This window comes from Planococcus donghaensis MPA1U2 (assembly GCF_000189395.1).
GTDB classification, from domain to species: Bacteria; Bacillota; Bacilli; order Bacillales_A; family Planococcaceae; genus Planococcus; species Planococcus donghaensis_B.
In genome coordinates, this window is record NZ_AEPB01000038.1 from 1 (window position 1) to 57671 (window position 57671).

The 57671-nt window shown below is 40.2% G+C and carries 54 protein-coding genes, 1 tRNA gene, 1 riboswitch and 1 other annotated feature (1 of these 57 running past the window's edge); of the genes, 53 read left to right on the forward strand and 2 right to left on the reverse strand.

Going from position 1 to position 57671, the window contains the following annotated elements:
• The first annotated feature begins 321 nt into the window (after positions 1–321).
• The 29 genes from GPDM_RS11035 (at position 322) to GPDM_RS11175 (ending at position 33887) form a co-directional block, all read left to right on the forward strand.
• Entirely contained in the window at positions 322–2013 is a 1692-nt protein-coding gene (locus GPDM_RS11035) for an AMP-binding protein (RefSeq protein WP_008431414.1), read from the forward strand.
• A 123-nt stretch (positions 2014–2136) separates the two neighbouring features.
• A complete protein-coding gene (locus GPDM_RS11040) occupies positions 2137–2721 on the forward strand; it encodes a TetR/AcrR family transcriptional regulator (RefSeq protein WP_008431415.1) in 585 nt (194 codons plus the stop codon).
• Positions 2722–2739: 18 nt separating this feature from the next.
• On the forward strand, positions 2740–3513 hold the full coding sequence (locus tag GPDM_RS11045; RefSeq protein ID WP_008431416.1) for an enoyl-CoA hydratase: 774 nt from the start codon (positions 2740–2742) through the stop codon (positions 3511–3513).
• A 20-nt stretch (positions 3514–3533) separates the two neighbouring features.
• Positions 3534–4307, forward strand: coding sequence for an electron transfer flavoprotein subunit beta/FixA family protein (locus GPDM_RS11050; RefSeq protein ID WP_008431418.1), 774 nt, complete (start codon positions 3534–3536; stop codon positions 4305–4307).
• A 120-nt stretch (positions 4308–4427) separates the two neighbouring features.
• Positions 4428–5393 carry an electron transfer flavoprotein subunit alpha/FixB family protein gene (locus tag GPDM_RS11055; RefSeq protein WP_008431419.1) on the forward strand — a complete coding sequence of 322 codons (966 nt, stop codon included), beginning with the start codon at positions 4428–4430 and terminating at the stop codon, positions 5391–5393.
• Between the two features lie 203 nt (positions 5394–5596).
• Positions 5597–5911: a thioredoxin gene (gene trxA / locus GPDM_RS11060; protein ID WP_008431421.1), complete on the forward strand. Its 315-nt coding sequence runs from the start codon at positions 5597–5599 to the stop codon at positions 5909–5911.
• A gap of 51 nt (positions 5912–5962) precedes the next feature.
• Positions 5963–7759 carry an excinuclease ABC subunit UvrC gene (gene uvrC, locus GPDM_RS11065; RefSeq protein ID WP_008431423.1) on the forward strand — a complete coding sequence of 599 codons (1797 nt, stop codon included), beginning with the start codon at positions 5963–5965 and terminating at the stop codon, positions 7757–7759.
• Between the two features lie 36 nt (positions 7760–7795).
• A riboswitch (Lysine riboswitch) is annotated at positions 7796–7970 on the forward strand.
• A 126-nt stretch (positions 7971–8096) separates the two neighbouring features.
• Positions 8097–9359, forward strand: coding sequence for an aspartate kinase (locus tag GPDM_RS11070; protein WP_008431424.1), 1263 nt, complete (start codon positions 8097–8099; stop codon positions 9357–9359).
• A 353-nt stretch (positions 9360–9712) separates the two neighbouring features.
• The gene (locus GPDM_RS11075; RefSeq protein ID WP_008431425.1) at positions 9713–10327 is read left to right on the forward strand and encodes a succinate dehydrogenase cytochrome b558 subunit; all 615 of its coding nucleotides are present in this window, start codon (positions 9713–9715) and stop codon (positions 10325–10327) included.
• A gap of 45 nt (positions 10328–10372) precedes the next feature.
• Positions 10373–12121, forward strand: a complete 1749-nt coding sequence (sdhA, locus tag GPDM_RS11080) for a succinate dehydrogenase flavoprotein subunit (protein WP_008431426.1) — start codon at positions 10373–10375, stop codon at positions 12119–12121.
• Between the two features lie 22 nt (positions 12122–12143).
• A complete protein-coding gene (gene sdhB, locus GPDM_RS11085) occupies positions 12144–12914 on the forward strand; it encodes a succinate dehydrogenase iron-sulfur subunit (RefSeq protein WP_008431427.1) in 771 nt (256 codons plus the stop codon).
• Between the two features lie 194 nt (positions 12915–13108).
• Positions 13109–13576, forward strand: coding sequence for an acyl-CoA thioesterase (locus tag GPDM_RS11090; RefSeq protein WP_008431430.1), 468 nt, complete (start codon positions 13109–13111; stop codon positions 13574–13576).
• A gap of 74 nt (positions 13577–13650) precedes the next feature.
• Positions 13651–14103: a MarR family winged helix-turn-helix transcriptional regulator gene (locus tag GPDM_RS11095; protein ID WP_008431432.1), complete on the forward strand. Its 453-nt coding sequence runs from the start codon at positions 13651–13653 to the stop codon at positions 14101–14103.
• Between the two features lie 16 nt (positions 14104–14119).
• Positions 14120–14923 (forward strand): glutamate racemase, encoded by an 804-nt coding sequence (gene racE / locus GPDM_RS11100; RefSeq protein WP_008431433.1) that lies wholly within the window; start codon positions 14120–14122, stop codon positions 14921–14923.
• Positions 14924–14999: 76 nt separating this feature from the next.
• Positions 15000–15749 (forward strand): ribonuclease PH, encoded by a 750-nt coding sequence (rph, locus tag GPDM_RS11105; protein ID WP_008431435.1) that lies wholly within the window; start codon positions 15000–15002, stop codon positions 15747–15749.
• On the forward strand, positions 15746–16351 hold the full coding sequence (locus GPDM_RS11110; RefSeq protein WP_008431437.1) for an XTP/dITP diphosphatase: 606 nt from the start codon (positions 15746–15748) through the stop codon (positions 16349–16351). Before rph ends, GPDM_RS11110 begins: the two co-directional genes overlap by 4 nt.
• 143 nt (positions 16352–16494) lie before the next feature.
• Positions 16495–16568 (forward strand) — tRNA-Arg (locus GPDM_RS11115).
• Between the two features lie 245 nt (positions 16569–16813).
• Positions 16814–17794: a tetratricopeptide repeat protein gene (locus tag GPDM_RS11120; protein WP_008431439.1), complete on the forward strand. Its 981-nt coding sequence runs from the start codon at positions 16814–16816 to the stop codon at positions 17792–17794.
• A gap of 103 nt (positions 17795–17897) precedes the next feature.
• Complete coding sequence (gene tig / locus GPDM_RS11125; protein ID WP_008431440.1) at positions 17898–19184, forward strand: trigger factor; 1287 nt, start codon at positions 17898–17900, stop codon at positions 19182–19184.
• A gap of 174 nt (positions 19185–19358) precedes the next feature.
• A complete protein-coding gene (gene clpX / locus GPDM_RS11130; protein ID WP_008431442.1) occupies positions 19359–20630 on the forward strand; it encodes an ATP-dependent protease ATP-binding subunit ClpX in 1272 nt (423 codons plus the stop codon).
• A gap of 195 nt (positions 20631–20825) precedes the next feature.
• Positions 20826–23153: an endopeptidase La gene (gene lon, locus GPDM_RS11135; protein ID WP_008431444.1), complete on the forward strand. Its 2328-nt coding sequence runs from the start codon at positions 20826–20828 to the stop codon at positions 23151–23153.
• On the forward strand, positions 23150–23731 hold the full coding sequence (gene yihA, locus GPDM_RS11140; RefSeq protein WP_008431446.1) for a ribosome biogenesis GTP-binding protein YihA/YsxC: 582 nt from the start codon (positions 23150–23152) through the stop codon (positions 23729–23731). The genes lon and yihA overlap by 4 nt, the downstream gene beginning before the upstream one ends.
• A 283-nt stretch (positions 23732–24014) precedes the next feature.
• Complete coding sequence (gene hemA, locus GPDM_RS11145; protein WP_008431447.1) at positions 24015–25388, forward strand: glutamyl-tRNA reductase; 1374 nt, start codon at positions 24015–24017, stop codon at positions 25386–25388.
• An 84-nt stretch (positions 25389–25472) separates the two neighbouring features.
• Positions 25473–26303 carry a cytochrome c biogenesis protein CcsA gene (gene ccsA, locus GPDM_RS11150; RefSeq protein WP_008431450.1) on the forward strand — a complete coding sequence of 277 codons (831 nt, stop codon included), beginning with the start codon at positions 25473–25475 and terminating at the stop codon, positions 26301–26303.
• 17 nt (positions 26304–26320) lie between these two features.
• Complete coding sequence (gene hemC / locus GPDM_RS11155; protein ID WP_008431451.1) at positions 26321–27250, forward strand: hydroxymethylbilane synthase; 930 nt, start codon at positions 26321–26323, stop codon at positions 27248–27250.
• Positions 27243–27944 (forward strand): uroporphyrinogen-III synthase, encoded by a 702-nt coding sequence (locus tag GPDM_RS11160; protein WP_008431453.1) that lies wholly within the window; start codon positions 27243–27245, stop codon positions 27942–27944. The genes hemC and GPDM_RS11160 overlap by 8 nt, the downstream gene beginning before the upstream one ends.
• Entirely contained in the window at positions 27941–28924 is a 984-nt protein-coding gene (hemB, locus tag GPDM_RS11165) for a porphobilinogen synthase (RefSeq protein WP_008431454.1), read from the forward strand. The genes GPDM_RS11160 and hemB overlap by 4 nt, the downstream gene beginning before the upstream one ends.
• Entirely contained in the window at positions 28921–30207 is a 1287-nt protein-coding gene (hemL, locus tag GPDM_RS11170) for a glutamate-1-semialdehyde 2,1-aminomutase (protein WP_008431455.1), read from the forward strand. Before hemB ends, hemL begins: the two co-directional genes overlap by 4 nt.
• Positions 30208–30982: 775 nt before the next feature.
• Positions 30983–31203: a binding site (T-box leader), on the forward strand.
• Between the two features lie 50 nt (positions 31204–31253).
• Positions 31254–33887, forward strand: coding sequence for a valine--tRNA ligase (locus tag GPDM_RS11175; protein WP_008431456.1), 2634 nt, complete (start codon positions 31254–31256; stop codon positions 33885–33887).
• A 269-nt stretch (positions 33888–34156) separates the two neighbouring features.
• On the opposite strand, the gene GPDM_RS11180 is transcribed toward GPDM_RS11175, so the two are convergent.
• Together GPDM_RS11180 and GPDM_RS11185 are read right to left on the reverse strand one after the other, a co-directional pair.
• On the reverse strand, positions 34157–34954 hold the full coding sequence (locus GPDM_RS11180; protein ID WP_008431457.1) for an ATP-grasp domain-containing protein: 798 nt from the start codon (positions 34952–34954) through the stop codon (positions 34157–34159).
• Positions 34951–35814 (reverse strand): ATP-grasp domain-containing protein, encoded by an 864-nt coding sequence (locus tag GPDM_RS11185; RefSeq protein WP_008431458.1) that lies wholly within the window; start codon positions 35812–35814, stop codon positions 34951–34953. The genes GPDM_RS11180 and GPDM_RS11185 overlap by 4 nt, the downstream gene beginning before the upstream one ends.
• 71 nt (positions 35815–35885) lie before the next feature.
• Between GPDM_RS11185 and GPDM_RS11190 the strand changes: the two genes are divergently transcribed.
• The 24 genes from GPDM_RS11190 to GPDM_RS11300 all read left to right on the forward strand — a co-directional run.
• Positions 35886–37076 carry a bifunctional folylpolyglutamate synthase/dihydrofolate synthase gene (locus tag GPDM_RS11190; protein WP_008431459.1) on the forward strand — a complete coding sequence of 397 codons (1191 nt, stop codon included), beginning with the start codon at positions 35886–35888 and terminating at the stop codon, positions 37074–37076.
• A gap of 42 nt (positions 37077–37118) precedes the next feature.
• On the forward strand, positions 37119–37628 hold the full coding sequence (locus tag GPDM_RS16330) for a hypothetical protein (RefSeq protein WP_050789212.1): 510 nt from the start codon (positions 37119–37121) through the stop codon (positions 37626–37628).
• Positions 37612–38823, forward strand: a complete 1212-nt coding sequence (locus GPDM_RS11195; RefSeq protein WP_050789213.1) for a sensor domain-containing diguanylate cyclase — start codon at positions 37612–37614, stop codon at positions 38821–38823. Before GPDM_RS16330 ends, GPDM_RS11195 begins: the two co-directional genes overlap by 17 nt.
• 215 nt (positions 38824–39038) lie before the next feature.
• Positions 39039–39554: a type IV pilus modification PilV family protein gene (locus GPDM_RS16590; RefSeq protein ID WP_008431460.1), complete on the forward strand. Its 516-nt coding sequence runs from the start codon at positions 39039–39041 to the stop codon at positions 39552–39554.
• A 1-nt stretch (position 39555) separates the two neighbouring features.
• Entirely contained in the window at positions 39556–40107 is a 552-nt protein-coding gene (locus GPDM_RS11205; protein WP_008431461.1) for a type II secretion system protein, read from the forward strand.
• Positions 40037–41569: a hypothetical protein gene (locus GPDM_RS11210; protein WP_008431463.1), complete on the forward strand. Its 1533-nt coding sequence runs from the start codon at positions 40037–40039 to the stop codon at positions 41567–41569. Before GPDM_RS11205 ends, GPDM_RS11210 begins: the two co-directional genes overlap by 71 nt.
• Before the next feature lie 31 nt (positions 41570–41600).
• Entirely contained in the window at positions 41601–42005 is a 405-nt protein-coding gene (locus tag GPDM_RS11215) for a hypothetical protein (RefSeq protein ID WP_008431465.1), read from the forward strand.
• A complete protein-coding gene (locus tag GPDM_RS11220; RefSeq protein WP_008431467.1) occupies positions 41998–43434 on the forward strand; it encodes a VanW family protein in 1437 nt (478 codons plus the stop codon). The genes GPDM_RS11215 and GPDM_RS11220 overlap by 8 nt, the downstream gene beginning before the upstream one ends.
• Positions 43435–43456: 22 nt before the next feature.
• Positions 43457–45115, forward strand: coding sequence for a GspE/PulE family protein (locus tag GPDM_RS11225; RefSeq protein WP_008431469.1), 1659 nt, complete (start codon positions 43457–43459; stop codon positions 45113–45115).
• Between the two features lie 3 nt (positions 45116–45118).
• Positions 45119–46165: a type IV pilus twitching motility protein PilT gene (locus GPDM_RS11230; RefSeq protein ID WP_008431471.1), complete on the forward strand. Its 1047-nt coding sequence runs from the start codon at positions 45119–45121 to the stop codon at positions 46163–46165.
• A gap of 1 nt (position 46166) precedes the next feature.
• The gene (locus GPDM_RS11235; protein WP_008431473.1) at positions 46167–47378 is read left to right on the forward strand and encodes a type II secretion system F family protein; all 1212 of its coding nucleotides are present in this window, start codon (positions 46167–46169) and stop codon (positions 47376–47378) included.
• Between the two features lie 130 nt (positions 47379–47508).
• Positions 47509–47943 (forward strand): type II secretion system protein, encoded by a 435-nt coding sequence (locus GPDM_RS11240; protein WP_008431475.1) that lies wholly within the window; start codon positions 47509–47511, stop codon positions 47941–47943.
• Positions 47944–47968: 25 nt separating this feature from the next.
• Entirely contained in the window at positions 47969–48907 is a 939-nt protein-coding gene (gene pilM / locus GPDM_RS11245; RefSeq protein ID WP_008431476.1) for a type IV pilus biogenesis protein PilM, read from the forward strand.
• A gap of 6 nt (positions 48908–48913) precedes the next feature.
• Positions 48914–49651, forward strand: coding sequence for a PilN domain-containing protein (locus GPDM_RS11250; RefSeq protein WP_008431483.1), 738 nt, complete (start codon positions 48914–48916; stop codon positions 49649–49651).
• On the forward strand, positions 49648–50409 hold the full coding sequence (locus GPDM_RS11255; protein WP_008431485.1) for a hypothetical protein: 762 nt from the start codon (positions 49648–49650) through the stop codon (positions 50407–50409). The genes GPDM_RS11250 and GPDM_RS11255 overlap by 4 nt, the downstream gene beginning before the upstream one ends.
• 97 nt (positions 50410–50506) lie before the next feature.
• A complete protein-coding gene (locus GPDM_RS11260; protein ID WP_008431487.1) occupies positions 50507–51262 on the forward strand; it encodes a prepilin peptidase in 756 nt (251 codons plus the stop codon).
• A gap of 338 nt (positions 51263–51600) precedes the next feature.
• A complete protein-coding gene (locus GPDM_RS11265) occupies positions 51601–52209 on the forward strand; it encodes a Maf family protein (RefSeq protein ID WP_008431489.1) in 609 nt (202 codons plus the stop codon).
• Positions 52203–52895 carry a RadC family protein gene (gene radC, locus GPDM_RS11270; RefSeq protein WP_039863347.1) on the forward strand — a complete coding sequence of 231 codons (693 nt, stop codon included), beginning with the start codon at positions 52203–52205 and terminating at the stop codon, positions 52893–52895. The genes GPDM_RS11265 and radC overlap by 7 nt, the downstream gene beginning before the upstream one ends.
• Positions 52896–52989: 94 nt before the next feature.
• Positions 52990–54018 carry a rod shape-determining protein gene (locus GPDM_RS11275; protein ID WP_008431492.1) on the forward strand — a complete coding sequence of 343 codons (1029 nt, stop codon included), beginning with the start codon at positions 52990–52992 and terminating at the stop codon, positions 54016–54018.
• A gap of 13 nt (positions 54019–54031) precedes the next feature.
• The gene (gene mreC, locus GPDM_RS11280) at positions 54032–54916 is read left to right on the forward strand and encodes a rod shape-determining protein MreC (protein ID WP_008431494.1); all 885 of its coding nucleotides are present in this window, start codon (positions 54032–54034) and stop codon (positions 54914–54916) included.
• A complete protein-coding gene (mreD, locus tag GPDM_RS11285; protein ID WP_008431495.1) occupies positions 54913–55443 on the forward strand; it encodes a rod shape-determining protein MreD in 531 nt (176 codons plus the stop codon). Before mreC ends, mreD begins: the two co-directional genes overlap by 4 nt.
• Before the next feature lie 16 nt (positions 55444–55459).
• The gene (gene minC, locus GPDM_RS11290; protein ID WP_039863349.1) at positions 55460–56131 is read left to right on the forward strand and encodes a septum site-determining protein MinC; all 672 of its coding nucleotides are present in this window, start codon (positions 55460–55462) and stop codon (positions 56129–56131) included.
• A gap of 1 nt (position 56132) precedes the next feature.
• Positions 56133–56933, forward strand: a complete 801-nt coding sequence (gene minD, locus GPDM_RS11295) for a septum site-determining protein MinD (RefSeq protein ID WP_008431499.1) — start codon at positions 56133–56135, stop codon at positions 56931–56933.
• Positions 56934–56993: 60 nt separating this feature from the next.
• Positions 56994–57671 carry the 5' portion of an NERD domain-containing protein gene (locus GPDM_RS11300; RefSeq protein WP_008431501.1) on the forward strand. Its footprint extends 261 nt past the window's final position, so 678 of the gene's 939 nt are visible here — the first part of the coding sequence; its start codon is at positions 56994–56996; its stop codon lies off the right edge, out of view.

A 57671-nucleotide genomic window follows, 5' to 3' on the forward strand; every position in this document is an offset into this window, starting at 1 on the left:
TAGCATTGGCCGAAGCTTGCGAGGACAAGCTTTTGCGACGAAGCTAGCGCAGCGATGCAGGAGCATGGGTTTTCAGTGACGAGGAGGCTGAAGCTGAGCCCATGGAAAGCACAGTGGCTGGAACGGTTGTGGTTATACACAACTATACATTTTCAATAGACTTTGTCTACAGTCTGAGCCAGCTTTTCAGCTGGCTTTTTTATATGCAATAAAAAGTATTTTTTATGGTTAAAAAATAGAGTTGTAAGCGGTATCATAATTCTCTATAATGAAAAATAGGAATATTCGCACGATTCTATCAAAAATTAGGAGGTCAAAAGAATGACTGAAAAGCCTTGGCTCGCGCATTATCCACCAGAAGTGCCCCATACGCTGACCTATCCAAGTATGCCTGTGCAAGAATATTTAACACAAGCTTACAAAAAATACCCTCAAAAAGTAGCGGTTCACTTTATGGGGAAAGAACTTTCTTACGAAGAACTGTATCAGTCTTCTATGAAATTCGCCAACTATCTCCAAAAACTTGGCATTAAAAAAGGTGATCGTGTTTCGATAATGTTGCCAAACTGTCCACAAGCAGTGATTAGCTTTTACGGTATCTTGTATGCAGGCGGTATTGTTGTTATGACAAACCCACTTTACACTGAACGTGAAATTGTCTATCAAATGAATGATGCTGGAGCAAAAGCGATCATTAGCTTAGATATTTTGTTCCCGAGAATTTCAAAAGCATTAAAAGAAACGCAGTTAGAAAACGTAATTGTAACCGGTATTAAAGATTATTTAACATTCCCGAAAAACTTAGTTTATCCATTTATCCAGAAAAAACAATACGGCATGACAGTTAAAGTTGAGCATAGAGGCATTAATCATTTGTTCACTGAGATTATGAAAACGGCTCAACCTACTGTAGTCGAAACACCATTTGATTTTGAAGAAGATTTAGCTTTGTTGCAATATACTGGAGGCACAACTGGCTCACCAAAAGGTGTTATGTTGACGCATAAAAACTTGATTTCCAACGCGACAATGTGTGACAGTTGGTTGTATAAGTGTAAAAAAGGCGAAGAAACCATAATGGGGATCATCCCGTTATTCCATGTATATGGCTTAACAACTGTATTGATTCTTTCCGTTATGCTAGGAAATAAAATGGTTCTTTTACCAAAGTTTGATCCAGAAACTGCATTGAAAACGATAAATAAGCAAAAACCTACTTTGTTCCCAGGTGCCCCAACTTTGTATATTGGGTTAATGAACCATCCGGATATTGCAAAATACGATTTGTCATCAATAGAAGCTTGTTTGAGTGGATCAGCGCCGTTACCTGCAGAAGTACAAGAAAAGTTTGAAGCATTAACGGGTGGTAAATTAGTTGAAGGTTATGGGTTAACAGAAACTTCTCCAGTTTCGCATTCCAACTTGGTTTGGGGAGAGCGGACAAAAGGGTCAGTTGGTTTACCTTATCCAGATACAGATAGTAAGATTTTCCAAACAGGTACCACAACTCCAATTCCAAATGGAGAAATCGGTGAAATTGCGATTAAAGGGCCCCAAGTGATGAAAGGGTACTGGAACAAGCCGGAAGAAACAGCTGCTACCATCGTTGACGGCTGGTTACTCACTGGAGATCTTGGATACATGGATGACGAAGGTCATTTCTTTATCGTCGATCGCAAAAAAGACATGATTATCGCGGGTGGTTTTAATATTTACCCACGCGAAATTGAAGAAGTTTTATATGAACACGAAGCTGTACAAGAATGTGTAGTAGCCGGAATACCAGATCCGTATCGCGGTGAAACAGTAAAAGCTTACATCGTGTTAAAAGAAGGGTATACTGTAACAGAAGAAGAACTCAATACGTATTGCCGTGAGCAGCTCGCGTCATTTAAAGTGCCACGCATATACGAGTTCCGCAAAGAATTGCCGAAAACAGCAATCGGTAAAATTCTGCGCCGTTCATTAGTAGATGAAGAAGTTGCTAAACAAAACGAAGCAGTACCGTCCTAAATTGCCTGTAATAACCCCGGTGTACAAGCGAATAAAACTTGACACTTTATAAAATACATTATAATATGAAAATATGAATGAATAGCCATTCATATTTTCATATTTTTTTGGGTGGTGACATTAATGGAGAAAAGAAACAAGCCGAAATATAAGCAAATTATAGATGCGGCAGTTATTGTCATTGCTGAAAATGGCTATCATCAAGCGCAAGTTTCGAAAATAGCTAAACAAGCAGGAGTTGCCGACGGAACAATTTATTTGTATTTTGAAAACAAAGAAGACATTTTAATTTCTGTGTTTCAAGAAAAGATGGGCGTATTCGTCGATAAGCTCGAACAAATTATCGCACGTGATTTGAGTGCCTCAACTAAATTGGGGTTAATGATCGAAAGTCATTTTGACTTGTTAGCAAGCGATATTCACTTGGCGATTGTTACGCAATTAGAGTTGCGCCAGTCAAATCATGAGTTACGTACAAAGATTAACAACGTATTGCGAGAGTATTTAAAGCTAATGGACAAAATTTTGATTCAAGGCATGAATAACGGAGAGCTTGATGAAAATATGGATATTCGTTTAGCTAGACAGATGGTTTTTGGTACAATGGATGAGACCATTACAACTTGGGTCATGAATGAACATAAATACGATTTAGTTGACCTCGCACCAAAAGTTCAACGTTTGCTGCTAAAAGGTATGCAAGCTTAAAGAAAGGGGCTCATTTAGATGGAATTTATTAGTTGGAAAAAAGAAGATGGTGTAGCTGTTGCGACCATCAACCGTCCACCAGCAAACGCACTATCGCGTTCGCTCATTTTGGAAGTTGATGAATTATTAAACCAAGTAGAAAATGATGACGAAGTTCGCGTTGTTGTTTTGCACGGTGAAGGCAGGTTCTTTTCTGCAGGAGCAGACATTAAAGAATTTACACAAGTCTCTTCAGGAGAAGAATTTTCGAAACTATCAGCAAGCGGTCAAGAAGTTTTTGAGCGAGTTGAAACTTTCCATAAGCCCGTCATAGCGGCAATTCACGGGGCAGCTTTAGGGGGCGGATTGGAATTGGCAATGAGTTGTCACATGCGATTTGTTACTGAAAATGCTAAACTAGGATTACCGGAGCTTCAACTAGGATTGATTCCCGGTTTTGCTGGAACACAGCGATTGCCTAGATATGTAGGCGCAGCGAAAGCCGCTGAAATGTTATTAACAAGTGATCCAATTACAGGTACAGAAGCCGCACAATACGGCTTAGCTAACCGTGCATATGCAGAGGAAGACCTACTTTCGGAAACGCTTACAATTGCAAGAAAAATTGCGAAGAAAAGTCCTGTTTCTGTTAAAGCGGCAATTCAAATGTTGCAGTATGCAAAACCTGCATCTTATTATGAAGGCGTAGATGCAGAAGCGCAGTCTTTTGGAACAGTATTTGTTTCAGAAGATGCAAAAGAAGGAATCCAGGCATTTCTGGAAAAACGTGAAGCACAATTTAAAGGGAAATAATACTTGGGAGGTTTACGTTCATGAACATTTATGTATTAGTAAAACGTACGTTTGACACAGAAGAGAAAATCGTTGTTTCAGGTGGAAAAATCCAGGAAGACGGCGCGGAATTCATCATCAATCCTTACGATGAGTACGCAATTGAAGAAGCAATCACTGTCCGCGATGCACACGGCGGCGAAGTAACAGTAATTACAATCGGTAATGATGAAGCAGAAAAGCAGCTTCGCACAGCACTAGCAATGGGCGCTGACAAAGCCGTATTAATCAATACAGAAGACGATGTTGAAGAAATGGATCAATTTACTTCTGCATACATACTGGCTGAGTATTTAAAAGACAAAGAAGCAGATTTGATTTTAGCAGGTAACGTAGCAATTGATGGAGGATCTGGTCAAGTTGGTCCACGTGTTGCTGATTTACTTGGCATCAACTATGTGACAACAATTACTAGCTTAAGCATTGATGGCGAAAAAGTATCAATTGTTCGTGACATTGAAGGCGATGCAGAAGAATTAGAAACTTCATTGCCACTTTTAGTAACAGCTCAACAAGGCTTGAACGAGCCGCGTTACCCATCACTTCCAGGCATCATGAAAGCGAAGAAAAAGCCGCTTGAAGAATTGGAATTGGATGATTTAGATATTGAAGAAGACGATGTAGAAGCAAAAACAGAAACAATCGAAATCTATTTGCCACCGAAAAAAGCGGCTGGCCGTATTCTCGAAGGCGATCTTTCAAACCAAGTAACTGAACTAGTTGGCTTGCTGCGGAACGAAGCAAAAGTTATTTAATGAATTTCACAACTCTTAAAGATTCATTATAAATTCTAAATAGAAATTCATAGTTGCTATGGATTTCGATCTCGTAAAATCGGGAACAGTTTTCACATCTACTTAGGGGGTAAACGGACTATGGCGAAGAAAGTATTAGTTTTAGGCGAAACGCGCGAAGGCGCTTTACGTAATGTTTCATTTGAAGCAATTGCGGCTGCTAAGAAAATTTCTGGCGGCGGAGAAGTAGTAGGTGTTTTAATCGGCGATGCGGTTGAAGAATTCGGCGCTGAGTTAGTTGCATATGGTGCTGATCGCGTGGTTACGGTTGAACATCCACATTTGAAATCATATACATCTGATGGTTATGGTCAAGCATTCATGGCTGTTGTTGAACAAGAAAAGCCAGAAGGACTTGTATTCGGTCATACAGCTGTTGGTAAAGACTTGGCACCAAAAATTGCTTCTAAATTACAAGCTGGATTAATTTCAGATGTAACGGACATTGAAGGCGAAGGCGACGATGCTGTATTTATTCGCCCAATCTTCTCTGGTAAAGCATTTGAAAAAGTAAAACTTAAAGACGGTATTGACTTTATCACAGTACGTGCGAACAACATCGCACCACTTGAAAGACAAGAACGTTCAGGGGATGTAAGTTCTCTATCTGTTGATATTACAAACTTGCGCACAATTATTAAAAACGTTGTCCGCAAATCAACTGAAGGTGTCGATCTTTCGGAAGCGAAAGTTATCGTAGCTGGAGGACGTGGTGTTAAGAGTACAGAAGGATTTGAACCTTTACAAGAATTAGCTAATCTTCTTGGCGGTGCTGTTGGTGCATCTCGTGGAGCTTGTGACGCAGATTATTGCGATTACTCACTTCAAATTGGCCAAACAGGCAAAGTCGTAACGCCTGACTTGTATATTGCAGCTGGTATTTCTGGAGCAATCCAGCATATGGCAGGTATGTCCAACTCAAAAGTTATCGTAGCCATTAACAAAGACCCAGAAGCAAACATCTTTAAAGTAGCAGACTATGGAATCGTTGGCGACTTGTTTGACGTCATTCCGATGCTGACAGAAGAGTTTAAAAAAGTAATGTAATCTGAAGTTAAACAGGTGGAGAAAGTTTCTTAACTTTCTCTACCTGTTTTTATTTGTCGCATTTCTAAAATACAAAAGCAAAAAAACCTCCGTTTACTAGAACAAATTAAGGGTATTAAAAGAATAGGCAAAAAAATAGCTAGTGTTTTTGGCACATGCTATACTCTGTATATAGTTTGGTTAATCATAAGGAGGAATTATTCATGGCAATTGTACACGGTACAGATCAAAACTTTTCACAAGAAGTATCAGAAGGACTCGTTTTAGTAGATTTTTGGGCAACTTGGTGCGGACCATGTAAAATGATCGCTCCTGTGCTAGAAGAATTAGACGCTGAAATGAGCGATAAAGTAAAAATCGTAAAAGTTGATGTCGATCAAAACCAAGAAACAGCTGGAAACTATGGCATTATGTCAATTCCAACTTTACTATTGATGAAAGACGGAGAAACAGTTGATAAAGTAGTTGGTTTCCGACCAAAAGAAGCATTAGCTGAATTGGTTGAAAAACACGCATAATTCTTAACCGGGTCCAGTGATGGTGCCCGGTTTTTTAATAGGGTGATAAACATGGCAAACGAATTGATTCGACATAAATTGGCAATATTGCCTGACCAACCGGGTTGTTATTTGATGAAAGATCGTCAAGACACGGTTATATATGTCGGGAAAGCAAAAGTATTGAAAAATCGTGTTCGCTCATATTTTACAGGCAGTCACGATACGAAAACGCAGCGTTTGGTTAACGAAATTGTCGATTTTGAATACATTATTACGTCTTCTGATAAAGAAGCGTTGATTCTAGAATTGAATTTGATCAAAAAATATGATCCAAAATATAATATTATGTTAAAAGATGATAAAAGTTATCCGTATTTAAAAATTACGGGAGAACGTCATCCAAAACTGATTACAACAAGACAGGTGAAAAAAGACAAAGGCAAATACTTTGGCCCTTATCCCAATGCTTATGCAGCGGCAGAAACTAAAAAGTTATTAGACCGTTTATATCCATTGCGCAAATGCCATACAATGCCAGACCGCGTATGCTTGTATTACCATTTGGGTCAGTGTTTAGCGCCTTGCGTAAAACCGATTGAAAAAGAGACTTACCAAGAATTGATCGATGGAATTACAAAATTCTTGAATGGTGGATTCCGTGAAGTAAAAGAGCAATTGGTCGAAAAAATGTCTGAAGCAGCAGAAAACCTGGAATTTGAACGTGCGAAAGAATACCGTGATCAAATCAATATGATTGAAACCGTTATGGAAAAGCAAAAAATGGCGATGAACGATTTTACTAATCGCGATGTATTTGCGTATGCCGTTGATAAAGGCTGGATGTGTGTGCAAGTCTTTTTTGTGCGGCAAGGGAAATTGATCGAACGAGATGTCTCACTATTTCCGCTTTATAGAGATCCAGAAGAAGAGTTTTTGACTTTTCTTGGTCAATTTTACGAAAAAGCTAATCACGTTAAGCCAAGTGAAATTCTAATTCCAGAAGCGGATGATCCGGACATGTTGAAAGAATGGCTTGGTGTTCGTGTACTTGTTCCGCAACGCGGCAAGAAAAAAGAATTAGTGGCATTAGCGAAAAAAAATGCGGAAGTAGCAATTAAAGAAAAGTTTCAGTTGTTAGAGCGTCAAGAAGAACGCACAATTGGTGCATGTGTCGATTTAGGAGAAGCAATGAATATCGAAACGCCATTACGTATTGAAGCTTTTGATAACTCACATATTCAAGGTGCTGATGCTGTTTCTGCAATGATTACATTTATTGACGGGAAACCATCAAAAAAAGACTATCGTAAATACAAAACACGTAACGCATCAAAGCCGGATGATTATGCGGCAATGCGTGAAGTAATTCGTCGACGCTATTCACGTGTTTTAAAAGATGGTTTACCTTTACCTGATTTGATCGTTATTGACGGTGGGAAAGGACAAATGGAGTCGGCGCGTGAAATTTTAGAAGATGAACTTGGTTTGTCGATTCCTATTGCAGGTCTTGCAAAAGACACTAAGCACCAAACTTCACAATTATTATACGGTTCACCAGCGGAAATCGTACCGCTTAAAAGAACAAGTGAAGCTTTTTACTTGTTGCAACGAATACAAGACGAAGTTCACCGATTTGTAATTACGTTTCACCGTCAACTGCGCGGTAAGAATTCAATTCAATCCGCATTAGACGGTCTGCAAGGCGTAGGGCCAAAACGTAAGCAGCAATTGCTGAAACATTTTGGATCCGTCAAAAAAATTAAAGAAGCGTCTGTAGAGGAAATTAAAGAAGCGGGAATGCCGGAAGCTTTAGCACAGTCCATCGAAAAGCATTTCGCAGAAGATACATTGCCAAGTGAATCATAACGTGGTATTGTAGTGAATAATTAAATCACTTGGAAAAGTGATGATAGAGGCGCGAACGTCAATAGTAAGCATTCGGAGATTTGCAGAATCTGAGATGGATGGTGAAAGGGGCGATCGCCGAAGTGTGCGTTTTACTGCTATTGCGCATGCTGGTTCTGCATTTAAGAAGTGCAGGGCTGTCAGAGTCAATCTCTGGAGGGCTATCTCACATGGACGTTTTTCGTACATGATAAAAGAGGTAGTTTGCCGCGTTTGCGGTGGGCTGCCTCTTTTTGTGTCTAGTTGAAAAATGACTAGTCATTTTGAGGGCCACATACTAAATGTGGGAGTGGATAGAATGAAGACAATCGTTATGAAGTTTGGTGGTACATCTGTTGCAACACCGGAAAAAATTATTGGTGTGGCCAAAAGAGCAATTCGTGAAAAAGAAAAAGGCAAGCGCGTTGTCATTGTGGTTTCGGCGATGGGCAAAACAACAGATACCTTACTAGGGTTAGCCGGAGAAATTTCTTCAGAGCCACCAAAGCGTGAAATGGATATGTTATTAGCTACTGGAGAACAAGTAACCATTTCTTTATTGGCAATGGCTTTTAAAAAATTGGGTCATGAAGCTTTATCATTTACCGGTTGGCAAGCTGGAATCGAAACCGAATCGGTTCCGCGTAACGCACGCATCGAACAGATTCATACAGAACGCCTCGAACGTGTATTGGATAATGGCTATTTTTGTGTAGTAGCTGGTTTCCAAGGAGTAGACAAAATTGGTAATATTACCACGCTTGGTAGAGGTGGATCAGATACGACAGCAGTAGCACTTGCAGCTGCTTTAAAAGCAGAGAAATGTGAAATTTTTACCGATGTCAATGGCGTTTATACGTCTGACCCTAGGTACGTTACAGGTGCGCGTAAACTCCAACAAATTTCTTATGATGAAATGTTAGAACTGGCAAATCTCGGGGCAGGTGTTTTGCATCCCCGTGCCGTAGAATTTGCAAAAAATAATCATGTACCGCTATCTGTCAGAGCAAGTTATTCAGACGAGCCTGGCACAATCATACAAGAGGTGATCACTGTGGAAACAAACTTAATCGTTAGAGGTGTGGCATTTGAACCTGGAGTCGCACGTGTTACTGTAACTTATAAAAAACCGTTTAATGGCTCACTTGCTAATATTTTTAATAAGCTCGCAGAAAACCACATTGATGTTGATATTATTGTTCAAAGTATTAGTGATGAATTTCCACCTTCGGTTTCTTTTTCAATCAGTCAAGAAAGTCTTGAAGAAACACGTCGTGTGTTATTAGAGTCTCAAGAAGAAATTGGTTTTCTTTCAATGAATGTGGAAGTCGGATTATCAAAAGTTTCAATAGTAGGATCAGGCATGGTTTCAAACCCAGGTGTTGCTGCTCGTATGTTTGATATTTTAAGAGCCGAAGAAATTCCAGTGAAAATGGTCAGCACATCTGAAATTAAAATCTCTGTCGTTGTTCCTGAATCATATATGACAAAATCAGCGAATGCCTTGCACAAAGCATATGATTTGGCTGAAGAAGAATTGATTAAAGACACGTCAAAGTTTTCTTTAAATACTAGTTCGTGAAAATATTCACAAAATGTTCAAATTCTCAATTGTCACAGTTAACAATCGCGACATGAGTGAACCTAGCAGTTTAGTTGAAAAAAGCGATTCTCAATTAGAGAATCGCTTTTTAGCGTTAATCTATTAAAACGTTTACATATCGAGACGATTTAGAAGGAATTACTTATGTAATGCCCCTAAAAGCCGTGATAACTATATGATTAAAAGCGATTCGTTGCCTTGACGCTCCTAAAGGGGGGGAGTACAATAAATATGTCATATTATTGTATCATGATGGTGCGTGGCTTCAGGTGCTTTCTCCATAAACGTCTGCTCTGAACGCTACCAATTAAAGTTTTGAGGGGGGTAAAATTTTGGATAACAATCGTGAATTTTTAATGCGCAGGCTGCACTCATTGTTGGGAATTATTCCTATTGGTTTATTCTTAACGCAGCACTTAATCGTCAACCATTTTGCAACACAAGGTGAAGAGGCATTTAATACAGCATCTCACTTCATGGCAAATCTACCATTTGTTATATTCTTGGAGATCTTTGTCATTTACTTGCCGCTCATGTATCATGCGTTTTACGGTCTATACATAGCGTTTACTTCGAAGAACAATCCTGGTCATTATAGCTATATGCGCAATATGTTATTTATTGCACAACGTTATACAGGAGTCTTCCTAGTAGTCTTTATCGCTTGGCACGTCTTTGAAACAAGATTCCAAGTGGCAATTGGAAATGCGGCGGAAGCAGATTTTAACATGATGGAGAACATCTTAAGCAATCCATGGATGTTAGCATTCTACATCGTAGGTGTGTTGTCAGCAACTTTCCACTTATCAAACGGACTTTGGTCTTTCCTTGTTACTTGGGGAATTACACAATCTGCAGCAGCACAAAAAAATGCAACTTATTTCACGCTTCTAGTATTTATTGTGTTATCGGTTATTGGTATCAGAGCATTGTTTGCGTTCGTTTAAGAATGTTTCAATCATTGGTGAACTAAAAGAGGAGTGAATACTAACATGGCGAAGGGCAAAATTTCTATCGTCGGAGGCGGCCTTGCTGGATTAATGGCAGCAATTAAAGTTGCAGAAGCAGGCTCTCCCGCCGATTTATTTTCAATCGTTCCCGTTAAACGGTCCCACTCAGTATGTGCACAAGGCGGGATCAACGGAGCGGTCAATACAAAAGGTGAAGGGGATTCCCCAGACATTCACTTTGATGATACTGTCTACGGAGGCGACTTCCTAGCGAACCAGCGTCCTGTAAAAGCAATGGCAGACGCGGCACCTGGAATTATTCGTATGTTCGATCGTATGGGCGTTATGTTTAACCGTACGCCGGAAGGTCTTTTGGATTTCCGTCGTTTTGGTGGCACAATGTACCACAGAACTGCGTTTGCCGGTGCAACTACTGGTCAGCAATTATTATATGCATTAGATGAGCAAGTTCGTCGCTACGAAGTAGCTGGACTTATCACGAAATATGAAGGCTGGGAATTCCTTGGACTTGTTCTTGATGAGCAAGGCGTAGGTAAAGGAATTACCGCTCAAAATATGACGACAATGGAAATTAAGTCGTTCCGCGCAGATGCTGTTATTATGGCAACTGGTGGACCGGGAATTATTTTCGGGAAATCGACAAACTCTGTTATTAATACAGGTTCTGCGGCTTCTATCGTTTATCAACAAGGTGCATACTACGCAAACGGCGAATTTATTCAAATTCACCCAACAGCGATTCCAGGAGACGATAAACTGCGCTTAATGTCAGAATCGGCTCGTGGAGAAGGTGGACGTATTTGGACATATAAAGACGGCAAACCTTGGTATTTCCTTGAAGAAAAATATCCTGCTTACGGTAACTTAGTTCCACGTGATATTGCAACACGTGAAATTTTTGATGTTTGCGTTAACCAAAAGCTCGGCATTAATGGCGAGAACATGGTTTATTTGGATCTTTCACATAAAGATCCGAAAGAGCTTGATATTAAACTTGGTGGAATCATCGAAATCTATGAGAAATTCACAGGTGATGACCCACGCAAAGTACCAATGAAAATTTTCCCGGCTGTTCACTATTCAATGGGTGGACTGTGGGTTGATGATCATCAAATGACAAGCATCCCTGGTGTTTTAGCAGCAGGTGAATGTGATTATTCTCAGCATGGCGGTAACCGTTTAGGTGCAAACTCATTGCTTTCAGCAATTTACGGCGGTATGGTCGCAGGACCAAACGCTCTTGATTATATAAAAGGCCTTGATGTCCTAGCGGAAGATCTTCCTTCAACAATTTTTGAACAACATGAAGCAGAAGAAAAACGCAAATGGGAAGAAATCTTAGCATTAGACGGTACAGAAAACGCGTATGTTCTTCATAAAGAACTTGGCGAATGGATGACGGATAATGTAACAGTGGTACGTTACAACGATCGTTTACAGAAGACGGATGAAAAAATCCAAGAACTTCTTGAACGTTTTAATCAGATTAGCATTACAGATACGCAACTTTGGAGTAACCAAGGCGCAATGTTTACACGTCAATTGCGCAATATGCTTCATTTAGCTCGAGCAATCACTATCGGAGCGCTTAACCGTAACGAAAGCCGTGGAGCTCATTACAAACCGGACTTCCCGGAACGTAATGACGAGGAATTCTTGAAAACGACAATGGCTAAATTTAATGGTTATGATGCACCTATCTTCCATTACGAAGAAGTCGATACATCATTAATTCCACCGCGTAAACGTGATTATTCAGCAAAAGCATAATTATGAAGGGAGCTAATTTACCATGGGTGAAGCAGCAAAAACGGTAATATTTGAAATCGAACGCAGAAACTCTACGGATGAAAATTCGTATTGGGAAAAGTTCGAATTGCCATATAAGATGAACATGAATGTCATTTCGGCATTGATGGAAATCCGTCGTAACCCTGTCAACATGGACGGGAAAAAAACCACGCCTGTAACTTGGGACATGAACTGTCTTGAGGAAGTGTGTGGAGCATGCTCTATGGTCATTAACGGCAAAGCGCGTCAATCGTGTACAGCTTTAGTTGATCAATTAGAACAGCCAATTCGTCTTCAGCCGATGAAAACATTCCCGGTTGTTCGTGACCTTGTCATTGACCGCAGCCGTATGTTCGATTCGTTGAAGAAAGTAAAAGCTTGGGTGCCAATCGATGGTACGCATGACCTTGGAGAAGGACCACGTATGCCAGAACGCAAACGCCAATGGGCATATGAGCTATCTAAATGTATGACTTGTGGTGTATGTCTTGAAGCATGCCCGAACGTTAACGATAAATCTGACTTTATCGGTGCTGCGCCACTTTCACAAGTGCGCTTAATGAACGCTCACCCAACTGGTGCTATGAACCGCGATGCTCGCTTAAACGCGATCATGGGTGAAGGTGGATTAGCAAGTTGCGGTAACTCTCAAAACTGTGTTGAGTCTTGTCCAAAAGGAATTCCTTTGACAACATCAATCGCAGCATTAAACCGTGATACAACAGTTCAAATGTTCCGTAACTTCTTCGGAAGCGACAGAATGGTTGACTAGTAATTGATTAAAACCCCGCTAACGCGGGGTTTTTTCTTTTTGTCTAATGAAAACGCCTGTCCTTTTCTAAAGTTTTTGATATACTATTCAAATGAAATAACTAATTAATGCACGATTTATTTTTTATTCCTCAATAAGCTGCGTTTTTTCGCATGAGTATTATTGTGAAGTAAGTCAAATTTCTGGAGGTTGGCATGAAAGCAAATTACATTGAGAATTTTGAAGAGTGGAAGCAAGAATTTTTCTTTTCTGCCCCTGTGCAAGTGCGTTTTTCTGAAACCGATATGTTTGGGCATGTCAATAATACAGTGCCAATCGCTTATTTTGAGTTTGCACGAATTGAATTTATGAAAGAAATGGGTTTGATGCAGCGTTGGCTCGAAGCAGGCAATGAATTGTTTCCGGTTGTAGCAGATATGCAAGTCGATTTTGTTCAACAAGTCTTTTTTGATGAGAAACTAGATGTTTATGTTAAAATCGCACGCATTGGCACTTCTTCCATGGATGTTCATTATTGGACAGTCAATGAAAAAGGAGAAACTTGTTTTACTGGTAGAGGAGCGATTGTTCAAGTTTCTAAGAAAACCAATAGAGGCTATCCATGGACAGAAGAAGAAATTGAGTTGCTGCAAACGCAACAATTAGCTGTTGCAAAAAAATAAGGAGCTCTTGCTATATCGATAAAAAACCTGCACTATAGAAATACGATAGGGTTTTTGAGGAGTGGTAACTAGTTATGAATGAAGATTACAAAGAAACAGCACATGATTTAGAACGCATCGCCTTTATGGAAAAAGAATTGCGGTATATTTCGGGCATTATTAAACAAAAAGGGCGAGAAATATTAAATTCTTATACAATTACACCGCCTCAATTTGTTGCCTTGCAATGGCTATTCGAACACGGGGACATGACGATTGGCGATTTATCGAACAAAATGTACTTAGCTTTCAGCACTACAACCGATTTGGTTGACCGCATGGAGAAAAATGAAATGGTTGTACGTATACGAGAAGAACAAGATCGCCGTGTTGTTCGGATCAAATTGTTAAAAGAAGGCGAACGGGTAATTGAAGAAGTAATTCAAAAACGTCGGGAATATTTGAATACGGTATTAGAAGATTTTACTGAAGCTGAAGCAGAGCAATTTGCAACATTACTAGAAAAACTGCACACAAACATGAAATAGGATAGAGGCGATGACGTTGAATGCGCCAATTGGAGTAATTGATTCGGGAGTCGGCGGACTCACTGTTGCAAAAGAAATTATGAAGCTATTGCCGAATGAGCAAATTTGTTATATTGGCGATAATGCGCGATGCCCGTATGGTCCTCGTCCGTTAGCAGAAGTTCGGACCTACACATGGCAAATGGCAAATGCATTAATGAAAAAAAACATTAAAATGCTGGTCATCGCCTGTAATACGGCAACAGCAGCTGCATTATACTCTTTACAAAAAAACTTGCCGATTCCTGTAATTGGGGTTATTTTTCCGGGAGCCCGCGCTGCGGTTAAATCTTCCACAACAAATAAAATAGCAGTGTTAGGTACTTCTGGGACAGTGAAAAGTGGAGCTTATGAAAAAGCGGTTTTATCATTGGTTTCTTCTGCTCATGTTATCCAGCTTGCTTGTCCGCGTTTTGTTCCTTTAGTAGAAAGTGATGAATACGAAGGAGAGTTTGCTCATCGTATTGTTCAAGAAACATTGGCGACGATTGCCTACGAGGAATTCGATACAGCTATTTTAGGGTGTACCCATTATCCACTGCTGCAAGGTTTTATCGAAGAGGTACTAGGGGATACTGTTCATGTTCTTTCGTCAGCAGAAGAAACGGCGAAAGATGTGGAGCGGTACTTACACTATAAAAATCAATTTGCTAACCGAGAAAAACCACCGGTACATCGATTCTATACATCAGGGTCTACGCAGATTTTTAGCTCGATTGTTCGTAAATGGTTAGAGATTGAAGAACCGATTATTCATTCAATTCGATTTCCAAAAACCTGATAGCTCTCGCTGTCAGGTTTTTGTCGTTATGTACGAAATATGGTAAGCTATTGAGCATATATTAAGGAGGATTTTAATGACACGCATAGATAATAGACAAACAAACGAATTGCGTCCCGTTACCGTGGACGTTGAGTACTTGATTCACCCAGAAGGTTCGGTATTAATCACTGTGGGCCAAACAAAAGTAATTTGTACCGCAACAATTGAAGATAAAGTTCCAGGATTTTTACGTGGCCAAGGTAAAGGTTGGATCACGGCAGAATATTCGATGTTACCACGTGCAACAAATAGCCGGAACCGCCGCGAAGCTTCAGCGGGGAAAATTGGTGGACGGACTATGGAAATTCAACGTTTAATCGGTCGTGCATTGCGCGCAGTTGTGGACTTAGAGAAACTAGGTGAACGAACGCTATGGATCGATTGTGACGTCATTCAAGCGGATGGTGGAACACGTACAGCATCAATCACAGGAGCTTTTATAGCAATGACGATGGCGATTGGCAAACTTGAGTTACCAGATTTTCCAGTAACCGATTTTCTTGCAGCTACTAGTGTCGGCGTCACTGCAGAAAATGGTCCGATCCTAGATTTGAACTATGTTGAAGATTCAAGTGCAGAAGTGGATATGAACTTAGTGATGACTGGAGCAGGACATTTTGTTGAACTTCAAGGCACAGGAGAAGAATCAACGTTTACGCGCGCTCAGTTGAATGAGTTACTGGATCTTGGAGAAGCTGGGATTCGTCAATTGATTGCGATGCAACAAGATGCATTAGGTGAACTAGCTGAACGAATTGGCGAAAGGGTGCCAGCAGAACTATGAAACAAATAGTAATTGCAACTCAAAACAAAGGGAAAGCAAAAGATTTTGAAGCGCTTCTTTCGCCACTCGGATATGAAGTATTAACACTTCTAGATGTGGCACAAGATATGGACGTAGAAGAAACAGGTACAACCTTTGAAGAAAACGCCATCTTAAAAGCAGAAGCCGTATCAAAAGCGCTAAATATTCCCGTTATTTCTGATGATAGCGGTTTGGAAATTGATGCGTTAAACGGTGAACCAGGTGTATACTCTGCACGTTATGCAGGTGGCGAAAAAAGCGACAATGCAAATATTGATAAAGTACTTGAGAAATTAGCTGGTGTGGCCGAAAACGAACGCACAGCGCGTTTCCGTTGCGTACTAGCAGTTGCAGCTCCAGGACAACAAACACAAACTTTCTCAGGGTCATGTGAAGGCAAGATATTGGATGTACGTCGAGGCGAGAATGGTTTTGGCTACGACCCGATTTTTTATGTGCCAAGCTTAGAAAAAGCAATGGCTGAATTATTACCACCTGAAAAAGCAGCTATTTCACATCGAGGTAACGCCTTGCGTGAGCTTAAACAATGCCTCCCTAATTGGTTAAACGAACAAAGCTAACTGCTCAAAATTAATTTTAATGTTTTTTTAAAATAGCATTGACTTTTCATTAAATCATTTCTATAATTAAAATTGTCTTTCAATAGAAAAGCAAAGTCGCAAGCGAAAGCCGGCGCCACCGTCTAGACTTGAAGAAAGCTTTCGTCTCAGTAGCTCAGCTGGATAGAGCAACGCCCTTCTAAGGCGTCGGTCGGGGGTTCGAATCCCTCCTGGGACATTATAGAAATGTACATAATCCGCAAAAAGCCTTCTCCTCGTGTAGTTAATGGGAGAAGGTTTTTTGTTTTCGTCCAACGAACATTGAAACCATTCTACACTCAGGACGTACTATATGTGAAAAGGTAGTATTAGGTACTTTCTAGCAATAAAGAAAAGCCTTTTTGCTGATTTATTGCCCAGAGGTTACTGTTTTCTACATAAAGGGAATATGATATGATTATGAAACACAAATGAGGTGGTAAAGTGCGAAAGAAATACCGGGAGTTGAAACGCAAGGGGAATGTCATTGTCTTTCCGACCACAGTGGAACGTTTACTGGCAGAAGGGATGAATTATTTAAAAGAAGAGAAATACGAAGATGCTCGGGACAGTTTGTATCAGGTACTTAGTTACGAACCTGAACATGCAGCTGCACTAGGAGGTTATACTTATTGTCTGTATGAGCTTGGCGAGTTTGGGGAAGCTCTAGAAGTGTGCAGAGAATTGTTGCAAATCGGTCCGATTCATTACTTGGAGACGATGGAGTTATACATAAGTATTTTGATGCAAGTCCGTGAATTTGAAGAAGCGGAAAAGATGATTGAGGTTTTAATAGAAGAAAAAGTTTTGCCTGAAGAGCGATTAGAGCAGTTTCAGCAATTGCGTGAATTGAACGAACGCATTGCAGCAAATGCAACATCGGAAAAAGTGGATGCGTCACTTTATGCGATTGAAAACTTTCTATCTTTACATCCTTCAGAACAAGAACAGCTCATTCTATCGTTGCCAACAACGTCTTATCAAGCGCTCAAAAAAAAGCTGCTGGCTATTATTGAACATGTAGAAGCGGATTTGTTGACGAAAACATACATATTATTTATGCTGTCTCAAGAAAAGATTGATGCAGAAGTAAGAGTGCAAAAATTCCATTATCAAGGGGTATTCATGATTAGTGAATTACCTGATCCAGTTAATGACGAACGTATCCAAAAAATTACCGCTATTATGGAAGAAGCTTTAGAAAAAGATCCGACGCGACTAGAGCTAGTAAAAGAATTGTTTGAACGCCATATTTACTTGCTTTATCCGTTTTTATGGGATGACTTTAATGAAAAAGAAATAGCACAAGCTTATATGGATTATACGGCGGGGTTATTTACTGGAATGAGCTCATTTGATGAAGATGAAAAGCTGTTAGAGTTGATTCAACAGGCTGAACTTTGGTTTGAAATGCGTAATGGGTAGAAATAGTTGAACCTGCGTGCATCTGTGCTATAATATTGAAGTTGTCAAAAATCGTAGAGAACGTTAAATGACTTTTAAGAAAATGTTTGGAGGGCTTATAATTATGTCAGCAAAATGGGAAAAACAAGAAGGTAACACAGGGATTTTAACAGTAGAAGTTCCTGCAGAAGAAGTAAACGCAGGTCTTGATAAAGCGTTTAAGAAAGTTGTTAAAGAAATTAACGTACCAGGATTCCGTAAAGGGAAAATGCCGCGTCAAATGTTCGAAAAACGTTTCGGTGCTGAGTCACTTTACCAGGATGCATTAGATTTCATCCTACCTGACGCATACGCAAACGCTGTTGAAGAAGCAGGAATCAACCCAGTTGATCGTCCTGAAATCGACATCGAAACAATCGAGAAAAACCAACCTCTAGTGTTTACTGCTAAAGTAATCGTAAAACCTGAAGTTGAGCTTGGCGAATACAAAGGTCTTGAAGCATCAAAACCTGATACTGAAGTAACTGACGAAGATATCGAAAAACAATTGAAAGAAAACCAAGAACGTTTAGCTGAGTTGACTGTTAAAGAAGACGAAGCAATCGTTGAAGGCGATACAGCTGTTATCGATTTCGAAGGATTTGTAGATGGAGAAGCATTTGAAGGCGGACAAGGAAATGATTATTCTCTTGAAATCGGTTCAAACTCATTCATCCCAGGATTTGAAGAGCAATTGGTAGGCGTTAAAGCTGGAGAAGAAAAAGACGTTGAAGTTTCTTTCCCAGAAGAATACCATGCTGCTGAACTTGCAGGAAAAGCTGCAACGTTCAAAGTAAAAGTAAACGAAGTTAAAGGCAAAGAACTTCCTGAGCTTAACGACGAATTGGCAAAAGAAATTGACCCAGAAGTTGAAAGCTTAGAAGCTCTACGCACAAAAATGAAAGATAGCTTAGTTGCTGAGAAAAAATCAGCTGCTGATGCAAAACTTCGTGATGAATTGGTTCAAAAAGCTGCTGAAAACGCAACAATCGATATTCCTCATGCAATGATCCATACTGAAATGGACCGCATGATGAGCGATTTTGAACAACGTTTAACGCAACAAGGTATGAACCTTGAGTTATACTACCAGTTCTCTGGTCAAGACGAAGCTGCACTTCGTGAGCAAATGCACGGTGATGCTGAAACACGCGTACGCGTTTCAATGACACTTGAAGCTATTGCTAAAGCTGAAAACATGCAAGTAACTTCAGAAGACATCGACAAAGAGCTTGAAAAAATGGCTGCTCAATTCAACATGGACATTGAACAGATCAAAACAGCTTTAGGTGGAACTGAAATGCTTGAAAATGATATCCGTATGCAAAACACAGTTGAGTTCCTAGTGGACAACGCTAAAATTTCTGAATAACACATAAGCAACATATAAGTATTAGAGGAAACAAGGTGCGGAAACGTACCTTGTTTTCCGCTACATAGAAGACTGGCTTTATCTATAAGTAGCAGCAAAATTGACGCTGAATCTAATTAGTTGCTACAATTACGATAATCTTGTAAGATAATTGCTTGAATAGGGGTGAATACATTGTTCAAATTCAATGACGAAAAAGAGCATTTAAAATGTTCGTTTTGCGGTAAACCACAAGAGCAAGTGCGTAAACTGGTGGCAGGACCAGGTGTTTATATTTGTGACGAATGTATTGAGCTTTGTACGGAAATCGTAGAAGAAGAGCTTGGTACAGACGAAGAAGTAGAATTTAAAGAAGTACCTAAGCCAAAAGAAATTTTAGACATTTTAAATGGCTATGTAATTGGTCAGGAAAAAGCGAAAAAATCATTAGCTGTAGCAGTTTACAATCACTACAAACGCGTAAATTCTAACAGCAAGATTGATGATGTAGAATTGTCGAAATCGAATATTGTGCTGATCGGCCCAACAGGAAGCGGGAAAACTTTGCTAGCGCAAACATTGGCTCGTATTCTGAATGTACCTTTCGCAATTGCAGATGCCACTTCATTAACTGAAGCGGGTTATGTCGGTGAAGACGTAGAAAACATTCTATTAAAGTTAATCCAAGCTGCAGATTATGATGTGGAACGTGCAGAAAAAGGGATTATATATATTGATGAAATTGATAAAGTAGCCCGTAAGTCTGAAAACACGTCAATTACACGTGATGTTTCTGGTGAAGGCGTGCAGCAAGCACTTCTGAAAATTTTAGAAGGCACAACGGCAAGCGTACCTCCGCAAGGCGGACGTAAGCATCCTCATCAAGAATTTATCCAAATCGATACGACGAATGTATTGTTCATCGTTGGTGGAGCTTTTGACGGAGTCGATCAAATCATTAAGCGTCGTCTAGGCAACAAAATCATCGGTTTTGGTGCAGATCCAAACAAAGAAGAAATCGACGAGAAATCATTGCTTAGCCAATTGATTCCTGAAGATTTATTGAAATTTGGTTTAATTCCAGAATTTATCGGTCGTTTGCCTGTATTGGCAAGCCTTGAACAATTGGATGAAAAAGCGTTAGTTGAAATTTTAACTGAGCCTAAAAATGCATTGATCAAGCAATACCAGAAAATGATGGAGCTTGATGGCGTCAAATTAACGTTTGACCCTGAAGCACTTGTAGCAATTGCACGACTTGCAATTGAGCGTAAAACAGGTGCTCGTGGACTTCGTTCTATTATCGAGAACACGATGCTTGAAGTAATGTTCGATTTACCTTCGCGTGAAGATATTGTCGAATGTGTCATTACAAAAGAAACGGTTGACGATAGCGTGCCGCCTAAACTGATCTTAGAAGATGGTTCAGAGTACGTTAGCGACAATGATGAGAAAACATCCGCGTAATGAGTGGAATTTCACGCAGTAGACTAAGTTTGCTGCGTGATCGCTAAACCAATCAAAAGGATGATACGGGCTGACTCTGATCGTGCGCATCCGCACTTTCTGAGTTAGCCCGTTTTTGTTAAAAAAGCAAAAGCAGCTTATAAATTTAGATGCTACTAATTCATGTTTAAAATATCCCCGGAGGTGACTCTACAAATGGCGAAGAAAAAAGGAACAAAACACGTGCCATTATTGCCATTGCGCGGACTGCTTGTTTTTCCGACAATGGTGCTGCATATAGATGTTGGTCGCGACCGTTCTGTGGCGGCATTAGAAAAAGCACTGCTAGAAGATAATATTGTCTTTTTAGCTACGCAAAAAGATATGAGCATTGAAGATCCCAAAAGAGCAGATCTTCATAAAATTGGAACCTTGGCTTATGTAAAGCAAATGTTAAAATTGCCAAACGGTACAATTCGCGTATTAGTTGAAGGGTTAGAACGTGGACAATTAAAAAATTATGAAGAAGAAGAAAATTTCACGACGGTAGAAGTAACGCCTTTTGCGGACGAAACAGAAAGAGATGCGGAACAAGATGCGTTAATGCGATTGTTGCTAGAGCATTTCGAGAATTACGCTAAAAGCTCGAAAAAAGTTAGCAATGAAACATACAATACTGTTGCAGATATCGAAGAACCGGGACGTTTAGCAGATATGGTCGCTTCTCATTTATCGATGAAAGTAGCTGCAAAACAAGAAGTTCTGGAAATGTTTGATATTAGTAAACGATTAGAATTATTAATTACGCGTTTGCACAGCGAACAAGAAGTTGTCGATCTTGAAAAAAAGATTAACCTTCGTGTTAAAAAAGCAATGGAACAAACGCAAAAAGAGTTTTATTTGCGCGAGCAGATGAAAGCGATTCAATCAGAGCTTGGTGACAAAGACGGGAAATCCGCTGAAGTCGTTGATTTGAAAAAGCGGATTGAAGAGGCAAAAATGCCGGAGTCTACGGAAAAAACGGCTTTAAAAGAACTTGATCGCTACGAAAAACTTCCTGCAGCGGCTGCGGAAAGTGGCATTATTCGTAATTACATCGAATGGCTTGTGACAATTCCGTGGACAGAATCGACAGAAGATCGGTTGGATATCAAGTATGCTGAAGATGTACTAGACCGGGACCACGATGGTTTAGAAAGCGTCAAAGAACGTGTACTTGAGTATTTAGCTGTACAACAAATGACCAATTCTTTGCGTGGACCGATTCTTTGTTTAGTTGGACCACCTGGTGTCGGGAAAACATCACTTGCAAAATCAATTGCCGAGTCACTCGACCGTAATTTTGTCCGCGTTTCACTTGGCGGCGTTCGAGATGAATCTGAAATTCGTGGTCATCGCCGTACATATGTAGGCGCGATGCCAGGTCGAATCATTCAAGGTATGAAAAAAGCAGGTACTGTGAACCCGGTATTCTTATTAGATGAAATTGATAAAATGTCGAACGATTTCCGCGGCGATCCATCTTCAGCGATGCTTGAAGTATTGGACCCAGAACAAAACAATTCGTTTAGTGATCATTACATTGAAGAAACCTACAATCTTTCCAATGTTCTTTTCATTGCGACAGCGAATGATCTTGGATCTATTCCAGGACCATTACGCGACCGGATGGAAGTCATCACCATTGCAGGTTACACAGAAGTCGAAAAACAAATGATTGCGAAAAACCATTTAGCGCCAAAACAATTAAAAGAACACGGTTTATCTGCAGAGCAATTACAGTTTGAAGACGATGCTTTGTTAAACGTTGTTCGTTATTATACGCGTGAAGCAGGGGTTCGTGGACTAGAACGTCAAATTGCTTCGATTTGCCGAAAAGTAACAAAGCAAATTGTGTCAAAAGAAGAAGAACACGTGATTGTTGGGGAAAAAGAAGTCGAAGCTTATCTTGGGAAGCGTAAATTCCGTTATGGTATGGCGGAGTCGGAAAACCAAGTGGGCGTTGCAACTGGACTTGCTTATACAACAGTTGGCGGAGATACGCTTCAAATTGAAGTGTCGTTATCTGCTGGAAAAGGTAAACTGCAATTGACGGGTAAACTAGGAGATGTCATGAAAGAGTCTGCTCAAACGGCGTTATCCTTTGTCCGAGCTCGCGCAGAATCGCTCGGCATCGATCCGAAATTCCATGAGTCGCATGATATTCACATTCACGTTCCAGAAGGTGCCGTACCAAAAGACGGACCATCAGCGGGGATTACGATTGCAACAGCTTTAGTGTCTGCGTTAACGAAACGTCCAATTCGACGTGAAGTAGGCATGACCGGCGAAATTACCCTTCGCGGCCGCGTACTGCCAATCGGTGGAATTAAAGAAAAAACCTTGAGCGCGCATCGTGCTGGGTTGAAAACCATCATTTTGCCAATCGACAATGAGCGAGACCTGGAAGACATTCCAGAGACAATCCGCAAAGAGATGACCTTTAAATTGGTCTCTCAAGCAGATGAGGCATTAGAAATCGCCTTAGAAGGAGAAAATGAATGAAAGTTAATAATGTAGAACTAGTTATCAGTGCCGTTCGTCCAGATCAATACCCAGAAGACGGCTTGCCAGAATTTGCTTTAGCTGGACGATCAAACGTAGGTAAATCATCTTTTATCAACAAAATGATTGGCCGCAAGAGCATGGCGCGTATTTCCTCAAAACCAGGTAAGACACAAACGCTTAACTTCTATAAAATTGAAGAAAAATTGTTTTATGTCGATGTACCTGGTTACGGTTATGCGAAAGTTTCAAAAAGTGAACGTGAAGCATGGGGCAAAATGATCGAGCGATACATTACTGACCGCGAACCATTGCGTGCTGTGATTCAAATCGTTGACTTGCGCCATCCGCCAAGCAAAGATGATATTGCGATGTATGATTTCATGAAACATTTTGAAATCCCGTGTATCATCATTGCAACAAAAGCGGATAAAATTCCAAAAGGCAAATGGGACAAGCATAAGAAAATTGTCCGTACGACTTTAGATATGGATAAATCCGATCCATTAATTGTCTTCTCGTCTGAAACCGGATTGGGTAAAGATGAAGCGTGGCAAGAAATTGAAAGCAGAATGTAAAACAAGTGCGCAGCCCTCGGGTTGCGCTTTTTTATTTGGAATTTTAATGTGTTGCGCTATTTTATGCGTGGAAATCTTCTAAATCCACTTCTCTATTAACAGTTAATTCCGACTAAGAGCGTTATGCTTGTGACGTGTAAAACTGTTTGCTAGTATTAATTTATAATAATTATAATCAGGAGCTAGGTTCATGCCTTGTTCACAATTTTAGAGTCAACATTATGCATAAAAGTGTTATACTTAATAGAGATGAAATATTGAACGTGAAAGGTGTTTTGTTCCCATGCACACATTAGTAGTCGGTGTGAATTATCGCTCTGCACCTGTGGAGATTCGTGAAAAGCTATCATTTATCGAAAATGATTTGCCACAGGCGATGGAAGCGCTGAAACAACAAAAAAGCATATTAGAAAACGTGATTGTTTCTACCTGCAACCGGACGGAAATTTATGCAGTAGTGGATCAGCTTCACACAGGAAAGTACTATGTAAAACAATTTCTTGCGGATTATTTTGACTTGCCAAAAGAAGAGATTTCACAGTACTTATTTATTCATGAGCAAGATGCAGCGATTGAGCATTTGTTCCGCGTTACAGCTGGTATCGATTCTATGGTATTAGGCGAAACACAAATTTTGGGCCAAGTAAAAAATAGCTTTCTTGCGGGACAAGCACAAGGAACGACAGGGACTGTTTTTAATCAATTGTTTAAACAAGCTGTGACCTTGGCGAAAAAAGCACATTCGGAAACAGCGATTGGTGAAAATGCTGTGTCAGTGTCGTATGCAGCTGTTGAACTTGGTAAGAAGATTTTTGGCACGCTTAAAAACAAACATGTTGTTATTTTAGGTGCTGGAAAAATGGGCGAATTGGCGATCAAAAATTTACAAGGCAGTGGAGCAGATCGTGTGACGGTTATTAACCGTACATTCGAAAAAGCTGAACTGCTGGCTGACAAATTTGGTGGCAATGCAAAACCGTTAAGTCAATTGCAATGTGCTTTGTTAGAAGCGGATATTTTAATCTCTTCTACAGGCTCAACAGATTTCGTTATTGATCTTGAATTGATGCAGTTTGTAGAAAAATTGCGCAAAGGCAAACCGTTATTTATGGTTGATATTGCAGTACCACGAGATATGGATCCACGTATTAGCGATTTGCCAAATGTCTTCTTATACGACATTGATGACATGCAAGGCATTGTTGAAGCAAACTTAGCTGAACGTGAACGTGCAGCAGGTGAAATCATGACAATGATCGATCAAGAAGCCATTTTGTTTAACGAGTGGTTAACAACACTTGGCGTGGTACCGGTTATTTCTGCGCTCCGTCAAAAAGCGCTCGGCATACAAGCTGAAACAATGGCAAGTATCGAAAACAAAATGCCGGATTTGACAGATCGCGAGAAGAAAATTCTTAACAAACATACCAAATCGATTATCAACCAATTGTTGAAAGACCCGATTTTGCAAGCGAAAGAAATGGGCGGCGCGCCCAAATCACGTGAACAGCTAGAGCTATTCATGCAAATTTTTGGGATCGAAGAGGAAGTTGAAAAAGAAATCGAAAAGCAGTCGAAAGCTCCACAACAGAAAACGGATAAAGCCGTTCTTCAAACCGAAAGTTCATCAACTGAAACTCCCGGGTATTCATTTTAAGCTTTTCAAAAGAGGCGTTTTCGAATCTATATGTTAAAATGTAGAGACGGAACGCCTTTAACTATGGAGATGAAGGGGAATGGGATGGCTGATATAACAATGGCAAGGCTGCATGAAGCTATGGTTATTCTATATGCTGTCAGCCTTGTTTTTTATTTTATAGATTATTTATATAAAGAAAAAAAAGCAATTCGCATTGCGATGAGCTTACTTGGAATTGTGTGGCTATTGCAAACCATCTTTTTAGGCTTGTATATAGTTGAAACGCAACGTTTTCCGGTGTTGACCTTGTTCGAAGGGATTTATTTCTATGCCTGGTTGTTAGTAACATTGTCGATTGTTTTAAGGATATTTTACCGATTTGATTTTGTCGTGTTTTTCATCAATGTCATTGGCTTTATCTTTATGACCATTCATACATTTTCGCCGGTTCAAATCGAACGGTCACCTGTAGGTGATGCATTAGTGTCGGAATTATTGTTTATCCATGTTAGTTTTGCGATTTTATCGTATGTCGCATTTTCGTTATCCTTTGTGTTTGCGACACTCCACATGGTGTTGTATCGCATGCTGAAGAAGAAAAAATGGACAAAACAATGGTCAAATTTACCGTCGCTTGGCCAAACGCAACAATTTATGACGATATCCATTTTAGTCGGTATTTCTTTATTGTTTGTGTCACTTGTACTGGGATTACAATGGGCGGTTATTTCATTGCCAGAGTTTTCATTATTGGATATGAAAATTATTGGATCTTTTATTTTACTTGTTTTATACAGCTTAGTTCTTTGGCGACATCGCAAAGGTTCGTTAAATGGCATGAATTATGCACTGGCTCATACGTATTTGTTTTTAGTGCTGCTCATCAATTTCTTTTTAGGCAGCCGGTTATCTGATTTTCATTTTTGGTATTAAAGAGAGGTAGGATATAGTTGAGAAAAATTATTGTAGGTTCGAGAAGAAGCAAGCTAGCGTTAACACAAACTAACCAGTTTATCGATAAATTAAAAGCAGCAGGAGCACCTTTTGAATTTGAAATTAAAGAAATCGTGACAAAAGGCGATCGAATTGTCGATGTTATGCTTTCTAAAGTTGGCGGGAAAGGCTTGTTTGTAAAAGAAATCGAGCAAGCACTTTTTGATCGTGAAATCGATTTTGCCGTTCACAGCATGAAAGACATGCCTTCGGTTTTACCTGAAGGTTTGGCAATCGGATGCATTCCAGAACGTGAAGATCCACGCGATGCGTATATCGCAAACGACCACGTGAAATTATTAGACTTACCAGTTGGAGCAGTTGTTGGAACAAGTAGTTTACGCCGTAGTTCACAATTGTTATTGTTGCGTCCAGACCTTGATATTCAATGGATTCGCGGCAATATTGACACGCGTCTTGCGAAACTAAAATCAGGAGATTTCGATGCCATTATTTTAGCAGCAGCTGGGTTAAAACGAATGGGCTGGAAAGATGATTTAGTAACCGAATTTCTTGAAGTGGATGAATGTCTACCAGCCATTGGACAAGGTTCACTCGGAATTGAATGCCGTGAAGAAGATACAGAACTTCTTAGTGAATTAGCAAAACTAAATCATGAAGATACAGCTTTAGCAGTAAACGCTGAACGTAAATTCCTTAAAGATATGGATGGCAGCTGCCAAGTGCCTATCGCTGGATATGCTACTGTGAAAGATGGAGAAGTTACATTTACTGGACTTATTTCTTCACCAGAAGCTGACCAAGTGTTTAAAGAAATGGCAATTAGCCATGATCCAATCGAAGCAGGACGAATTGTTGCTGAAAAAATTAGTGCTCAAGGCGGTTATGACTTAATTCAACGCGTCAAAGCTGAAAGCAATGTCTAATAGCAAAAAACTGCTCGAAGGAAAAACAATCGTTTTTACCGGTTCTAGGAAACCGGTAGAAGCGATTTCTCATGCACAATCATTTGGAGCCAACACAAAGTATGTGCCACTTGTTGAAACGATTGTTCGCCAGTCAGAAAAGCCGGATTTTACGGAATATGACTGGCTCATTTTCACTAGTCGAACAAGTGCCGAAGTGTTTTGTTCGTTCAATGAAACTGTACCTGTTAAAATTGCAGCAGTCGGTACTCAAACCGCAGCAGTTTTAAAAAAACATGGTCATCAAGTGGATTTTATCCCGAAAATGTTTAGTGCAGATCAGTTTATCCAAGAATTTCCGCCTGTCTCAGGAAAAGCGAAATGTTTGTTTATCAAAGGGCAAATGGCGAAAAACACCATTTCCACTATGTCCATGCAAGTCGATGAATGGACGGTTTACGATACTGTGTTAAATAGTGAAAATGCAAAAACTATTTCACAATTCAAAGACGTGATCATTCTGTTTGCCAGTCCTTCTGCGGTAAGAGCATATCGTCAAGCAGGGGGCAATTGGTCGAACATCCAAGTCGCTGCAATTGGCCACGTAACGAAAAAAGCCATTATAGAAAATGGTGGCACAGTGGATTTTATGCCTGAAAAATATACGTATATTGAAGTGATCAATGAAATAGCGAAAGGAAGTTTGTCGACATGAAAGAATTGAATTTTAATCGTCATCGCCGTTTACGCGGTTCAGCTAATCTTCGTTCAATGGTTCGCGAAACAAGTTTACATAAAGAGGATTTTATTTATCCGATTTTTGTAGTTGAAGGAGAAAATGTGAAAAATGAAATTTCATCTATGCCTGGCGTATTCCAATTTTCGATGGATAACTTAGGTACTGAACTGGATGAAGTAGTAGACCTTGGTATTCCTTCTGTTATTCTCTTCGGCGTACCAAATGAAAAAGACGCAGTCGGAACGCAAGCTTATCATGATCATGGCATTACGCAAGAAGCCATTCGTTTTGCGAAAAACCGTCATCCTGAATTAGTCGTTATTGCAGATACATGTCTGTGTCAATATACCGACCATGGCCATTGTGGCGTAATCGAAGACGGTGTCATCTTAAATGACGAGACACTTGATTTATTGGCGCGAACTGCTGTGTCTCAAGCAAAAGCTGGAGCTGATATTATTGCACCGTCAAACATGATGGACGGTTTTGTTGCAGCAATTCGTTACGGACTAGACCAAGCAGGGTTTGAAAATACGCCAATCATGTCTTACGGTGTTAAATATTCTTCTGCTTATTACGGACCTTTCCGCGAAGCGGCTCACAGTACACCTCAATTTGGAGACCGGAAAACCTACCAAATGGACCCGGCAAATCGTATGGAAGCGCTACGTGAAACTGCTTCTGACGTTCAAGAAGGCGCAGATTTCATGATTGTGAAACCGGCATTGTCGTATTTGGATATTATTCGCGAAGTTCGCGACAATTTCGATATTCCCATCGTTGCCTACAATGTTTCAGGTGAATACGCAATGGTCAAAGCAGCTGCAGCAAATGGCTGGATTGATGAAAAGAAAATCGTTTTAGAAACTTTATTAAGCATGAAGCGCGCAGGCGCAGATATCGTGATGACGTATCACGCAAAAGACGCAGCACGCTGGTTGGAGGGAAAAGAATGACATACGAAAAATCATTAGCCGCATTTGCGGAAGCCAAAACATTAATGCCAGGCGGCGTTAACAGCCCGGTTCGTGCGTTTAAATCGGTCGATATGGATCCGATTTTCATGCAGTCTGGAAGTGGCGCGACCATTAAAGACGTAGATGGCAACACGTATATTGATTATGTTTTATCTTATGGTCCCCTTATTTTAGGTCATGCACAAGAAGATGTAGTGAAAGCCATTCAAGAAACGGCTGCACTTGGAACTTCTTTCGGTGCACCAACAGAACTAGAAAACCAAATGGCGAAATTAGTTATGGACCGTGTGCCATCAATCGAAATGGTGCGTATGGTGTCTTCTGGAACAGAAGCAACGATGAGCGCATTGCGTGTAGCTCGTGGCTATACAGGACGCGACAAAATCTTAAAATTCGAAGGCTGCTACCATGGTCATGGCGACAGTTTGTTAATCAAAGCAGGTTCAGGCGTTGCAACTTTAGGTTTGCCAGATTCACCTGGTGTACCAGCATCAGTTGCTCAAAACACCATCACAGTCCCTTTCAATGATCTTGAAAGCGTTCGTTTAGCTTTCCAAGAGTTCGGCGATCAACTAGCGGCTGTGATTGTAGAACCAGTTGCAGGGAATATGGGCGTTGTCCCACCGAACGAAGGTTTCTTAATGGAACTTCGCAACTTAACACACGAAAACGGCACAGTGCTCATTTTTGATGAAGTAATGACAGGTTTCCGTGTTGGTTATAACTGTGCACAAGGCTATTACGGCGTAACGCCTGATATGACTTGCCTAGGAAAAGTAATTGGCGGCGGTTTACCAGTTGGTGCATTCGGAGGCAAGCGTGAAATTATGGAGCAAGTTGCACCGAGTGGTTCGATATACCAAGCGGGTACATTGTCAGGTAACCCACTTGCTATGCGTGCTGGCTTTGAAACACTTTCTCGCTTATCAGAAGAAAGCTACAACACGTTCATCGAACGCGGCGATCAACTTGAAAAAGGATTCCGTGAAGCCGCAACAAAATACAACATCCCGCATACAGTTAACCGTGCAGGATCAATGATCGGCGTATTTTTCACAAACGAAGACGTAGTTGATTTCGAATCAGCAAAAACCTCAGACCTTGAACTGTTCGCAAATTATTACCGCTTAATGGCGGAAGAAGGCATTTACTTGCCACCATCACAGTTTGAAGGCATGTTCTTATCGACTGCCCATACGGAAGAGCATATCGCAAAAACCGTAGAAGCATTCCATACCGTATTTGCTAAACTGGCACGTTAATATAATAAGTAGAGCTACCCCAAAAGTTATGTAAATAACTGGGGTAGCTTTTTTTGTGTTGAGTTTTTGGATGTAGGAAATCGTTGTTTTTCGTTCCGATGCTCGCTTTCCGCGGACACGGCCTCAGCCGCTTCACTCACTGCGTTCGCTCCAGGGTCTTCAGCTCGTGTTATTTCCGCAGGAGTCGAGCATCTGCACTCCAAACAACCAGGCGTATTACTTTAATAGAAAGTTGTCTTGCTGAATAAAAGTAATATTTTTTTAATGAGATACCATTCAAGAATAATGAGGAAACAACGCTCATAAGTCACTTTTTTTTAGCCCATATATGTTATAAATAACCCCTGATTTGTAGAAATAAGAAGAAGTGATAAATTCAACTCATTAACTCAACCTAAATGAAGTCCACTCACTAAGCTTCGGCGCGTCAGCGGGCTAGGTGAAGCGAAAAGACCGGTGCACTTCCGGGCTTATCGCGAGAGCCATGCCCAAAGCGTCCGAAGCGGAATTAGAAAACGACACAACCTATCCCACGATTCAACCAAAAGATGTTCACACCCCAAGCTTCGGCGCGTCCAAGGGCTAGGCGAAGCTAGAAGACAGGTGTACTTCCTGGCTTCTGGCGAGAGCCATGCCCAAAGCGCCCGAAGCAGAATTAGAAAGCGATTCTCACTATTTCCATCCTCGTGATTCCGTAAAATACTAGCTCCCTTCAAGAACTTCAAAATAACTTGACGCAAAAACCTTCTATTGAGTACAATAAGAGTAATTAGATATTCATGCGTTGATGAGGATAGTAGGGTATACGGGCATTTCAGAGAGAGGACCATTTGGTGAGAGGTCTTTATGGCGTATAGTTGAATGTCACCTCGGAGCAGTTGCCGTGAAATGAGTAGCGGGAACCGGACTTAACATCCGTTATGAAACTTGAGAGCCAGGTCTGTAACTAGACCTGTGTATAAAGGTGGTACCGCGAAAAACTCCTTCGTCCTTTAAAGACGACAGGAGTTTTTTGCGTTCTACCAGAAACTAAAGGAGGAATTCCCATGACTGAACAAATGTCCACAAAGTACGATCCGCAATCGATTGAGAAAGGCCGTTATGATTGGTGGGTCGACCAAAAATTCTTTGAAGCAAAACCAGAAAGCGGCAAAACGCCGTATACCATCGTGATTCCTCCGCCTAACGTTACCGGCAAACTACACTTAGGTCACGCGTGGGACACAACATTACAAGACATTATGACGCGAATGAAACGCATGCAAGGTTTTGACGCACTATGGCTTCCAGGAATGGATCATGCAGGGATTGCAACCCAAGCCAAAGTAGAAGGCAAACTAAAAGAAGAAGGCCGTTCACGTTATGATTTAGGACGCGAGGCGTTTCTTGAAGAATCATGGAAATGGAAAGATCAATACGCTGGCCATATTCGTGAGCAATGGGCAAAATTAGGTTTAGGACTTGATTATTCGCGTGAACGCTTTACATTAGATGACGGATTGTCAAAAGCTGTACGTGAAGTATTCGTGAAATTATACGAGAAAAAACTCATTTACCGCGGCAAATACATTATCAACTGGGACCCGAATACGCAAACAGCGATTTCAGATATTGAAGTAATTCATAAAGACGTAAAAGGTGCTTTTTATCACATGCGTTATCCGCTTGCTGACGGCAGTGGCCATATTGAAGTAGCGACAACTCGACCAGAAACAATGCTTGGCGATACAGCTGTCGCGGTTCACCCGAAAGACGATCGCTATAAGCATTTAATCGGAAAAAAAGTTATCTTACCAATCGTGGGTCGCGAAATTGAAATTGTTGCAGACGATTACGTGGATCGAGAATTTGGAAGTGGTGCTGTTAAAATCACACCAGCTCATGACCCAAATGACTTTGAAATTGGCAACCGTCACAATTTAGAACGTGTACTAGTTATGAATGAAGATGGATCAATGAACGAAAATGCTGGCAAATACGAAGGCTTAGATCGCTTTGAATGCCGTAAGCAAATCGTAAAAGACTTACAAGACATGGACGTGTTGTTCGAAATTGAAGAGCATATTCACTCTGTTGGTCACTCTGAGCGTAGCGGTGCTGTAGTTGAGCCTTATCTATCAACTCAATGGTTTGTTGATATGCAACCATTAGCTGCTGCATCTGTAGAAGCACAAAAAAATGGCGACGGTGTTAATTTTGTACCGGATCGTTTTGAAAAAACGTATTTACACTGGATGGAAAACATTCGCGACTGGTGTATTTCTCGTCAACTGTGGTGGGGACATCAAATTCCAGCTTGGTATCATAACGAAACAAATGAAATTTACGTTGGTCACGAAGCACCAGCTGACGCTGAAAACTGGACACAAGATGAAGATGTATTAGACACATGGTTCTCATCTGCTTTATGGCCGTTCTCAACTCTTGGCTGGCCCGAAGAAAACGATGATCTTAGCCGCTACTACCCAACAGATGCATTAGTGACAGGTTATGACATCATCAACTTCTGGGTATCCCGCATGATTTTCCAAGCGTTAGAATTTACCGGAGAAAAACCGTTTAAAGACGTGTTAATTCACGGCTTGGTTCGTGATGCTGAAGGCCGTAAAATGTCGAAGTCACTTGGTAACGGTGTTGACCCAATGGACGTTATTTCTCAGTACGGAGCAGATTCGCTGCGTTACTTCTTAGCGACAGCATCGTCCCCAGGGCAAGACCTTCGTTATTCAAACGACAAAGTCGAGTCAGTATGGAACTTTGCCAATAAAATTTGGAATGCGTCTCGTTTTGCATTGATGAATATGGAAGGCATGACGTACGATCAAATTGATTTATCAGGCAAAAAGTCAGTTGCAGATTCATGGATTTTAACGCGTTTAAATGAAACCATTGAACAAGTAACAGAGCTTGCAGAACGTTATGAGTTTGGCGAAGTGGGACGTTCACTTTACAACTTTATCTGGGATGATTTCTGTGACTGGTATATCGAAATGTCGAAGTTGCCATTATACGGTGAAGACGAAAGAGCGAAAAAAATGACGCGTTCGGTACTTGCTTATGTACTGGATAACACCATGCGTTTACTGCACCCGTTCATGCCATTTATTACAGAAGAAATTTGGCAGAACTTGCCGCATGAAGGCGAATCAATTACGCTTGCCGCTTGGCCAACAGTTGACGACTCGTTAACAAACCAAAGTCAGTCTTCTAGCATGAAGTTGTTAATGGACGTGATTCGTTCGGTTCGTACAATTCGTGCAGAAGTACAGTCGCCAATGAGCAAAAAAGTGCCATTGACGATTTCTGCAAAAGATGCCAATACGCATGCCGTATTAGAAGCAAACGCTGCGTATATCGAACGTTTCTGTAACCCAGAAACCTTAACGATCGGTGAAAACATCGTAGCTCCTGAAAAATCGATGTCAGCAGTAGTATCAGGTGCTGAATTGTTCATGCCACTAGAAGGCTTGATCGATATTGATGCAGAGCTTGCTCGTTTAAACAAAGAGCTTGATAAGTGGGCAAAAGAAGTAAAACTTGTTAGCGGCAAATTGTCGAACGAACGCTTTGTTTCAAAAGCACCTGAAGCAGTAGTTGCTGAAGAGCGTGCAAAACAAGCTGATTACATGGAAAAACATGCAACGGTTGAAAAACGCATTGAAGAACTAAAGAATCTATAAAACGATAAAACCGCTTTCCCAGATTGGGAGAGCGGTTTTTAAATGGTTTATAAGCTAATAAGATGAACTATAAAACTAATATTTCAAATCGCTTTGGGCATAGTTCTCGCAAGAAGCCAGAAAAAGAACGCCAGTCTTCTTGCTTCGCTTAGCCTTTGGTCGCGCCTGCGCTAAGAAATTTACTAAATCAGGTGTGCCTATATCTATACGTTGTTTTTATAAGAGATAGTTGGAAGAAAGGTAGAGAATCTAGTCTAACTTAAAAAAATTTATTTCAGTCGATCTTCCCGCTGAAAAGGAGCATGTTTTTCCATTTTTCGGATATGTTCTACAAACAGTTCTGCAATGTTGTCATCATGTGTTTCATAAAACGAACGAGCACCCACAGGATCTTCGATTTCATTAAATACATGCTGTCCATCTTCAAGTAGTAAAAAGTCTATTCCAACATAATCGCTATTTAATGCACGAGCAATGCGCAATACATCTTTTTCTTGAGCAGCTGTTAATACGTATTTTTCGACAGATGCACCGAGTGAATAATTGGCTTTAAACGAGTCATTAGAAATTCGTTTCACAGCCCCTACAATTTCCAAGCCGATCACATAAACTCGAATATCCGCTTGGTGTGCCACAACCGGTTGGAAAAGAAGAGGGGAAGTCGTGTTTGGTATATCTTTTTCTGATTGGAGCAGCCACACTTCTTTACCACCGTGACCGTTCGAAGTTTTTGCAATGCATGGATAGCCAGGTGCTTGTCGGTAACTTGGTATAGTCGGAACACCGAGCAACATAAACAACTCAAAACTTTTCCATTTGTCATTAGCAATGCGATTTACTTCTGCGCGATTGATCAAGTGAATGCCTTGATCTTCTAAAAAACGAGCAGCATTTGGTCGCCGTGCGCGAAACACAACAAGTTCACCGGCTAAATGATTGGCCAACCGCGTCAGCCCTTCATCACTCCAGTCGTCCCACTCGACCAAATCAAAATCTCCAAATCGTTGTAATTCTTCTATAAATCCGTGGTTGCGTTTTGCATCCTGCGTTTCATATAGAAGTTTCATGACAAGTCCTCCAATATATAAGCAATCATGGCATCGGCGACATTGATTCCCGTGACATTTAAAATATTGCGAATGTGTGCAGCTGCATTGACTTCACAAACGAGCGGCTGTTCATCTTCACCGTACAACAAATCAACACCTGCGAAAGTGGCGCCAACAGCTTGAGCTGCGGCTAACGCGACGTCTTGTTGAGCTGAAGTAAGCTCAATCGGAGATGCCACACCGCCATTAGTAATGTTGGCGCGGAAATCCGTTGTGGAATGGCGATGCATCGCAGCGACAATTTCACCGCCAACAATATTAACGCGAATATCACGACCACGACTCGTTTCGATAAATTCTTGAAAAACAAAATCTATTCCTCTAAGACTCTCGACTTTTTCGTAAAACTGTTTTTCTGTCTCAATCAAATATACTTTCATACCGAAAGAACCATGTCCTTCTTTTATGATCATGGGTAGTTTTAAGCGATCAATGACTTTCTCAAAATAACCGGAATGGATGATTGAGAAATTCGGATATACTTTTGGCGCTACGATGGTTCTTGGCATGGGCAAACTTTGAGCAGCAAGTTGAACGTATTGCGTAGCTTTGTTATCGCATAAATCAATAACCGCCGGATCGTTATAAACGGGAACACCCCGGCTTTTTAAAAAATAGCCTAGTAAAATATCCTTATCCAATAATATTGCAAAATCAGGTATACTTAAATTGACTGATAAATCCATTATAGTTTCATAATTTTTCATAATTTTTACAGACACTCCTGCCCGTTGTGCTGCTTCTGCAACCAAACTTGCTTGGTCTGCAAATTTATCGGAAACTAAGCTTCCGTTGTAGATCACCCAACAACTCGTCATTACCATTCCACCTTCGTGCTATAATCGTACTCAAAAAGTGTATCATGTTTATTGAAGAAATGAGGCTACTAATGATAATTGGACTTGAACAATATAAAGAAAAATGGAATATCCAAACAGATACGGCTATTCACCCAGGTTTAGATGCTATTACAGCGGCTCTTGAAGAAGTTGGGAATCCACATAAAGTTGGAAAGTTTGTTCACTTAGCGGGTACAAACGGAAAAGGATCCACTGCCACTTTTTTAGCAAGTATTTTGCAAGCTCATGGCTTTTCTGTCGGTAATTTCTATTCCCCGTGCATTGAAGACCTCCATGATCAAATTCAGTTGAATGGCAACCCCATTAGCCCAGTAGAACTTGATCGTATTATGCAGCAACTTAGTCACGTAAAAACACCATTAACGGATTTTGAACTGTTAACACTAGCGGCATTACTGATTTTTAAAGAACATCAACCAGACTTTGCGATTATCGAAGCAGGCATGGGAGGTGCATTAGACAGCACGAACGTAATCATTCCTGAAATTGCGATTATCCCATCTATTTCTATGGACCATACAAACTTTTTAGGAAATTCAATAGAAGAAATTACTCGGCATAAAGCAGGAATTATAAAAAAATGGCAGCCTGTTGCAATTGGAAAACTGCCTGTAAAATCACTAGATATTATTCGAGAAACTGCGAATAAGCTTCACGCTGATATAATTAGGCCAAAAGACCTTAATAATCTAAATTTAAAATTAAAAGGTCCTCATCAATTAGAAAATGCCAGTTTAGCTTTGGAAGCGGCAAAAGAATTGCTTGGAAAAAACTTTAGCGAAGAACAAGCTATAAAAGGATTGTCATCCGCAAATCTTGCGTATCGTTTTGAAGAAGTATTTCCGGGAGTTATTTTTGATGGAGCACACAATAAGGCGAGTGCAGAGGCGTTAGTAAAAACTGTGAAAGAAGCGTATCCTGGCCATTCTGTTCATATCGTAATGGGAATTCTTAAAGACAAAGACTATATAAATGTGCTGCGTGAATTAGAAAAAATAAGCGATTGTTTTACATTTATAGACTTTGACAACGAGCGTGCATTACCTGCTGAAAAATTATTAACAGAATGCAACATTAAAAGGAAGACAATTCTAAAATATAATGATATATTACCTGTATACGAAAAAGAGGTAGTGACTATAGTCACTGGATCTTTGTATTTACTTTCCCTTCTAAGAAACGCAAATTATTCGTTTTTTGAACATTATCATCAACTATAAAAATAAAAATTCGTACTATGCAATGCAGAGAGGAAAGATGTTATGGAGGGAAATGCAAAGCGGAAAAAAATTCTTTGGAGTTTATGGATTTTGATTGTGCCGGCAAGTTTATTACTTGTTTATAACTTTTTTCCTCCTACTGTAAACAATCCGTGGAATTTAGTAGGCTATATTTTATTTTTTGTATTGATGAGCTTAATGCCGATGAACATTAATGGAGCTTCGACATTTTTAGTGCAATGGGTTACTGTGGCGCTGTTCCTTAAATACGGAGTTTTTATCGAAATCGTGGTTTCGCAATTAGCAATGTTGATTGTGTTATATAGAAGTCGTACACAGGAAGATCAGTCGTTGCGAATTCCATTTAACTCACTTATGTTTTTTGGGGTTTCATTAATCGCAGGATTAACTTATATGGCAATAGGCGGAGAAATCAATTCGCTCAACCTCTTACACGTCATTGTGTTTGGGTTAATTTTTCAAGTAGTGTCAGTGCTCGTCAACCAAGTCATTTTTTATTTGTACGATTACATAGATGGCAATTCGGGTTAAGTTTTTCTCTGTAGATGCAATTTGGGATTTTGTGTTGATGATTGTGATTTTCCCATATGCGATTGCTTTATATATGTTTGAATCCTACATTGGCGTTGTTGCATTGCTTTTATTAGGTATTCCTTTCTTCACAATGACCGTCGTTATGAAAATGTATAACAACTCGGAACAAATCAATATGGACTTGAAAAAAGCAGGAGTGATTGGTCACCAACTTGCTGACCGTCTTGAAACCAATGAAGTTTTCGATTTGTTTATCGTAGAAGTAGCCAAATTGTTTAAAGTAGAGTATGCGTACGTTATTGATTACCGTGATGGCCTTCAACAATTTATGCGCATTTACGAAAACGGGCAATTAGAGCCGCGCGACATTGCTTCTATTTCCTATGAAAAAGGAACGGCCGGAAGAGTCATATTGACGGGTGAATCTTTTATCTATAATGAAAAAAGCGATTGGGAAAACTTATCAACTGGAAATTTACCAGCAGATACACAAAGTATAATGGCAACTCCAATTGCCCGTAACAATAAAACAGAAGGGGTGCTTGTACTAGCCTCGAAAAAGAAATACGCATTTGCAAAACATCAGTTGAAGATTTTGGATATCCTCAGTACGTATTTTGCTGTATCACTTGAAAAAGCAGGGTATATGCAGCGCGTTATCGCGAAAAGTGAACGTTGCGGATTAACTCGCTTGTATAATTACCGTTATTTAGACGAAAGTCTAGAAAAACACATTCAAGAAATGAAAGACGGTAAACTAGAGCAATTATCACTCATTATGATGGATATCGATCATTTCAAAAGCATCAATGACCGGTACGGACATCAAAGTGGCAATGACATTTTAGTTCAGTTAGCTGATATACTTCGAGAAGAAATAGCTGGCGAAGGTATGGTGGCCCGATACGGGGGCGAAGAATTTGTTGTACTTCTTCGAAATTACAGCAAAGAACTGGCAATGCTGCTAGCTGAAAAGTTACGAAAGCGTATCGAAAATCATGAATTCCTCATTGAAACTGATTTAGCCAATGAACGTCAACAGCAAATTATTCACATCACGATGAGCATTGGTGTGTCATCTGCGCCAGAAGATAGTGATGAAGGAATGTCATTAATCCGTAATGCGGATCGAGCGTTATACATCGGTGCTAAACAAGCTGGTCGAAATAAAGTTGCAGCTTATTCGAAATAAGACTGTGAAAGAGTATAACTCTTTTACGGTCTTTTTTTCCTATTTAAAATTGAAAAATGTTAATTTTTTTAGTGAAAACATGTGAATTTACAAAAAACACTATTCAGACCGACTATAAAAATGTAATATGAAGTTAAGTAAGATTATAGATAAAAAGTTTCTTTTATTAGGAATAAAAAGGAATATTAAAGTGTTTCTTTAAGGGGTGGCTGCTTATGGCTTTAAATGAAAAAGGTTTGAGTTTAGTTGAAGTTCTAGCAGCGGTGGTTATTTTGAGTATTGTATTTGTTGGCATCATGACCATCTTCCCTCAAATGACGTTATTTAATAACAAGACAGAAACAAAACTGGACACGATGAATTTAGCTAGACAAGAAATTTCACTTATATCTGGAGAATCAGCATGGGTAGGAAAACGCAATAGTAGTGATTCGGATATTTACGAAGATTTTAAAACGGTTTTAGCAGCGAAAATGCCTGCGACAGGCTTTAATAAAGTAGCTCAGTATCCTAAGTTTGTTCGTTATGAAAAAGTGGATGATTACCGTTATGAAGCAGACATTTATTTAGAATGTCAGGCTTTTTTAGAACAAGATGTAAATGGCATGACATGTAACAATCCGAATTTGACACAATTATACAAAGTTCACCTGAAAGTGTATGACGGTGCTCGTATAAGCAGTCAAACATATTCCTATATTAAATTCCTTGTCGAAGAAAAGGTTGATTAATATGAAAAATGACGAAAAAGGAATAACAATGATTGAAATTCTCGCCGCACTTGTATTGGTTTCACTTGTAGTAGCAGGTGCGTGGACAGCGATGTCGATTGGGTTTAAACATAGTGTCGTTGAGACTACAAAAACGCATATACAACAAGATGCAGCTTTAGTAATTGCGAAGTTATCAAGTGCTCATCGGAAAAGTGATCGTTACCTCGTGAAAATTGAAAATAAGCAACTCATGTTACAAACCTGTTCTGATGAAACAGGTTGCGGACCTTATGAAAGGCTTATTGATAAAGACTATGACTTTACCGGTACATCCATCAATGGGATTGTTTATACGGGTGCATCCTTTTCTGAAGTAACAATCGTTCCTAAAGAACAGCATAACCCAGTTTCTTTAACACTCACTTCCGGTAAAGCTTCAATTTCCATAGATACAGTCTTAACGCGACTCATCACAGGCATGTTCGAAACGGGGGAGAGAAATGAAAGTTCTCAAAAATCAGCAAGGATACGCATTATTAGTTGTCCTATTAATCGTAGTTCTATTCTTTAGCTTATCAGCTACATTTATTGCAGGTTCTTTAAATCATTCGAAACAAGAGCAAACGATCGATGTCAACAATCATGCTGTAGCTGCTGCAGAAATGGGGACTTTGTACTTTACAACTGATTTTGAACGAGAACTTAAAATGTTGAAGTATGAAATGAATACACAAACACAGTTGAAACTAAATGCGCTTATTGACTGTATTAAATACCCCCTTGGCAACGCGTGCAATACACAAGCTAAACGCGATCAATGGGAAGAAACTATTGAACAGGAAATGAAGGCGATTTTAATTGGACGCATTATGGATAAAGTTCAAGTGCTTAATACACAATTAAACGTTAAAAAAGTTCCGTTTACAGCAGAGAAAATTGACTACACAATTTTAAAGACGACTACAGTGAAATTAAACCAAGCATTAAAAAATGTAGATACAGCATCTACTGTCGATAAAGAAGTAGAATCGATTAAAATCGAAATGGAAATCCAAGGAACTTCTGAAGGCGTGACAAAAGATTTAGTAGCCACATTTATAGTGAAAATGCCTGAAGGGTTTTTGAGTTCTGAAGAAACCATTAAAGTCGATACACTACAAATCACCAGTAGTGTAGACATGAAATACGAAAATGTATTTTCGCTAGTTCCCCCCACACAATCATGTTCCGCTTTATTAACAAATGTTTTAAAAAGTATAGCGACAGCGCCTTACGAATGTTTATCATCTTCTGGAGAGAAATTAAGCACTTTCGTGGATCAAATTAAAAATGCCAAACTAGACCCTGTTGATTTCCGCGTATATACAAACAGTTTCAAAGATTATGTTTGTGATAAAAACTGCAACAACATCAATTTTCAAGGTGTCAGTGTAGTCGTAAAAGAAAGTGATACATCTGTTTCAAATAATATTAATAACCTTGTAAACGCGAACCTTATTATTAATGGGAAACTAGGTGCTGGAAATAACTTAATGAACTTAGGGAAGAACGGTGTGAAACAATCACTGGTTGTTAAAGAATTAGCGATAGACGGCAATATTAAAAACTCGGCAAATACCAATTTTCTTGTGCTCGGCTACAACAATCCAGCGGTCATGGCCAACTTAAAATGGGGAAATCACATTGAGATATCCAATAATTCGCGATTCTGTGTAGATATTGATCGTGTAAAAAGTTCAGATTTAGCCCTTCTTTCTCAGCAAATTATCTTTTCGGGAAGTGGAGTCATGTCTTATTTTTCTGCTGATAAAAACAAAGTTTTTGAACTGAAAAACGCATCAGGTGCAGATCGAACTGTTAAAGAAGGAAAAAACACATATAAAATGACCGATCTTTATGTGAAACGGGAAAGTTCTTACTCCACTTTTTTAGCGAATTGTGGCGTATCGACAAAAAGCACCAACACCATGCCTTTAGATGTATCGATTCCCGTTCCGATCGATATTGATATCGATTTGGAAATAGAATACTAAACTATTATTAACTAAAAATTGGAGGATTTACATGATACGCTTATTAGTTTTTCTTATCTTAGCGGCAATTATTTTGGCGCTCACTTATTTCCGCTTTAAACAATTTCCATTGTTAAAACGAATGATTATTTCAGGAGGTGGACTTGCGGCTGCAGCTGTAGCACTTTTAATGCAAGGCACTTATGCCTGGTATATTGTAGCGTTGGCACTTGTTGGTATGTCATTTCTAGCCGCATTTGCATTTGCTAAAATCATCACTAAAGAACGTCAAGAAAAATTACGTATTGTAGAAGAACGCCGCGAGCAAAAACTGCAACAAACATTAAAGAAATCAGCAGCTTTAGAAAAAGCACCAGAAATTGAAACAGATGAAAAGCCAATGTCGTTCGGCATGCAGTCGATTGATGCTGAGCGAGAGGAGATTACACGTGGATAATAAATTAGTCGGTTTAACATTTGCAACCATATTTGGTTTTGCACTCATCGTATTCGGAGCAGCCAACGCTGGCGCTTATGCTGTTGACACATGGATTTTCCCAGTAGAGGAATATGGCGATAACACGTATATTGGCACGAATGATGTATCGAACATGGAAGTTCCAGCTGCAAAAATGATGCTCGCAGGTCAATTAGAAGCGTGGCAATCAGAAGCAAAACTTGATGTTGTTTATCAAGATGCTACAGCAGCATACCCACTTGAAACTGCAGAAATTTTAATAGACGAGACATTAAGTAACGCTCAAACTGGATCACAAAATAGTTTTGTGTTTGGTCTTTCTCAAGACACAACACGTGAATTTTTAGCAGAGCAATTTCCAGTTGCTACTTTTTCAGAGCCTGACGTTGCGACGATCAATAACAAATTGGAAACAGCTTTGAAGGCTGGACAAACAAAAACGAAAGTTTCGATTAGCGATGATAGTTTAAGTGTAGATCGCGAGAAAGTTGTAGATGTCGTTTTCCCTACAAACTTTGTAAGCCTAGATAGCGCAACGGTTATCGAAGCGTTAAATGGCATTCAATTAGCGCCTGAAACGCAATTTTCATTTTTAGACTTTATCGAAGAATTACCATTAACAGATATTAGTGATGAAGAATTGACGCAAATTGCTTCAACGATTTACGGTGCAGTATTGCAAACTAACTTTTTAATCGATGAGCGTAGCATTGGAACACAATTACCTGCACAAGTCCCAGCTGGTCAAGAAGCAGCGATTAATCGCCACTTAGGAGTTGACCTTGCTTTTACAAATCCAAACAAAAGCTCATTTACCTTAAATTTATCGAAGAAAAAAGATTCGTTAAATGCTTCTATTAGTGGTTTTCCATTTGTATACGAATATGCAATTGGTATTACAGAAGAAAAAGAGATTGAAGTGCGATTGGTAAAGCAATTTAGCGCATTTGTAACAAGTGGCAAAAAAGTAGAAGAAAAAGGATTAAAAGGGAAGAGTTTAACGGTTATTCAAACTGTAATCGACAACGGTGAGCCGTTAGAAGTGGTAACGGTATCGAAGGATTTTTATCCCCCAATTCACCGTGTCGAAGTTCATCCATTAGAGAAAAAAGAAGAACCGGCAGCAGAAGCACCTGTTGAAGGTGATGCAGACTTTGTAGATGCAAATGGAGACGGTGTTCATGACGGCACCACTGCAGATCCGGAACCGGGAGATTCAGATTTTGTCGATGTAAATAATGATGGCGTATATGATCCGCCAGTAGAAGAGTCGGACGTACCAAAACCAGGGGAACCAGGATTTGTGGATGAAAACAATGATGGTGTTCATGATGAAGTAGAAAACGAAGAACAACAGCCCCAGAAGAAACCTGTTTATGATAAAGGTGGAAATTTAGTTACGGAATAATAGTCAGAAAGGAGGAGTCGGTATGGCGATTGTCAGAAAAAGACTAGGTGATATTTTAGTCGCACAGGGCTTGTTGACAGAAGCGGACTTACAAGAAACGCTAAACAATAAACCGAGCGATCAAAAGCTCGGTGATGCTTTGTTGCAACGCGGAATCATCACCGAGCGCCAATTGATTGATACGCTTGAAGTACAGTTAGGCATCCCCTACGTCTCGCTGTTCCGCTATCCGTTCGATCCAAAGTTATTTAACGTCGTACCAAAAGATTTTGCTAAGCGTAAACTTTTGGTGCCGTTAAAAACGGTGGGTGACCGTTTGTTTATAGCGATGAACGATCCGACAGATTTTATCACCATCGATGACCTCCGGCTGACGACTGGCTTTCATATTGAACCAGCAATCGCTTCAAAAGAAGATATTGTAAAAACCATTGCCAAATATTACGACGAAGAATCATATGATGAATTGTTGGAAGATATGCCACAAACAGCGGAAGAACAACAAAATGAATTAGACGACTCTGATGCACCGATTGTTCGGTTAGTCAATCAATTGTTATCAAACGCCGTTTCGCAAAAAGCTAGTGATATCCATTTAGACCCGCAAGAAAATCGAGTTCTTGTCCGGTATCGTATTGATGGAACACTACGCACGGAGCGAACCTTACCAAAAAGTATGCAACAAATGATGACGGCACGGATTAAAATTTTATCCAATCTGGACATTACTGAAAACCGAATACCACAAGATGGTCGGATTAAAACAACGGTTGACTTCCGAGCCATCGATTTGCGGGTATCGTCTTTACCAACAGTATTTGGCGAAAAAATCGTAATGCGAATTTTGGATTTGAGTCAAAACCTGACAGACATTTCGAAGCTTGGTTTTAGTGAACTAAATATGCAACGCTTTATGCGAGAAATCAGTAAACCAAATGGCATTGTTTTAATCTCGGGTCCAACTGGATCGGGTAAATCATCAACGCTCTATGCAGCGTTAAATAAACTCAATTCTGAGGAAGTTAACGTTATTACCGTTGAAGATCCCGTTGAGTATCAGTTAGAAGGCATTAACCAGATTCAAGTAAACGCAAATGTCGGTTTAACATTTGCGGCAGGATTGCGATCCATCTTGCGTCAAGATCCTGACATTGTCATGGTTGGAGAAATTCGAGACAAAGAAACAGCTGATATTTCGATACGTGCATCTTTAACAGGTCATTTAGTGTTAAGCACCATACACACAAACGATTCAATCGCCTCGATTACTCGTTTAATGGATATGGGCATTGAACCGTTTCTTGTAACAGCGTCATTAAATGCTGTTATAGCTCAACGATTAATTCGACGCGTTTGTCGAGACTGCAAAGAATTACAGTCAGTTACAGTGAGAGAAAAAGAAATTGCGGCTAAACGCGGGATTCATCTGGAAACCATTGCGCGTGGTAAAGGTTGTCCGGCATGTAACATGAGTGGTTATAAAGGGCGTATGGCTATTCACGAAGTATTGGTTGTAGACGAAGACATCAAAGATATTATCAACCGCGGGGGTTCTGCAGCGGAAATTCGGGAAATTGCTATCAAAAATAAAACCATCTTTCTAATCGACGATGGATTATTAAAAGTAAAGGAGGGCATGACAACGACAGAAGAAGTACTTCGCGTTGCCATGACAGATTAGCCTATGACGACAACTACTACTTTTATCGATCGTGTTTTGACAGAAGCGAAAGACCGTGGTGTTTCCGATATTCATATGACAACAGGCATTACGCCTGTTTTTCGAATTAACGGGAAGTTGGTTCAGTTTGGTGACGAAAAACTGATGCCTGATGATACGTTTTCAATTGCTAAAGCCCTTATGCCTGTTTCATTATGGGATACGTTTTTAGAAAAAGGCGAGATGGATTATACGTATTCGATTCCAGGAGTCGCTCGCTACCGTGTCAACTCTTTTCATCAACGCGGTTCTATCTCACATGCATTTCGAACAATTGCCTCGAATATTCCAAGCATCGACGATCTTCAAATGCCAGATACCTTGAAAAAACTGGCAGATACCCATCAAGGGTTGATTCTTGTGACAGGTCCTACGGGTTCTGGTAAATCGACAACATTAGCGGCAATGATACGTTATATGAACGAACATATGAACAAGCACATTATTACATTAGAAGACCCGATTGAGTATATGCACAGTCATGGAACATCTGTTATTGACCAACGAGAAGTTGGATTTGACACAAAATCATTTGCCAATGGGTTACGTGCTGCACTTCGACAAGATCCAGATGTGATTTTAGTTGGGGAAATGCGTGATTTGGAAACAATCACGACCGCGATTACCGCAGCTGAAACGGGACATTTAGTAATGGGAACGCTACATACATCGAGTGCTGCTTCAACTATTGAACGTATTATCGACGTTTTCCCCCATGAACAACATGCACAAATCCGAACGCAACTTGGAGGTATTATTAAAGCGGTTATTTCTCAGCGCCTATTGCCAACAGCTGACGGTAAAGGACGCGTTGCAGCAACAGAAATTATGATTTCAAACTCTGCGATTGCCAACTTGATCCGTTCAGAGAAAGTTCACCAAATCCCGAACGTCATTTTGACAAACCGTGCACTAGGCATGCACATGATGGAAACTTCTGTGCAAGAGTTGCTGAAAAAAGGCAAAATTACGCGTGAAGTTGCGCAACCTTATTTGATAGGGGTGGATTAAGATGGCGCGCTATAAATACGAAGGACGTGACCGCATAAAAGTCAGATCTGGTGTTGTAGTTGCGAGCGGTCGCCGAGAAGCGGTTAGCAAGTTGCGCGATGAAGGAATAAGAGTAATAGACATTCGCGAAATGCCAGCATCTGCTTTGCAAAAAGACATATCAATTGGAAATCCTGTCAAACGAGACCAGTTTATTATGTTTTTACGCCAGTTTTCAACCTTGATGCGCGCTGGGGTTACGATTGTTGATTCTGTTCATATTTTATCGCAACAAGTAGAATCAAAACCTTTACAAAGAGCTTTAGCAGAAATTGCGGAAGAGTTGAGAAAAGGTAATTCGTTATCTAATTCACTCGCAAAATACCCAAAAATTTTTGAACCACTAACTATAAATCTAGTTAAAGCAGGAGAGTTAGCAGGGAACATCGATGAATCATTAGATAGTTTAGCCACACATTATGATAAGGCGTATCAAACGAGGCAAAAAGTTATTTCTGCAATGTCTTATCCTGTAGTCGTCGGTATTTTAGCTATCGGAGTGGTAATATTTCTATTGTCTTCTATTGTTCCGATGTTTGCTGATATGTTTTCAGGATTCGGTGGTGAGTTGCCGTTAATAACGCAGTTTGTTATGGGTGCTTCAGATTTTGTTCAAGGTTATTGGTATTTGCTTTTATTAGCAGGACTTACAATTGTAGCTGTTATTTGGCTAATGCGTAAAAATCCTAAAGGTAATATGATACTGGATACTTTACTTATAAAGGCGCCAATATTCGGTAAAATTATGCAAAAATCAGCACTTGCTCGTTTAACAAGAACACTAAGTTCATTATTTTCTAGTTCAGTACCTATTTTGCAATGTTTAACGATGACTGAAAAAGTAGTCGATAATGCAGTTATGTCGAAGGTTATTCTGCAAGCTCGGGATTCTCTTGAAAGAGGGGGATCTCTGACAGAACCAATGCGAAAACATTGGGCTTTTCCGCCACTAATACCGCATATGATCTCTATAGGTGAACAAACGGGATCTTTAGATCATATGTTAAGTAAAGTTGCTGAGTTTTATGAAAAAGAAGTGGAAGCTGAGACCGATCGGTTAAAAGCTCTAATTGAACCTTTAATGATTGTGTTTTTAGCTGCATTAGTAGGGACTATAGTACTTGCTATAATGGTTCCGATGTTTGAAATGTTCCAAAATGTAGATAAATTATAAGATTAAAACAAAATTTTTATTAAAATATATTTTATATTTAAATAAAAACTATTGCAAAAATTAGTACTATTGATATAATTAACACATACTCTAAGTAGTATAAAAAAGTAAAATAATAGGGGGAAAGAAAATGAAAAAATATTTGCAACAGAAATTAAATAACGAAAAAGGTATGACGTTAATCGAGCTTTTAGCAGTAATCGTTATTATTGCAATTATTGCAGCAATTGCTATTCCGGCAATAGGTAATATCATTGATAATAGCAGAAATGGTGCGGTAAGAGCAGATTTCCAACAAGCGATCGCTGCAGCGAGTTTGTATAAAACTGAGACAGGTAGTCTGCCAGCAGGAACTGATAATGCAGATACTTTAAACTTAATTGGAGATTATCTTGATGATGCAGGCTCATTAACAGGAGTTGCATTTACTGAAACTAGTGGTTCTATTGAAGTAGCAGGGTCAGCGACGTCGAATGGCAAGACTTACACAATAGTTACACCTCTTACTAATTCGGGACTTGGACAAATAGAGAACTCTAATTTCGAAGGTAGCGATATTAAATAGTAAAACTAATTTAGGAGCTGAAAACATGGCCTTATCGTTTTTATCAAGAAAAGCACGCGTCGTCACCATTACAATAGAAGAAGACGCGATTCGTCATGTCGACTTGCAATCCTCTTGGCCACTTGAGCTAAACTGTGCGGAAGAATTACTTCTTCCCACAGGTATTATTGAGGATGGCAAAATAGTCGACGCAGAAGCGCTGGCCTCGGTACTCGATAAGGCTGTCAATCAGTGGGGTCTCTCTAAGAAGTCAGTCCGCTTCCTCGCCCCTGACGAATTCGTTATTGTCCGCAAAGTACCATACCCCGAAAATGTGCAAGTCGATGAATTAAAAGGTCATTTCTTTATTGAAATTGGCTCGACTTTGTACTTACCATTTGAAGATCCTGTCTTTGATGTGGTGCCATACCATTTAGAAGACGATCAACCTGAAGCGATTATTATTGCCTCAAGAGAATCTGTTGTCCAAGCTTATGAAGATGCGTTTGAAAAAGTGAAGTTAAAAGCAGTTGTGGCGGATATTACACCTCTGGCACTTTATCGTTTAACACATTTACAACATAATTTTGAAGAAGAAGAGCACGTGATGTTAATTGATTTGCAATCGAAAAAAATGACGGTTTCGATTTTCCATGAACATTACCCAATGTTTATGCGTCCAATCGATATAGAAATTGAAGATCCATTTTTAGCAGATCGTACTGCAGTTATGGACTCAGTTGAAATCGAAGCTGAAAAACTAGCGAACTTTTATCGCTACAATATGAATGCAGGACAATTCGGTGTAACAAAAATAGTGTGTAATGGTGACTTTTATGACTGGCCAACATTCCAACAAAATCTTGAACGACGTTTTCAAATACCGGTGTTACCTGTTGTTATTGATGCGATTCCGTGTGGCCAAGAAAAAGACGTGCCTAGACGCTTTAACCGGGCTATCGGTCTCGCGCTGAAAGAGGTGTAAAATATTATGTTGGTAGATATTAACTTATTGCCGCAAAAAGAACGGGACCGTCCCGCTTTTCTTATTGCGGCGATTGCGATTTTATTGTTAGCTGTAATCGTATGGGCAGTGTTTGCCCTAGTAGCTAACGCCAATGAAAATGAACAACAGCTGTTAGCCGCACAAAGTTTGCAAGTCACCTCGGAACAAGAAGCCATCCGAGCTAAATTGGAAGCCGCTCAAGGAATGAACGAAGAACAGCAATTAAAAGTGACAGTTGACTGGGCGGAAAGCTATCAATTTGATACGGTTCCTCTTTTAGAAGAACTGGTATCTATTTTGCCAGCACGTGGATTTTTTGAAAGCTTTTCATACACAGGCTTAGATCAAGCAACTTTATCTGTTCAATTCGATACGACTAGACAAGCTGCTTATTACTTAGCACAGCTAAAAGCTTCAGAACTTATTAAGTCAGTCACATTAGACGGTGTGGCTCAAAAAGAACTTAACGCTGAAGAGAGCGGAGAAGTTATAGACGAAGTTGAAGAAAAACTACCACGATACATAGCAACATATACGATTCTTTTTGATGACCAACGTCTTCCAACAGACGATACAGCAGTTCCAGTCGACGGCGAAGCAGCAACTGAAACTCCGGTTGAAGAGGTTGTACCGGCTGAAGAAGTTGAAGTGAACGTAGATGTTACGACCGAAACCGAATCACCAGAAACCGCTCCAGTAGAAACAGGAGGGGATGAACAGTGAGTAACTACTCAAAAAGCCAAAAAGAAAAAGGCCTAATCATTTTAACGAGTATTTTCTTAATCGCTTTATCAGCATATTCATATTTTATGGTTTATGTTCCAGCGAAAGAAGCGAGAATTCAAGCTGAACAAACCTTAAGTTCTGAACGAGACGTATTGATCGCATTGCAAACACAATTTAAAGAACTGCCGGAAACTGAAAAAGTAAATCCGCGCGAATTGCAGCGGAAAGTTTCAGTTGAAGCGTTAACGGAGTTAATCGTTTTGCAAATTGAACAAGCTGAATTGATGTCAGGTACGCTTGTTGACAACATTGGCATCACAGAAGGTCTTGTTGAATTACCTGTTCCTGTCGAAGGTCTTGAAAATCTTCAAGAAGTGCTAACGACAGTTACGGTAAAAGCAGATGATTACCGTGAGATTACAACTTTCATTGAAAAAGTGGAAGCGATGGAACGCATCATGATTGTCGAAGCCATCAACTTCAGTTCGGGAGAAGAAATCACGAAAGCTGAACAAGTGAACGAGAATGATGAAATCGATGTCACGTTAACTTTTTCCGCATATTTCAGACCTGATCTGATTGCTTTAGCTGATACGTTACCAAAAGTGGATACACCAACTCCTGCAGGCAAAAAGAATCCGATGCCAGACTATAATGGGGTAGATTTAGCGGATGAAGAAGCTCAAGCTGCTACTGGTGTTGAAGTAAATGTAGACGTAGATGTTGAAGAAAGCGCATCAGCTTCAAACGAGTAAGAAAAAAAGAGAAATCATTGCGATTTCTCTTTTTTTGATAGAATAGAGTTTATACTTAAACGATTTTAACTATTAAACTAAAGCAAAGAGGGTTTCTATGGTATTAACTTATTCTGTTTTTATTGGTGTATTTGGACTTGTTTTCGGATCATTCTTTAATGTAGTTGGCTTGCGTGTACCGAAAAAAGAGTCGATTGCATATCCACCTTCCCATTGTACAAATTGCGATCGCCGTTTAACTGCGTTGGATTTGGTGCCGGTATTTTCTTATCTATTTTTAAAGGGGAAATGTCGAACATGTAGCTCGAGCATTCATTGGGTTTATCCTTTAATGGAAGCCATCACCAGTATTTTATTTGTTGCATCGTATTTAGTGTTTGGGTTTACACCAGAGTTGATCGTAGCGATTTTGTTTGTGTCATTACTAGTCATTATCACGGTATCTGATATTGCGTACATGCTTATTCCTGATAAAGTGTTATTGCCGTTTGCGGTTGTGCTAATCGGCTTGCGTTTTGTGATTCCGCTAGATCCATGGTGGAATAGTTTGCTTGGTGCGGCCGTCGGGTTTTCGTTGCTATTTTTAATCGCTATTGTTTCTAAAGGTGGTATGGGTGGTGGCGACATCAAGTTATTTTTTGTGATTGGGCTAGTGCTTGGTTTAGGTGGAACGTTAATGACCTTATTTTTCGCGTCGTTTATTGGTGCGGTCGTAGGTATTATTCAATTACGGATCACGAAGAAAGGGCGGAAATCCCCGATTCCATTTGGTCCGTCTATTGCAGCCGCAGCGATTATTGTGTATTTCTGGGGCGAAGGAATTCTCACATGGTATATGAATTTTCTAGGATGAAGCTGAGGCTTCATCTTTTTTTTGTTGTATATCCGTATTGGCGCTTAGGGCATAGCTCTCGCCAAGAGCCAGGAAGAGCATCTGTCTCTTTGCTTCGCTTAGCCCATGGACGCGCCACTACTATATTAAGGTTTGGTATATGTCTTACGATATTAATATTGCCCAATGCAGGTTTTAATTAAATTAGAATTATCAATACCTATACAAAGCGCTTTAAGACTTATAGCATCACCAAATCTCATTTTTCAACAAGCCTATCAAAGCAAAACTCATTTTTCATCATTTGTTTTCGAGTTTACGGAAATGGTATGATTCTTGAAAAAAGGAGAGATTCTCTTATGAAATTTAAATCTAATTTCCCGATCATACTCGCTTCCCAATCACCACGCCGCCAGGAATTGCTTGATATGCTTGGAGTTGACTTTACTATTAGCCCAAGCACGAAAGATGAACCGGATCCACAGCAATTTCAAACAGCGCTCGGCTATGTGTTAGCTTGTGCTGCACAAAAAGCACAAGAAGTGGCAGCTGACAATAGAGATAGCGTCGTTATTGGTTCAGATACAATAGTTGTATTAGATGAAGAGATTTTATTAAAGCCGAAAAATAAAGAACAAGCTAAAAGCTATTTGCAAAAACTATCAGGTCAAACGCATCACGTTATTACTGCGGTAACGGTTGTTCAAGGCGATAGCGAGTTGTCATTCCATGAAACGGTGCAAGTCACGTTTTTTGAATTGCCGGAAGCCTGGATTGATGCCTATATCAATACAGAAGATCCATATGACAAAGCGGGTGCTTATGGCATTCAAACAGTATCTGGCTTGTTTGTTAAAGACATTAACGGTGATTACAACGCAGTTGTTGGTTTACCGGTTGCGGCTTTAACACAAAAACTAAGCGCTGCAGGGTTTATTTCCTTAGAAGGGAGCGGTGTTCGATGCTAAACGAAACGCCGTTGATGATTCGTGATGTGCACATTACAGACCGGCCCCGTGAACGGTTAATAAACCAAGGGGCGTCAGCGTTATCCAATCAAGAGTTGATCGCCATTTTACTGCGCACAGGCAGTCGACAAGAGTCTGTGCTCCATTTAGCAAATCGCGTGCTCACTCATTTTGAACACATACAAGAATTAAAAAACGCTACGATCGAAGAGATGGTGGCGATCAATGGCATCGGCCAAGCAAAAGCGGTGCAACTGCTTGCAGCGGTCGAGCTCGGACGACGCTTGTCTTCGAAACAAACTGACACAAAATTTACCATTCGCTCACCCAAAGACGCCGCTTCTTATTTAATGGCGGATATGACCTCACTCAAGCAAGAACATTTTGTTGTTTTGTTCCTCAATATTAAAAATCAAGTGATGCACCGACAAACTATATTTGTTGGCAGCTTGAATGCCTCTATTGTTCATCCTCGAGAAATTTTCCGTGAAGCGGTTCGTCGTTCGACAGCATCAATTGTTTGTGCGCATAATCATCCGTCTGGTAACCCTGCACCTTCTCCAGAAGATATTGAAGTCACTAAACGACTAGTTGAAGCGGGCAGTATCATTGGAATCGAACTGCTTGATCACGTTATAATTGGTGACCACCAATTCATTTCGTTGAAAGAAAAGGGGTTCATGTAGCACTGTTTATTTTTTTTCTTTTCGTCTATAATGATTGGTATTGTGTCCTCGCAAATGTGGAGGTGCAGCTGTTTAAAAGAAGGGACGAAAAACTTTGTTTGGATTTGGTTCGAAAGATGTTGGAATAGACTTAGGCACGGCAAATACATTGGTGTATATTAAAGGCAAGGGAATTGTTCTTCGTGAACCTTCTGTTGTTATTAAAAATAAAACGACTGGCGAAATTGTAGCCGTCGGTAGTAAAGCTAAAAACATGATGGGACGTACAGCCAGTTCTATTGAAGCAGTCCGTCCAATGCGTGACGGCGTAATTGCCGATTACGATACGACTTTAACGATGATCAAGTATAATCTAACTGAAGCGTTTCGAGAAATCGGTAGTAAATGGAAAACGGGGACGGTCATGATTTGTGTGCCTTTTGGCATTACGTCCGTCGAACAGCGTGCGGTTTTAAATGCGGCTCGTTCCGCTGGAGCTCGTGAAGCTTACACGATTGAAGAGCCTTTTGCAGCAGCGATTGGAGCAAATTTGCCCGTATGGGAACCTGTTGGCAGTATGGTCGTCGATATTGGGGGCGGAACGACAGAAGTCGCCGTTATTTCACTAGGCGGAATTGTTTCAAGTGAATCGATTCGTGTTGCTGGTGATGCATTGGATACAGAAATTATCCAGTATATCCGCAAAGCCTACAAAGTGTTAATCGGTGAAAGAACAGCAGAAGCTCTTAAAATCGGCATTGGTTCGGCGGCTATTATGGAAGCTTCTGAAAAAGATGTATCCATGGAAATTCGTGGGCGCGATTTAGTAACAGGTTTTCCAAAGACGCTGCAAATTACGGCTGGTGAAATCGCTGAGGCATTGAGCGAACCCGTAGCGGATATGTTAGCTGGGATTAAGGCAGCTCTTGAGAAAACACCGCCCGAACTAAGTGCAGATATTATCGAAAACGGCATGGTGTTGACCGGTGGAGGAGCGTTACTTAAAAATCTCGATCGTTTAATATCAAGAGAAACTTCAATGCCAGTATCTATCGCTGAAAATCCATTAGACTGTGTGGCTCTTGGCACAGGAAAGGCGCTTGAGAATAGGGACAAATTCCGACGCCAGTTATCAATTAAATAAGGAGGATGGCGATATGCCACAACTTTTAACAAACAAGCGGCTTATTTTGCTGCTGTTGGGTGTCATCCTGCTCGTTGCACTAATTTCTTTTTCGCTCCGTGATCGCGACAATGTGTCGCTTCCGGAACAAATCATAAAAGATGCTGTTGGGGCCGGGCAGTCGGTATTTTCACGACCTGCTCATTTTGTTACTGGAATTTTTGATAATGTCGATTCGTTACTAAACACATTTGAAGAAAACCAGCATCTGAAAACGCGCTTAGAAGAATTTGCGGGTGTGCAGGCTGAAGTAAAGGACTTGCGTTCTGAAAATGAAGAACTGAAAAAAATTGTTGGAAAAGAAGAAGATTTACGAGACTTTAACCCGATACAAGCAACTGTTATTGCACGGAACCCCGATCAATGGGAAGAAAAATTGATTTTGAACCGTGGAGCAAATCAAGGCGTAAAACCCAATATGGCGGTTATGACAGCAAGTGGATTAATTGGCAAAGTGACGTTAACCACACCGACTACTTCAACAGTTGAATTGATTTCAACGCTTAACCCGAACTACCGCGTTTCAGCGATGGTCGTTGGTGGAGAGAAAGATGTTTATGGACTGATTGAAGGGTACGATGCAGAGCGTCACGAATTATTATTAAAGCGCATTGATGCAAATATTGAATTGAAAAAAGGCGATCAAGTAATATCAAGTGGACTTGGCGGGATTTTTCCAAAAGGTGTTTTAATTGGAACGATTACGGAAGTGACAATTGATGAGTTTGGTTTAACAAAGCTTGCTTACGTAAAACCAGCAGCGGACTTTTCGCTGTTAAACCACGTTATTATCGCAGACCGATTGATGCCGGAAGTGGACGGTGAAGACAATGGCGTGACAGGAGACGATGAATCATGATTCGTTTCCTCATCCCGTTGATCTGTCTCGTCCTGTTTTTCATGGAACCGGTTTTTGGTCTTTTCTCACCATTAAATATTGGTGGCGAATTGAATTATATCGTGCCTCGTTTTCTAATTATGTTTTTGATATTCTTAACGCTTTATTATGATTTAAAGCACGCTATGTTTTACGGATTATTTTTCGGGCTCTTGTATGATGTCTTTTACATTGATATTATTGGATTATATTCTTTTTTGTACCCAGCCATTTGTCTGGCTGCAGCAGCTGCATTCAAAAAGATCCCTCGGAATTTATTGACAGCGACCCTGCTGACGCTCTTTTTATTGGCATTGTTCGAGTTTTTGCTTTACCAATTCTTCCTGCTTATTTCATTTACGGGAATGCCGCTTGGCACATTTATCACGACAAGATTATGGCCAACAATGATCGCCAATTCCATTTTCTTGGTGATGCTCGGCTGGATTTTCAAGTCGGTAATGGTCACGCAATTATCAGAGCGTGACAATAAGATAGGGTTATATTAATGAAAGCGCAGGTGACATTTTTTTGAAGAATCTCGTTAATATTAAAGGGAAAAATAAAGGACTTGTGCTATATCTCGATGATCAATGTGCATATTCTGAGTTATTGACCGAGTTAAAAACGAAAGTATCGGATCCTGCGCTAGACAGTGATACCGAAGTGACAGTACATTTAAACAAACGTTATTGCACAGAGAGTCAAATTCAAGAATTGAGCGAAGTGGTTGCGACAAATCCTCATTTGAAGGTTGTCGGAACAACAAGCGATATTTTGAAAGTTGAAGAATGTGAACAAAAGATAATTGAAAGCCAGTCCGAAACATATGTCGGTATTGTGCGATCAGGACAAGTGATCAAAGCGGAAGGTGACTTAGTCGTTATTGGCGATGTTAACCCGAACGGTCGCGTTGAAGCAGGCGGCAGTGTTTATGTATTAGGTCGATTAAAAGGTGCAGCGCATGCCGGAACAAAAGGCAATCGCGATGCAGTTATTGCAGCATCTTGGTTAGAAGCAACACAATTAAAAATTCACGACGAATTGGAAACCATGACAGACGAATTGTCTAGTTTATCGGAACAACCGGAAATGGAATGTGCATATTTACATAAAAATGGCACGATCATTATTGACCGTTTACAGGAATTGCGGTTTATCCGTCCGCAAATTTCAACGTTTAAAGGAGGAAGCTAGTGTGGGAGAAGCTATCGTAATTACATCAGGTAAGGGAGGCGTCGGAAAAACGACGACAACCGCCAACCTCGGCACTGCATTGGCCCTTCAAGGGAAAAAAGTATGCTTAATCGATACCGACATTGGATTGCGTAACCTCGACGTTATTTTAGGACTCGAAAATCGCATCATTTATGATTTGATTGACGTATTAGAAGGACGTTGCAAAGTGCACCAAGCGCTTGTCAAAGACAAACGTTTTGATGATATGCTTTATTTATTGCCAGCAGCGCAAACTGCTGATAAAAATGATGTTAATCCAGAACAAATGAAAGAACTCGTAACCGAGCTGAAAAAAGATTATGACTTTGTCATTATCGATTGCCCAGCCGGCATCGAGCAAGGCTATAAAAACGCTGTAGCGGGAGCGGATCACGCGATTGTCGTTACCACTCCTGAAATTTCAGCCGTTCGCGACGCTGACCGCATTATCGGTTTGTTGGAACTTGAAGAAAACATCGATGCACCACGTTTAATCATTAACCGCATCCGCCCGCATTTGATGAAAGCGGGAGAAGCGCTTGATGTCAACGAAATCACGACACATTTGTCGATCGATTTACTGGGCATCATTGCTGACGACGAGCGTGTTATTTCAAGCTCAAACAAAGGCGAACCGATCGTTATGGACCCGTCCAACACCGCTGCACTTGGCTACCGCAACATTGCGCGCCGCTTGCTAGGTGAATCGGTTCCATTGATGAGCATGGAAAAAGCACCGCCAAGTTTGTTCACAAAAATTAAAGCAGTCTTTACGAAATAAACTAATCTGAGCCTTCGCTATTGTAGCGAGGGCTTTTTTAAAACTTTCGGGAGGTGTGGAATGAACGATTTTTTACTTGTGCAGATGGTTTCAGCAGAACGATTGAAATCTGGCCACGAATTAAAGATGACCGTTTTATCCGAGTTAAAAAATTCTTTAGCTGGTGTAAGCGGTGAACAGCGTACGGCCACTTTATTGAAAAGAGAGTTGGATTTATCAGGAGATTTTATGTTATTGAGTGATGTTGTTATTCCATATAAAGATGGTTCCGTGCAAATTGATTTATTGTTGATTCATGCAAGCTGTGTTTGCGTACTGGAAGTGAAAAACATGATTGGTGAATTTTATTTTGATTCGGTTAACTTTCAGTTTCACCGAGTGATCGACGGTCGCAGAGAAGGCATGCGCAATCCAGAAGCGCAATTGCATCGTGCGGTAAAAGCATGTAGTGGATTTTTAAATGTGCCGGTTGATGGTGTGATTGTGTTAACGAGTCGATCTAGCAAAGTAGTTGATGCCCCGAAACTTTACCCGGTCGTGTCACTCGATTATTTGCCATTCCATTTGGAGAAGTTGGTGGAGGGCCCGCAACTTTTTGATGTGGAGAAGCTAACGAGTAAGTTGAAAAAATTACCTCCGCAAGATATAAGTAAGTCCTGGCTTGCGCGCCATCAAATTAGCTTTAATTCTTTACGGCTTGGTGTGACATGTCCAACGTGCCGAACGTGTTCACTAATT

Coding starts and splice junctions, on each gene's coding strand:
- GPDM_RS11035 (WP_008431414.1), top strand. CDS start 322: ATGACTGAAAAGCCTTGGCTCGCGCATTATCCACCAGAAGTGCCCCAT.
- GPDM_RS11040 (WP_008431415.1), top strand. CDS start 2,137: ATGGAGAAAAGAAACAAGCCGAAATATAAGCAAATTATAGATGCGGCA.
- GPDM_RS11045 (WP_008431416.1), top strand. CDS start 2,740: ATGGAATTTATTAGTTGGAAAAAAGAAGATGGTGTAGCTGTTGCGACC.
- GPDM_RS11050 (WP_008431418.1), top strand. CDS start 3,534: ATGAACATTTATGTATTAGTAAAACGTACGTTTGACACAGAAGAGAAA.
- GPDM_RS11055 (WP_008431419.1), top strand. CDS start 4,428: ATGGCGAAGAAAGTATTAGTTTTAGGCGAAACGCGCGAAGGCGCTTTA.
- trxA (WP_008431421.1), top strand. CDS start 5,597: ATGGCAATTGTACACGGTACAGATCAAAACTTTTCACAAGAAGTATCA.
- uvrC (WP_008431423.1), top strand. CDS start 5,963: ATGGCAAACGAATTGATTCGACATAAATTGGCAATATTGCCTGACCAA.
- GPDM_RS11070 (WP_008431424.1), top strand. CDS start 8,097: ATGAAGACAATCGTTATGAAGTTTGGTGGTACATCTGTTGCAACACCG.
- sdhA (WP_008431426.1), top strand. CDS start 10,373: ATGGCGAAGGGCAAAATTTCTATCGTCGGAGGCGGCCTTGCTGGATTA.
- sdhB (WP_008431427.1), top strand. CDS start 12,144: ATGGGTGAAGCAGCAAAAACGGTAATATTTGAAATCGAACGCAGAAAC.
- GPDM_RS11090 (WP_008431430.1), top strand. CDS start 13,109: ATGAAAGCAAATTACATTGAGAATTTTGAAGAGTGGAAGCAAGAATTT.
- GPDM_RS11095 (WP_008431432.1), top strand. CDS start 13,651: ATGAATGAAGATTACAAAGAAACAGCACATGATTTAGAACGCATCGCC.
- rph (WP_008431435.1), top strand. CDS start 15,000: ATGACACGCATAGATAATAGACAAACAAACGAATTGCGTCCCGTTACC.
- GPDM_RS11110 (WP_008431437.1), top strand. CDS start 15,746: ATGAAACAAATAGTAATTGCAACTCAAAACAAAGGGAAAGCAAAAGAT.
- tig (WP_008431440.1), top strand. CDS start 17,898: ATGTCAGCAAAATGGGAAAAACAAGAAGGTAACACAGGGATTTTAACA.
- lon (WP_008431444.1), top strand. CDS start 20,826: ATGGCGAAGAAAAAAGGAACAAAACACGTGCCATTATTGCCATTGCGC.
- yihA (WP_008431446.1), top strand. CDS start 23,150: ATGAAAGTTAATAATGTAGAACTAGTTATCAGTGCCGTTCGTCCAGAT.
- hemA (WP_008431447.1), top strand. CDS start 24,015: ATGCACACATTAGTAGTCGGTGTGAATTATCGCTCTGCACCTGTGGAG.
- ccsA (WP_008431450.1), top strand. CDS start 25,473: ATGGCTGATATAACAATGGCAAGGCTGCATGAAGCTATGGTTATTCTA.
- GPDM_RS11160 (WP_008431453.1), top strand. CDS start 27,243: ATGTCTAATAGCAAAAAACTGCTCGAAGGAAAAACAATCGTTTTTACC.
- hemB (WP_008431454.1), top strand. CDS start 27,941: ATGAAAGAATTGAATTTTAATCGTCATCGCCGTTTACGCGGTTCAGCT.
- hemL (WP_008431455.1), top strand. CDS start 28,921: ATGACATACGAAAAATCATTAGCCGCATTTGCGGAAGCCAAAACATTA.
- GPDM_RS11175 (WP_008431456.1), top strand. CDS start 31,254: ATGACTGAACAAATGTCCACAAAGTACGATCCGCAATCGATTGAGAAA.
- GPDM_RS11180 (WP_008431457.1), bottom strand. CDS start 34,954: ATGAAACTTCTATATGAAACGCAGGATGCAAAACGCAACCACGGATTT.
- GPDM_RS11185 (WP_008431458.1), bottom strand. CDS start 35,814: ATGACGAGTTGTTGGGTGATCTACAACGGAAGCTTAGTTTCCGATAAA.
- GPDM_RS11190 (WP_008431459.1), top strand. CDS start 35,886: ATGATAATTGGACTTGAACAATATAAAGAAAAATGGAATATCCAAACA.
- GPDM_RS16330 (WP_050789212.1), top strand. CDS start 37,119: ATGGAGGGAAATGCAAAGCGGAAAAAAATTCTTTGGAGTTTATGGATT.
- GPDM_RS11195 (WP_050789213.1), top strand. CDS start 37,612: ATGGCAATTCGGGTTAAGTTTTTCTCTGTAGATGCAATTTGGGATTTT.
- GPDM_RS16590 (WP_008431460.1), top strand. CDS start 39,039: ATGGCTTTAAATGAAAAAGGTTTGAGTTTAGTTGAAGTTCTAGCAGCG.
- GPDM_RS11205 (WP_008431461.1), top strand. CDS start 39,556: ATGAAAAATGACGAAAAAGGAATAACAATGATTGAAATTCTCGCCGCA.
- GPDM_RS11210 (WP_008431463.1), top strand. CDS start 40,037: ATGAAAGTTCTCAAAAATCAGCAAGGATACGCATTATTAGTTGTCCTA.
- GPDM_RS11215 (WP_008431465.1), top strand. CDS start 41,601: ATGATACGCTTATTAGTTTTTCTTATCTTAGCGGCAATTATTTTGGCG.
- GPDM_RS11225 (WP_008431469.1), top strand. CDS start 43,457: ATGGCGATTGTCAGAAAAAGACTAGGTGATATTTTAGTCGCACAGGGC.
- GPDM_RS11230 (WP_008431471.1), top strand. CDS start 45,119: ATGACGACAACTACTACTTTTATCGATCGTGTTTTGACAGAAGCGAAA.
- GPDM_RS11235 (WP_008431473.1), top strand. CDS start 46,167: ATGGCGCGCTATAAATACGAAGGACGTGACCGCATAAAAGTCAGATCT.
- GPDM_RS11240 (WP_008431475.1), top strand. CDS start 47,509: ATGAAAAAATATTTGCAACAGAAATTAAATAACGAAAAAGGTATGACG.
- pilM (WP_008431476.1), top strand. CDS start 47,969: ATGGCCTTATCGTTTTTATCAAGAAAAGCACGCGTCGTCACCATTACA.
- GPDM_RS11250 (WP_008431483.1), top strand. CDS start 48,914: ATGTTGGTAGATATTAACTTATTGCCGCAAAAAGAACGGGACCGTCCC.
- GPDM_RS11260 (WP_008431487.1), top strand. CDS start 50,507: ATGGTATTAACTTATTCTGTTTTTATTGGTGTATTTGGACTTGTTTTC.
- GPDM_RS11265 (WP_008431489.1), top strand. CDS start 51,601: ATGAAATTTAAATCTAATTTCCCGATCATACTCGCTTCCCAATCACCA.
- radC (WP_039863347.1), top strand. CDS start 52,203: ATGCTAAACGAAACGCCGTTGATGATTCGTGATGTGCACATTACAGAC.
- mreC (WP_008431494.1), top strand. CDS start 54,032: ATGCCACAACTTTTAACAAACAAGCGGCTTATTTTGCTGCTGTTGGGT.
- mreD (WP_008431495.1), top strand. CDS start 54,913: ATGATTCGTTTCCTCATCCCGTTGATCTGTCTCGTCCTGTTTTTCATG.